We start from the raw sequence: 57084 nt of genomic DNA, 5'->3' as shown, positions 1-57084 counted from the left end.
TGCACCAGGCCGAGGCAACGGTCAAGCAAGCCGAGGCAGCCGCGCTGCAGACGCAGGCCGGCAAGGCCGTGGCAACGCAGGACCTGCGCACCGTGGTGGTCAACCGCGACGCGGTTGGCGCGGCCGTGGAGTCGGCGCGCGCGGCCGTCCGGCTCGCGCAGATCGACCTCGACAACACGCAGATCCGCGCACCCCGCGACGGCCACGTGGGCGAGGTCGGCGTGAAACTGGGCCAATACGTCACGCCAGGCACGCAGTTGATGGCGGTGGTGCCCGCGCAGATCTGGATCGTCGCTAACTTCAAGGAGGCGCAGACCGCACGCATGGCACCGGGCCAGCCCGCACGATTCCATGTCGATGCGCTCGCCGATGCACAGCTCACGGGGCATGTCGAACGGCTGTCGCCGGCCACCGGCTCGGAATTCAGTGTGATCAAGCAGGACAACGCCACCGGCAACTTCACCAAGATCCCGCAACGCCTAGCGGTGCGCATCGCCATCGATGCCGACCAGCCGCTCGCCCAGCGGCTGCGCCCGGGCATGTCGGTGGTGGTGAAGGTGGACACCGACGTTCGCGCCGAAGGCAGCCGGCCATGAACGCACTGCACTCCGGTCGCCGGGCGCTGGCGCTGGCCGCGCTGTCGTTGCTGTTGCAGGCCTGCAGCAGCACGCCGCCTGCGGCGCCCTCGCTGGCGGCACCAGTCCCGGCGGCCTGGCAAGGCACGCGCGATGCCAGTGCCGGCGCCGCGCTCGAGGCCGGCTGGTGGCACGCTTTCGGCGATCCGGTGCTCGACCGCCTGGTCGACCAGGCGCTGGCGCACAACGCCGACCTGCGCACGGCCGCGGCCCGTGTGGCCGAGGCCCGGGCGCTGGCCGACGTGCAGCGCGCGGCAGCGCTGCCGACGCTCGACGCCGGGCTGGGTGCCAGCCGCAGCCGCAGCATCAGCGCGGCCACCGGCAAGCCTTATCTGTCGACCGTCGGGCAGCCGCAGTTCCAGGCGGCGTACGAGGTCGATCTGTGGGGCCGGCTGAGCGCGCTCGACCAGGCGGCCACCGCGCAACTGCAGGCCAGCGAGGCCGCGCGCGACAGCGCAGCGCTCAGCGTGGCGGCGTCGACCGCCTCGGGCTACATCACGCTGCGGGCGCTCGACGCGCGGCTCGACGTGGCGCGCCAGACCCTGGAGGCGCGCGAAGCAGCGCTCAAGCTGGCCCGGTCGCGCCAGGCGCGTGGCTACACCTCGGCCCTGGAAACGCAGCAGAGCGAGGCCGAGTACCGCGCCACCGCCGCGGCCATTCCACAGCTGCAGCTGGCCCAGCGGCGCCAGGAACACGCGCTGGCACTGCTCGCCGGCAGCGCACCCGGCGAGGTCCCGCGCGGCAAGACGCTGGCCGAACTCCAACTGCTGGCGCTGCCCGCGACCGGCCTGCCTTCGGAACTGCTGCGGCGCCGGCCCGACATTGCAGGCGCGGAGGCGCAACTGGCAGCCACTGATGCACAGCTCGCCGCAGCCCGCGCGCAGCTGCTGCCGTCGCTGCGGCTGTCGGCGTCGCTCGGCAGCATCACGTCGACGGCGCTCACTGGCGATCCATTCAAGCTGTGGAGCCTAGGCGGCAGCGTCCTGGCGCCGATCTTCGACGGCGGGCGCCTTCGCGCGCAGGTCGAGGCGACCGATGCGCGGCGCGCACAGGCCCTGGCCAGCTACGAGAAGACCGTGCTGACGGCCTTCGGCGAGGTCGAGGACCAGCTGGCCGCCGTCGATGAACTCGGCCAGCAGACGGTGCAGGTCGAGGCGCAGAGCACCGCGCTGCAGGAAACGCTGCGCATTGCTCGCAACCGCTACCGCGAAGGCTATGCGTCGTACCTGGACGAACTCGACGCGCAGCGCAACCTGTTCAGCGCCCAGCAGACGGCGCTGCAGTTGCAGGCCGATGCGCTCAACGCGCGCGTGGCGCTCTACCGCGCGCTCGGCGGCGGCTGGGTCAGCTCCCCGCCGTGACCTTGCGCGCCTTGAGCGCGGCGATGTCGGCGCCGGTGTAGCCCACTTCTTGCAGCAACGCGTCGGTGTGTTCGCCCAACAGCGGCGGCTGCAGCCGGATGCCCAGGCGCTCGCCATCGAGCGTGAAGGGCATCAGCGGCACCTTGGACATGGCGCCGTCGTTCATGCGCACGGGCGCCAGGCCGCCGGTGGCGTTCAGGTGCGGGTCGTCGAAGAGGTCCTGCGGCTTGACGATGGGTGCGAATGGCAACTCGTTCTGCTCGAACACCGCGCTGAGCTCGGAGGCGCTGCGATCGGCCAGGTGTGAGCGCAGGATCGGCATCATCCACTCGCGCGCCAGCACACGGTCGTTGTTGGTCGCCAGGCGCGGGTCGGCCAGCATCTCTCCCAGGCCGAAGGCCTTGCAGAAGATGGCCCACTGCTTGTCGCTGACCGCCGCCAGGAAGATCTGCTCGCCGTCCTTGACCGTGAACACGTCGTACACGCCCCAGGCCGAAATGCGGCTGGGCATCGGATCGGCCGCGCGGCCGGTGGCGGCGAACTGCATCATGTGCTGGGCCACCAGCAGGATGTTGTTCTCGAAGAGGGCCGACTGCACCTCGCTGCCTCGGCCCGTGAGATCGCGCTGGCGCAGCGCGGCCATGGCGCCGATGGCACCGAACATGCCGCCCATGATGTCGTTCACGCTGGTGCCCGCGCGCAACGGGTCGCCGGCGCGGCCGGTCATGTAGGCCAGGCCGCCCATCATCTGCACCACCTCGTCCAGGGCGGTGCGATGGTCGTAAGGGCCGGGCAGGAAGCCCTTGTGGCTCACGTAGATCAGCCGTGGATTCAGCGTCTTCAATGCGTCGTAGTCCAGGCCCAGCTTCTTCATGGTGCCGGGCTTGAAGTTCTCGCTGACGATGTCGGCGGTGGCGATCAGGCGCAGCGCCGCCTCCACGCCTTCAGGCTGCTTCAGGTCGAGCGCGATGCTCTTCTTGTTGCGGTTGAAGGTCGGGAAGAAGCCGGCGCCCGAGCCCAGCAGGCGGCGCGTGTTGTCGCCCTCGATCGGCTCGACCTTGATGACTTCGGCGCCCAGGTCGCCCAGCAGCATGCCGCAGGTCGGGCCCATGACCATGTGGGTGAATTCGACGACGCGGATGCCCGCGTAAGGCAAGGGTGCAGACTGCATTGCAGGGGTGGAATCAGGCACGGAGGTATTCCTGTGAGAAATTCTTGGGGAGCCCGGCTTCCGGCGTCATGCCGTAGACCGGCTCGCCAGGCAGGCCCGCGACCAGTGGCGCGCGGGCGGCGATGAGGCGTTCGAGGTCGATGCCGGTGCGCACACCCATCGCCTCGAACATGAAGACCAGGTCTTCGGTGACGACGTTGCCCGACGCGCCCGGCGCGTAGGGGCAGCCACCCAACCCACCGAGCGAGGCGTCGAAGGTTGTCACACCCTCGTCGTAGGCCGCCAGGCAGTTGGCCAGGCCAAGGCCGCGTGTGTTGTGCATGTGTGCGGCGCCGGCACGGTCGCCGAGTTCGGCACGCAGGCGCCGGAACAGCCGCCGCACCTGCGCCGGGTTGGCATAGCCCACGGTGTCGGACAGCCCGACTTCGTCGGCACCTGCCTGCGCGCACTGCACGGCCAGGCGGATGACTTCGTCTTCGGGCACAGTGCCCTGCAGCGTGCAGCCGAAGGCGGTGGAGATGCCGGCTTCCAGGCGCACCTGCGGCGCGGTGTCGCGGCGCAGGTCGGCGATGGCGCGCACCTCCTCGACCATTTCCTGTGGCGTCTTGCGCACGTTGGCCAGCGAATGCGCGGGGCTGGCGGACACGGGCATCGTGAGCTTGTGCACGCCCGCAGCGAGCGCGGCCTCGGCGCCGCGGCGGTTGGGCACCAGCGCCATGACGGTCAGCCCGGGCAGCGTGACGGCGTGCCGAACGACCTCGGCCGCGTCCGCCATCTGCGGCAGCAGGCGCGCGGGCACGAAGGAGGCGACTTCGATCTCGCGCAGGCCGGCCGCGTGCAGCGCGTCGATCCAGCGCAGCTTGTCGGCCGTGGGCATCGTGGCGCGCACGGACTGCAAGCCGTCGCGGGGACCGACCTCGCTCAGGAGGATCTCGGTGGGGAGCATGAAGAGGTCTCCGGATAGGGCCGCAGCGCTGGCGGCCGGGACAAGGGGTTGGCTCTGAATGGGTTGGCTCTGAACTATATGCCGCGTGTCGCAGGGCGCCGATCGCCGGGCTTTTGGAAACCCTCGGAAACCACGCATCGAGTAAAGCTAAAAAATCACCCTTCGCTCGAATTACCATCATTTATGTCATCAATCAAACCCGCGATCGCCTGTGAATGCACAGCCCGTCATCCCCTAAAGTAGGGGCACGGCGTGCACCCGCACCCACTCTTCCCCCATTTCCAGAGGTTCATCCATGACCGAACGCACCACCGTCCACGGCCTCCAGGTCGCCAACGAACTCCACGCCTTCATCGAGGGCCAGGTCCTGCCTGCCACCGGCATCGACAGCGCCACCTTCTGGAAGGGATTCGACGCGATCGTGGCCGACCTGTCGCCCAAGAACATCGCCCTGCTGGCCGAGCGTGACCGCATCCAGACCGAGATGGACGCTTGGCACAAGGCCAACCCCGGCCCTATCGCGCAGATGCCGGCCTACCGCGCCTTCCTCGAGAAAATCGGCTACCTGCTGCCTCAACCGGCCGATGTGACCACCACCACGGCCAACGTCGACGCCGAGCTGGCCCTGCAGGCCGGCCCACAGCTGGTGGTGCCGATCCTGAACGCGCGCTATGCGCTGAACGCGGCCAACGCGCGCTGGGGTTCGCTGTACGACGCGCTCTACGGCACCGACGCGATCGCCGAGACCGACGGCGCCGAGAAACTGGGCCCCGGGGGCAAGGGCTATAACCCGATCCGCGGTGCCAAGGTCATCGAGTTCGCGCGCGACGTGCTCGACCAGGCTGCACCGCTGGCCAACGGCTCGCACAAGGTGGCCACCGCCTACAGCGTGAAGGACGGCCAGCTGGTCGTTGCGCTGCAGAGCGGCAGCACGGCGCTCGCCGACCCGACCCAGTTCGTGGGCTACCAGGGCGATGCAGCGGCGCCGTCGTCGGTGCTGCTGCGCCACAACGGCATCCACATCGACATCCAGATCGACCGCAGCACCGTCATCGGCAAGACCGATCCGGCCGGCGTCAGCGACGTGGTGATGGAGGCGGCGCTCTCCACCATCCTCGACCTGGAAGACTCGGTGGCCGTGGTCGATGCGGCCGACAAGGTGCTGGCGTACAGCAACTGGCTGGGCATCCAGCAGGGCACGCTGACCGAGGAAGTCGCCAAGGGCGGCAAGACCTTCACGCGCGGCCTGAACCCCGACCGCGAATACACCAGTGCCAACGGCCAGCCGCTCAAGCTGCACGGCCGCTCGCTCATGTTCCTGCGCAACGTGGGCCACCTGATGACCAATCCGGCCATCCTGTACAGCAACGGCCTGGAGATTCCCGAAGGCATCCTCGACGCGGTGGTGACCACAGCCATTGCCACCATCGACCTGAAGCGCAAGGGCAACTCGCGCACCGGCAGCATCTACATCGTCAAGCCCAAGATGCACGGCCCCGCCGAGGTCGCCTTTGCGAGCGAACTGTTCGGCCGCGTCGAGCAGATGCTCGGCCTGCCTGCGGACACGGTCAAGCTCGGCATCATGGACGAGGAGCGCCGCACCAGCGTGAACCTGAAGGCCTGCATCGCCGCCGCCGCCAGCCGCGTGGCGTTCATCAACACCGGCTTTCTCGACCGCACCGGCGACGAGATGCACACTGCCATGCATGCCGGCGCCATGCTGCGCAAGGGCGACATCAAGGGCACCAAGTGGATCGCCGCGTACGAGAAGAACAACGTGCTGGTCGGCCTCGCGTGCGGCCTGCGCGGCAAGGCGCAGATCGGCAAGGGCATGTGGGCCATGCCTGACCTGATGGCCGACATGCTCAAGCAGAAGATCGCCCACCCCAAGGCCGGAGCCAACACCGCCTGGGTGCCCTCGCCCACTGCAGCCACGCTGCATGCCCTGCACTACCACCAGGTCAACGTGGCCGAAGTGCAGAAGGAACTGGAGAAGATCGACGCCAACGCCGAGCGCGACAACATCCTGAACGACCTGCTGCAGGTGCCCGTGGCGCCCACGCCGGAATGGAGCGATGCCGACAAGCAGCAGGAACTCGACAACAACGTGCAGGGCATCCTCGGCTACGTGGTGCGCTGGATCGACCAAGGCGTCGGCTGCTCCAAGGTGCCCGACATCCACAATGTCGGCCTGATGGAAGACCGCGCCACGCTGCGCATCTCGAGCCAGCACATCGCCAACTGGCTGCTGCACGGCGTGGTCACGAAAGAGCAGGTCAACGCCACTTTCGAGCGCATGGCGGCCGTCGTCGACAAGCAGAACGAAGGCGATGCGCTCTACCAGCCGATGGCAGGCCACTTCAAGACCTCGGCCGCCTACATGGCCGCGCAGGACTTGGTGTTCAAGGGCCTGGAGCAGCCGAGCGGCTACACGGAGCCGCTGTTGCATGCATGGAGGCTGAAGGTCAAGAGCCAGGCCTGAGGCCTCGCCCGGTCCGGTAGCCGCGCGTGCTTGGCGCAGAGGCCGGCGTGCCGTCCTGCATCCGTGCGTCCCATGGCTTGCCTGGCATGGTGCGTGGCGCCTACACGGTGCGACGTTCACGGCCGACTCGGCATGGGCGGGCGCCCTCTACCTTCGGAACTGGTCGGCACACCAGCCGCCCGACAAGAAGACAACCTACTTCCGAAGGAATGCCCCCATGAAGAACAGCACACGCCTCCTCGCCATCCTGGCGCTTGGAACCGCCAGCGCAGCCTTTGCGCAGGGCAACCCACCCACCACCGCGGTCCCCAACCCCGCCACCGGTGCCGGCCAGCAAAGCCCGACTCCGACAGGCGGGCCCATGGGCACCACCGGTACGCCGACTGCACAGCCCGGCATGCAGACGCCGCCGCCACCACCTGCGGCCGGCATGCCACCTCCCCCACGCGCTGACATGCCGCCGCCGCCGCCCCGTGAACGGACGCCGATGCGACCGGCACGCGCTGATCGCAACTGATCCAGCGCCCCCCAAAAGACCGGGACGTACCTTGCGGTATGTCCCGGTTTTTCGTTGATGGCGCCGCCTGAAAGAACGCAGCCCAGGCCATGCACCTGAATCCGACAGGAACCGCGCCGCGTATCCCATGCAGGCGCTCAGGCGCTCCCGCACTGTTGGCGGTTCCACAGAGACGTGTTTCACACACACAACCATTCCAGGAGTCATCCATGAAGAAACTCATGATTGCAGTCGGCGTTTCGGTTCTGCTCAGCGCATGTGCAGGCGGCATGAGCGGCAGTGGCAGCAGCGCCATGCCAGCTGGCGGCATGTCGGACATGTCTTCCAATCCGATGGTCGGCGGCGCCGCGATGTACCCGACGAAGGACATCGTCGACAACGCCGTCAATTCCAAGGACCACACCACGCTGGTGGCTGCGGTCAAGGCAGCAGGCCTGGTCGACACGCTCAAGAGCCCGGGCCCGTTCACCGTGTTCGCACCGACCAACGACGCGTTCGCGATGCTGCCTGCCGGCACCGTCGACACCTTGCTCAAGCCCGAGAACAAGCCCACGCTGACCAAGGTGCTCACCTACCACGTGGTGCCAGGCAGGCTCGATGCCGCGGCGCTGACCAACCTCATCGCCGCCGGTGGGGGGCGTGCCTCGCTCAAGACGGCCAGCGGCGATACGCTGATCGCAACCATGAGCGGCGGCAAGGTGTACGTGACCGACGCCAAGGGCGGCACGGCCATGGTGACGATCGCCAACGTGTACCAGTCGAACGGCGTGATCCACGTCGTCAACAAGGTGCTGCTGCCGGGCTGATGCCTTCCGGGCATGGCTGCACGAGAATGCAGCCATGCCTGAAAGCAGCCTGCCATCCGACACCACACGCTGCCCGCTGTGCGGGCAGGCCAACGTGTGTGCCGCGGAGGCCGAGCACATCACCGGCGTGCCGCAGGAACCCTGCTGGTGCCTGTCGGTGCCCTTCGACGACGCGCTGCTGTCCCGCCTGCCGCCCCAGTCCGTGGGCGTGGCATGCATCTGTGCGCGATGCGCGGCTGGCTGAAGACCGATATCCTCGAGGGCCTTCGTGGCTGGCCGTCGATGGCCGGGCCCTTCACCGTCTTTTGCCCCATCCCGCGAGCGCCATGAATCCGTCCTCTCCGACCGTCTCCCTGCGCGAGCGCTATGGCGAGCGTTACCGATGGCTGCTGCTCCTGTCGGTGATGGTGGGCACCATGGCGTCGATCATGTCCTCGACGATCGTGAACGTGGCCATTCCCGGCATGAGCCACCATTTCTCGTTGGGCCAGGACCGCGCGCAGTGGGTGAGCTCGGGCTTCATGGTCGCCATGACCGTGTCCATGCTGACCACGCCCTGGCTGCTCGCACGCCATGGCTACCGGCGCACGTACGTCGGCACGATGGTGCTGCTGCTGGCAGGCGGTATTGCCGGCGGGCTGGCCAACGACTTCTCGCTGGTGCTGATCGCACGGGTGGCCGAAGGCCTTGCCGCGGGCGTGGTGCAGCCGATCCCGGCCATCATCATCCTGCGCGCGTTCGAGCCGCACGAGCAGGGCCGTGCCAGCGGCATCTTCGGCATGGGCGTGGTGCTGGCGCCTGCCATCGGGCCAAGCATTGGCGGCGTGCTGGTCGACCTGTTCGGCTGGCGCTCCATCTTCTTCATGGTGGTGCCGTTCTGCCTGGCGTCGATCTGGCTGGCCTACAAGTTCGTGCCGGTGACCGCCCCTGGCGGCGCGGCCGCCGAACGCGGCCAGGGGCTCGACTGGCGCGGACTGATCATCGGCACCGTCGGCACGCTGTGCCTGCTCAACGGGCTGGTCGAGTTGCGGGGCGATGCCCCCTTGCAGGCCCTGGTGCTGCTCGCCGGTGCCGCCACGTCGCTGGCCCTGTTCGTTTGGTGGCAGAAACGGCGCGTGGTCCAGGGTGACGCGCCGCTCATGAACATGGGGCTCTTCAACTACCGGCAGTTCACCATGGGCAGCGCGGTGGCCTTCATCTACGGTACCGCTTTGTTCGGCTCGACCTATCTGCTGCCGGTCTACATGCAGGTGGCGCTGAGCCTGTCACCGTCGCACGTGGGCACGATCATGCTGCCCGCGGGCATCGTGCTGGCTTTCACCATCGCTGGCGTGGGCCGGCTGGCGGACCGCCATCCGACCCGATGGCTGGTGAGCATCGGGCTGGCGTTGCTGGCGATTTCGTTCGCGCTGATGGTCATGCTCGACCTGGGCAGCACGCTGTGGCTGCTGGTCGCCTTCGCGATCATCGGACGCGTCGGCCTGGGCTTCATCCTGCCTTCGCTCAACCTGGGCGCCATGCGCCCGCTGGCCAAGCCGCTGATCCCACAGGGCGCGAGCGCCATCAGCTTCCTGCGGATGCTCGGAGGGGCGGCGGGCGTGAGCCTGTGCGCCATCATGCTTGAATGGCGGCTGGCTGCGCATGGCGATTCGCTGGCCAACACGGCATCGAGCGCAGCACGCATCGCGGCCTTCGACGAGGTGTTCCTGATGCTGGCGGCACTGTGCGCGCTGGCCATCTTCGCAGCGTGGCAACTGCGCGAGCCGACCGCGCCGCACGATCCGCCTGCCTGACGACCGTCGTCGCGGCACCAGGTGCGCACGTCGTGCCGCTTGCGGTCTTTGCGGTCTAATAGGCGCATGTGCCAGCTGCTTGGAATGAACTGCAACACGCCGACGGATGTGACCTTCAGCTTCACGGGCTTCGCGCAGCGCGGCGGTCGCACCGATCACCATGCCGACGGCTGGGGCATCGCCTTCTTCGAGGACCGCGGCCTGCGCCACTTCGTCGACCATCTGCCGGCCTGCGAGTCGCCGGTGGCCGAGCTGATCCGCCGCTACCCGATCAAGAGCCGCAACGTCATCTCGCACATCCGCAAGGCCACCCAGGGCGCCGTCAACCTGCAGAACTGCCACCCCTTCGTGCGCGAGCTGTGGGGCCGCTACTGGGTGTTCGCGCACAACGGCGACCTGAAGGATTTCCGGCCGCGGCTGCACGGCAACTTCCATCCGGTGGGCAGCACCGACAGCGAGCACGCCTTCTGCTGGGTCATGCAGGAACTGGCCAAGTCGCATGCCGACGTGCCCAGCGTCGCCGAACTCACGCTGACGCTGCGCGAACTGGCGCCGCAGCTCGCGAAGCACGGCACCTTCAACTTCATGCTGTCGAACGGCCAGGCGCTCTGGGCGCATGCGTCGACGAACCTCTGGTACATCGAGCGCCAGCATCCGTTCGCGCTGGCGAAGCTGGCCGACGAGGACGTGCAGATGGACTTCTCGCAGCACACCACGCTCGACGACCGCGTCGCCGTGATCGTGACCGCGCCGCTGACCACCAACGAGCAATGGACGTCGTTCGCGGCGGGCGAACTCGTTGTCTTCCAGGACGGCCGCCGGGCCGGCTGAGACTCGCCAGCGGTCGCGCGGAAACAACGCGCATCCGCTCTTTTGAAGGGGCAAGCGCGCGCCAGAAATTAACAAAGATAATAATAATGGTTCTCATTTGAAAACTGAATAAGAGGGAACCGTTCATGTCCTCCACCCGCTTTCCGCTGCGGCCCGTTACCCTGGCCGCGGCGCTTGCGCTGCACGCGCTGTCGGCTTCTGCGCAAACCTCCCCCGCAGGCACGGCCGGCACCCTGTCCACCGTGACAGTGGAAGCCAGCGCCGATGCGTCGGCAGAGGGGTTGACCAAGCCTTACGCGGGTGGGCAGGTGGCGCGGGGCGGGCGGGTGGGCATCCTGGGCAACCAGGACCCGATGAGCTCCCCCTTCAGCGTGACAAGCTTCACCAACGAGCTCATCCAGAACCAGCAGGCGCGCAGCGTCGGCGACGTGTTGCAGAACGATCCGTCGGTGCGCGTGGCGCGCGGCTTCGGGAATTTCCAGGAGTCGTATTTCATCCGCGGCTTCATCCTGGGCTCCGACAGCATTGCCTACAACGGCCTGTACAGCCTGCTGCCACGGCAATACATCTCATCGGAGCTGTTCGAGCGCGTCGAAGTGCTGCACGGCGCGAGCGCCTTCCTGACCGGCGCAACGCCGGGCGGCGACGGCATCGGCGGAACGGTCAACCTGCTGCCCAAGCGCGCAGGCAACGAGCCGCTGTCGCAGGTCACCGTGGGCACGGCCAGCGGCTCGCAGCTCTACACCGCGGTCGACCTGGCGCGCCGCTTCGGCCCCGACCAGAGCCTGGGCGTGCGCGTCAATGCGGCGCACCGGGACGGCGGCACCGGCGTCGACAACGAAGACGTCAAGCTCGACGTGGCCTCTGTCGGCCTCGACTGGCGCAGCCGCAACGCCCGCCTGTCAGCCGACATCGGCCACCAGGAACACCGCCTCCAGCAGACGCGCACCAACGTCACGCTGAGCGGGGTGACGTCGGTGCCCTCGGCGCCGGACGCGTCCACCAACTGGGCGCAGCCCGGCAGCTATTCCAACGAGCGCGACACCTTCGGCACCGTACGCGGCGAGTACGACATCACGGACGACGTGACCGCCTGGTTTGCCGCCGGCGCCCGTCGTGGCAACGAAGCGAACTCGCTGGCCAACCTCACCGTCAGCAATGCCACCACCGGCGCGGGCACGACCTACCGTTTCGACAACACGGCCGTCGAAACCGTCAAGACGGGCGAGTTCGGCGTGCGGGGCAAGCTGCGCACCGGCCCGGTGTCGCACGCCCTGGTCGCCTCATACTCGTACTTCGGCTCCGAGCGCAAGAACGCCTACACCTTCGACTTCGCCAACACCCAGGCGACCAACCTTTACGACCCGGTTCTGACGACCGTACCGGCGTTCAGCGCGGGCGCCTTCAGCGGCAACGAGCTGGACTCGCCGGGCCTCACCTCGAAGAAGCGCCTGTCGAGCTACGCCATCGGCGACACCCTGGGCTTCGTGGACGACACCGTGCTCGTCACGCTCGGCGCGCGCCACCAGCAACTCGTGGTGAACGGTTACGACTACGGCACCGGCAACCTGAGCAGCGCCTACGACAAGAGCCGCACCAGCCCGGCCGCCGGCATCGTCTTCAAGGCGACGAAGGCGCTGTCGGCGTATGCGAACTACGTCGAGAGCCTGTCCCCCGGCGACACTGCGCCCGCTGTCTCGGGCACCACGCCGGTTGCGAACAGCGGCGAGATCCTCGCTCCGTACGTTGCAAAGCAGAAGGAAGTCGGCCTGAAGTACGACGGCGGACGCCTGGGCGCCAGCGCCGCGGTGTTCTCCGTCGACAAGCCGCGCGCCTTCTTCGACACGGTCACCCGGAACTACAGCGCGACGGGCAAGGACCGCCACCAGGGCCTCGAACTCAACGTCTTCGGCGAACCGGCGAAGGGCCTGCGCCTGCTCGGCGGCGCGACCTTCCTGGACGCCAAGCAGGAGAGCACCGGCAGTTCGACGACCGACGGCAAGCGCGTCATCGGCGTGCCCAAGCGCCAAGGCAGCTTCGGTGTCGAATGGGATGTCCCGATGGTGCGTGGCCTGTCGCTCGACGCCCGCGTGACGGCCACCGGCAGCAGCTATGCCGATGCCACCAACACGCTCAGGGTCGCCGGCTGGAGCCGGCTGGACATCGGGGCGCGCTACGTGACGGAGATCTCCGGCAAGCTGGTCACCTTCCGCGGTCGCATCGACAACGCGACCGACCGCAACTACTGGGCGTCCGTCGGCGGCTACCCGAATTCAGGTTACCTGGTGCTGGGCAACCCGCGCACCTTCAGCCTGACCGCTTCGATCGATTTCTGATCGACGAACGCCGACGCGCGCGCACCCGAAGGGACCTCACGGTCCCTTTTTCAATTCCGCTTCCAGCGCATCGATGAACATCGCCGGCACGTCGAAGCCGGTCTGCTCGGTGATCTCCTGGAAGCAGGTCGGGCTGGTGACGTTGATCTCGGTGACGCTGTCGCCGATCACGTCGAGGCCGATCAGCAGCAGGCCGCGCGGCGCGAGCGCCCGGCCGACGGTCTCGGCGATCTCGCGGTTGCGCGCCGTCAGCGGCTGGGCCACGCCCTTGCCGCCGGCCGCGAGGTTGCCGCGCACCTCGGTGCCCTGCGGGATGCGCGCCAGCACGAAGGGCGCCGGCTCGCCGCCGATGATCAGAATGCGCTTGTCGCCGTCGACGATCTGCGGCACGAAGCGCTGCACCATGATGGTTTCGGCACCGTCCTTGTTGAGCGTCTCGATGATGGAGCCGAGGTTCATCGCGTCCTGCTTGACGCGGAAGATGCCCATGCCACCCATGCCGTCGAGCGGCTTGAGGATGATGTCGCCGTGCTCGGCGTGGAAGTCGCGCACCGCGCTCGCGCTGCGCGTGACCAGCGTCGGCGTGACGAACTGCGGAAACTCCATGATCGCGAGCTTTTCCGGGTGGTCGCGCAGCGCCCGTGGCTTGTTGACCACGCGCGCGCCCTCGCGCTCGGCCTGCTCGAGCAGGTGCGTGGCGTAGATGTACTCGGCGTCGAAGGGCGGGTCCTTGCGCATCAGCACGACGTCGAAGTCCTTGAGCGCCTTCGACGCCTCGATGTCGACGTGGTACCAGGTCTTCGCGTCGCCCGTCAGCGTGATCTGCTGCACGTTGGCCGTGACCATGCCGCCCGACTTCCACGTCAGGTCCTGCGGCAGGCAGGCCGCGATGCGATGGCCGCGGCGCTGCGCCTCGCGCATCATCGAGAAGGTCGTGTCCTTGTAGATCTTGAACTGGTCGAGCGGGTCGGCGACGAAGAGGATGTTCATGACGGGGTCTTTCCAGCAATCGGGAATGAGGCATCGGCATCAGCAGGCCGATGGCCTGCCGGTTGGACCGGCTTCGATGAAAGCTTGATCTTGCAGGCAGGCGCGATGTCCTTGCCCATGGAGGCTTTCTTGCGGCCAAGCTGCTGCACCAGGAGCGCGAGCGCACCGGCCACCACGCCCCAGAACGCCGAGCCGATGCCCACGAGCGTGACGCCCGACAGGGTCACGAGAAAGGTGATGAGCGCCGCCTCGCGGTGCGACTCGTCGCGCACCGCTGCGGCCAGCCCGCCGCCGATGGTCCCCAGCAAGGCCAGGCCGGCAATGGCGGCCACCAGTTCCTTCGGAAACGCGGTCAGCAGGCCGGTCACCGCCGCGCCGAACAGGCCGATGAGCACGTAGATCGCGCCGCAGCTCACGGCAGCCGTATAGCGGCGCGCAGGATCCTCATGGGCCTCGCGGCCCATGCAGATGGCCGCCGTGATCGCGCTGAGGTTGAGCGCATAGCCGCCAAAGGGCGCGAGCACCAGTGTGGCCAGGCCAGTCAGGGTGATGAGCCTGGACACTGGCAGGTCGTAGCCCGACGCACGGATGGCCGCCACGCCGGGCAGGTTCTGAGAGGCCATCGTCACGACGAACAGCGGAAGTGCCAGGCTCACCGCCGCCTGCCAGGTGAACACGGGCCAGGTGAACACCGGCACCGCGAGCGAAAAGTGCACCGCGCTCCATGCCAGTTGCCCGCGCGACGCCGCAAAGGCGATGGCCACGACCAGCGTCAGCGGCACCGCATAGCGCGGCAGCAGACGTTTGCCTACGAGGTAGGTGACCAGCATCAGCAGCACCAGCGGCAACGCCGTCTGCGCCGCGACGAAGGCCTGGAGCCCGAAGCGCGCCAGCACGCCGGCCAGCAGCGCCGAGGCGATCGCCATGGGGATGCGGTTCATCACACGCTCGAACGCGCCAGTGGCACCCGCCAGAACGATCAGCAGCGCGCACACGATGAAGGCACCGACCGCCTCGGCCATGCCGTAACCCGCACCGGCGACCGCAAGCACGGCGGCGCCCGGCGTGCTCCACGCGATCATCACCGGCTTGCGCAGCCACAGCGAGGGAAGCGCCGATGCCAAGCCCATGCCCAGCCCCAGCGCCCACATCCAGGAACTGATCATGGCCGGCGTGGCGCCAAAGGACTGCGCCGCCTGGAACACGATGGCCACCGAGCTGGTAAAGCCCACCAACACCGCCACGAAACCGGCGGTCACGGCCGAAAGGCTCAGGTCTTTGAAAAAACGCATCCGCCGATTGTGCCGCGACCGCCCATGCGCCCTGCCACGGACGGACCGCCCTGCTAGCGGCCAGCGGAAATGCGCGGGAAGCCCAGGCGGTCGAGAAACGCGCCGACCTGCGGCTGCCACACCTCGGGAAACGCGGTGAAGAGCTTGTGGCCATCGTCCCCTTGGGGCGGGAACTGCACGAACTCGCCGTTGCCGCCGGCCTGGCGGAATGTCTGGAACCAGCCGCGCGGATAGGTCGGGCCGAAGTACTGGTCGTTCTCGGCATAAAGCCAGAGCGTGGGCAGGCGCGCAAGGCGGCCGTATTCCATGAACAGTTGCCCCATCGCCTGGGGCGAACACGGATGCTGCGCCTGGGTGATCGGATTGCCGCCACCACCGCCGGCGAAGTTGATGGTGGCGACCAGTCCTGCAGGCGGATGCGCCGCAGCCGCAATCGCCACCGCGCCGCCGAAGGACTGGCCGACGATGACGGCGCGCGTGCCGTCCACACCGGGCCGCTCGCGCACCGCGTTGAGCACCGCCAGCGTCTGCGCGAGCGCGGCCTCGTAGGCGGGCGCATAGCGTCGCGTGGCACAGGCTCCGCTGTCTTCCACGTCTTCACCACCGCTCACGCCGTAGCCGATGCGCGTCGGCACCGCCACGATGAATCCACGCTCGGCAAAGAAACCGGCCGCCACGTGGTAGCGTGCCCGACCGAATGCAGCGCGGTCGGCCGCCGCGGGCGCACGGCCGTGGTTGAGCACCAGCACGGGTGCTGGCCGCGGGTTGGCATCGTCCCAGAACAGCGTGACGCGGATGGGCTGCGCCACACGGCGGCCCGCGGCAGTGGTCACCTGCACCGGTACGTCCATCTGTGCCTCGCGCAAACGGGCTTCGGCGGGCATGCCGACGATCAGCAAGAAGAGGGCGAATGCCCGGTAGACGAAGGTCCTCATGCGCGGCTCCAGCCCTGTGCGAGACAAAGCCGCGAGCCTACATCGTCACATAGCGCCCCGGCTTGTGGTTGACCGCCAGGAAAACACTCATCACCACCGCCGCCAACACGGAGTACAGCACGCGCTGCGGCTCGATCACGAGGAAGGCAACCGCCACGATGCTGCAGTCGATGCACATCTGCACTTTGCCGGCGCGCCAGCCGTGCTTTTCCTGCATGTAGAGCGACACGATGGTCGCACCGCCCAGGCTGCCACGGTGCCGGGCAAGGAAGAGGCAGCCCGCCCCCAGCAACAGCCCGCCGAGCACCGCGGCGTAGGCCGGATGCAGACGGTCGATCGCAAAGAGCGCAGGCGACCACTCCGTCATGGCCGACAGCAGCGTGATCGCGATGAAGGTCTTGAAGGTGAACTCACGCCCCATGCGCACCCAGGCGAACCAGTAGAACGGTAGGTTCACCACGAAAAAGAGCTTGCCGAAGCTCAAGCCGGTGGCGTAGTGCAGCAAAAAGGCGATGCCGGCAGCGCCGCCGGTCAGGAGGCCGACCTGGTTGAACAGGATGAGCGCCAACGACACGAACAGGGTGCCGGTGAAGATCGCCTGGGCGTCTTCGAAGCGGCTGTGACGCAGGCGGGGCATGGCGGTGGCGGTCTGGGTCATGGACGGATGAGCGGGCGGCGGGAATGCACCCGGGTTATGTGAAGACTGCAAGCACGAAGCTTGCCGGATTGGCGCGACACCCGGAAGTCGGCGCGCGAAAATGGTTCAGCATCCTGCATCACCGTCCCTGCAACCTCTTTGCGCCGTCGCTCCCCATGAACGCTCGCTGGCCCCATCTGCTCCCCCACCACAACCGGTTCGACTACCGGCCGATCACGCGGCGCCCCGACCACCTGTGGCCGAACGGCGCGCGGCTGGCGGTCTACCTCGGCTTCAACCTGGAGCATTTCGCCTTCGGCGATGGCCTGGGTGCGCGCATCGGACCGGCGTCGCCCGAACCGGACGTGCTCAACCACGGCTGGCGCGAGTACGGCAACCGTGTGGGCGCGTGGCGCTGCCTCGAACTCTTCGACACGCTCGGCCTGCCCACCGGCGCGCTGGTCAACACCGCCCTCTACGACCACTGTCCGGAACTGATGCGCGCCGTTGCTGCGCGCGGCGATGAACTCATCGGGCATGGCCACAGCAACGCCGAGCGCCAGGGCGACTACGCCGAGGCCGGGGAGCGCGAACTGCTGCTGCGTTGCGCCGCACGCATCACCGCCGAATGCGGCACGGCGCCCACGGGCTGGCTGTCGCCGTGGATTTCCGAAAGCGTGCTGACGCCCGATCTGCTGGCCGAAACCGGCTACCGCTACACCCTGAACTGGTGCCACGACGACCAACCCACGCGCATGAGGACACGCGACGGCCGTGGCCTGTGGGCGGTGCCGTACCCGCAGGAACTCAACGACATCCCCATGATCGTCGCGCGCCAGATGGATGCCAAGGACTTCGCGACCCTGGTGATCGACAACTTCGACGAGATGCGCGAGCAGGCGCGCACACAGCCGCTGGTGATGGGCGTGGCGCTGCATCCCTACATCGTCGGCCAACCCTACCGGCTGCGCCATCTGCGGCGCGCGCTGGAACACCTGGCGCGCGCGCGGGATGCGGGCGAGATCTGGTTCACCACGCCGGGCGCGATCTGCGCGCACATGGAAGCGCTGGCGGCGCAACAGCCGGGGGTGTTCGGCTGAACACGGGCCCGCGCCGCCGCGTTATTCGATGGCCAGGCGCGGGAACGACTTGACCAGATCGTCCAGCGCCTTGAGCTGCGACAGGAAGGGTTCGAGCAGGTCCAGCGGCAAGGCGCTCGGGCCATCGCACTTGGCGTGGGCTGGATCGGGATGCGCCTCCAGGAACAGGCCGGCCAGGCCGACGGCCAACCCCGCACGTGCCAGATCGGCCACCTGCGAGCGCCGGCCGCCCGAGGCCGCGCCCATCGCATCGCGCTGCTGCAGCGCATGCGTGACGTCGAAGATGATCGGCAGGTCGTCGCAGACCTTCTTCATCACGCCGAACCCGAGCATGTCAACCACGAGGTTGTCGTAGCCAAAGCAGGTGCCGCGGTCGCACAGGATCAGCTGCTCGTTGCCCGCTTCCTGGAATTTCTCCACGATGTTGAGCATCTGCGTCGGGCTCAGGAACTGCGGCTTCTTGATGTTGATGACACGGCCGGTCTTGGCCAGCGCCACCACCAGATCGGTCTGGCGCGCCAGAAAGGCGGGCAGTTGCAGCACGTCGACCACCTCGGCCACCAGCGGCGCCTGCCAGGGTTCGTGCACGTCGGTGATCAGCGGCACGCCGAATTCCTTCTTGACCGCCTCGAAGATGCGCAAGCCTTCCTCCAGCCCCGGGCCGCGGTAGGAATGGATCGACGACCGGTTGGCCTTGTCGAAGCTGGCCTTGAAGACGTAGGGAATGCCCAGCTTCTGGGTGACGCGGACGTATTCGGCCGCGCTGCGCAGGGCGAGATCCTTCGACTCGAGCACGTTGATGCCGCCGAAAAGAACGAAAGGCCCGGCATTGCCGACTGAAATCTGGGCGATGGAGACAGTACGCATGATGTACCTCGATGGGTTGAATGGGATTCGCCACGGGGGCGGAGGCGCCTGCGCCGGATCAGATCTCTATCTTGGAACCCAGTTCCACCACCGCATTGTTCGGCAGGCTCAGGAAGCCCGCCGCACCGCTCGCGTTGTGGTGCATCTGCGCAAACAGCTTTTCGCGCCAGGGCGCCATGCCGCTGCCCAGCGTCGGGATGACGACGTCGCGAGACAGGAAATAACTGGTGGTCATCGGCTCCAGCTGACAGCCGCGCATGCGCGCGCCCTCGAGCGCGCGGGGAAGGTCCACGTCGTTCTTGAAGCCGTAGTGCACGATCACCTGCCAGCAATGGCGCCCGAGCGGTTCCATCTCGATGCGCTTGTTCATGGGAATCCAGGGCACCTCGTGGCTGCGCACGGTGACGAACAGATTCTGCTCGTGCAGCACCTTGTTGTGCTTGAGGTTGTGCAGCAACGCATTGGGCACGTTGCCAGGCTCGGCCGTGAGGAACACCGCCGTGCCGTCCACGCGCGCAGGCGGATTCACGAACACGGCATCGAGGAAGCTGCGCAGGTCGAGCGCATCGGCGCGCTGCACTTCGCCCATCAGCCGGCGACCCTCCTTCCAGGTGATCATCAGCGTGAAGATGCCCCCGCCGATCAGCAACGGAAACCAGCCGCCATCGGGCAGCTTGAGCAGGTTCGATGCGAAGAAGGCGAAGTCGATCACGAAGAAGGCCGACGTGGCACCGATGCACAGGGCCAGCGGCAGCTTCCAGGCGTAGCGGATCACGAAGAAGGTGAGCACGGTGGTGATCAGCATGTCGGTGGTCACCGCAATGCCGTAGGCCGCCGCCAGGTTGCTCGACGAACGGAACATCACCACCGCCAGCACGATGGCGACGAACAGGCCCCAGTTGACGAACGGAATGTAGATCTGCCCGGTCGCGCGCACGCTCGTGTGCTCGATGTTCAGCCGCGGCAGGTAGCCCAGCTGGATGACCTGGCGCGTCACGCTGAAAGCACCGGTGATAAGTGCCTGCGAAGCGATCACGGTGGCCAGCGTAGCCAGCAGCACCAGCGGAATCAGCGCCCATTCCGGCGCCATCATGAAGAACGGGTTTTTCACCGCCGCGGGGTTTTCCAGCAGCAAGGCGCCCTGGCCGAAGTAATTGAGCGTGAGGGCAGGCATCACCACCGAGAACCACGCGAGGCGGATCGGACCTTTGCCGAAATGGCCGAGGTCCGCATAGAGCGCCTCCGCGCCTGTCACGCACAGCACAGTGGCGCCGAGCACGATGAAACTGGTCATCGGGTTGTCCCAGATGAACTTGAGCGCGTAGTACGGGTTGAGCGCCTTCAGGATTTCCGGGTGCGTGACGATCTGCGACACGCCCAGCACGGCCAGGACGAGGAACCAGACCAGCGTGACCGGCCCGAAGAACTTGCCGATGCCTGCCGTGCCACGCTTTTGCACGGCGAAGAGACAGAACAGCACCACCAGCGTGATCGGAATGACGTAGTGCGTGAAATGCGGCGACACCACCTCCAGCCCCTCGACCGCCGAGAGCACGGAGATGGCCGGTGTGATGACCCCGTCGCCGTAGAAGAGCGAGGTGCCGAAGATGCCCACGATCAACAGCACGCTGCGCAGCCGCGGCCGGTCGGCCACGGCGGTCGACGCCAGCGCCAGCATCGCCACCAGGCCACCCTCGCCCTCGTTGTCGGCGCGCAACACCAGCACGACGTACTTGAGCGACACGATGATCGTCAACGTCCAGAAGAACATCGACAGGATGCCGTACACGTTCTCGATGGTGAACGGCACGTGGCCGTGACCGAAGACTTCCTTGGTTGCGTAGAGGACACTGGTGCCGATGTCGCCGTAGACGACACCAATGGCACCGATGATCAGGGCCGCGGAGGATGATTTGGGGGCTGACACGAGGTCGTGAGAGGGCGCCGGCGACTCGCACCGCCTGGCCATGCCATCACTGGATGCGCGCGACCCCGCCCTCTTTTTCCGTTTTTGCTGTGGGACGCGTATTCTGCCCGTGACGCGTGACGCCGCAAAGCGCCCGCCGGTCCGGGCTGCGGGTTACTCGTAGACCTCGGCGTCGGGGTCGGTGGCTTCCAGTTCGTAGCTGGCCGCGACCATGGCCAGCCGGCCGATCACCCCGTACATATAGAAGCGGTTGGGCGCGCTCGCGCCTGGCTTGGCGCCATGCTGCGGCAGGTGGGCGCTGTCGGAGAAGGCCAGCGGCACGAAGCTCGCGCCCGGCGACTTCAGGCTTTCGTCGCTGCTGCGCTCGGCATGCACGCGGTAGAAGCCACCCACCACATAGCGGTCCATCATGTAGACCACCGGCTCGGCGACGCCGTCGTGCACGCGCTCGTTGGTCAACACGCCCTCCTGGATCACCACTTCATCGGCGCCCACGCCCTGCGCGGCCCCGCCTGCCTTGGCGCGCGACTTGCGCGTCAGCGCCTCGACCTCCTTGACGTCGCGCACCGTGATCGCCGGCATGCTGTTGCTGCCGGTGTCGGACTTGACGACGACGAAGGGCTTCTCGTTGATGCCGTACTCCTTGTACTTGCGCCGCACCTTCGTGAGCATTGCGTCGACATGGCTCGTGAGCACGTCGATGCCGCGGCCATCAGCCACGTTCACGCCCTCGGCGCGGGTGGACATCGGGTTGATCAACCAGGGGTCGATGCCCAGCAACTTGCCGAAGCGCTTGGAAAGCTCTTCGTAGCTGCGCAGGTGGTTGCTCTTGCGCCGCACCGACCAGCCTGCATGCACGGGGGGCAGCAGGTACTGCTCGTGCAGGTCCTCCAGAATGCCGGGCGTGCCGGCCGCCAGGTCGTTGTTCAGCAGGATCGTGCAGGGGTCGAAATTCTTGATGCCCAGGCGGCGCTTGGTGCGCACCACAGGCTCCAGCGTCACGGTGTCACCGTTGGGCAGTTCGATCTTCTTGGGCGACTTGATCGCCGGGTCGATCGAGCCCACGCGCACGTTGAGCCCGGCCATGTGGAAGATGCGCACCAGCTGGGCAATGTTCGCCAGGTAGAAGGTGTTGGTCGAATGGTTCTGCGGAATGACGAGCAGATTGCGCGCCTCCGGACAGATTTTCTCGATCGCCGCCTGGGCGGCCTGCACCGCCAGCGGCAGCATCTGCTGCGTCAGGTTGTTCCAGCCGCCGGGAAACAGGTTGGTGTGCACCGGTGCCAGCTTGAAGCCGGCATTGCGGATGTCCACAGCGGTGTAGAACGGGGGCGTGTGCTCCATCCATTCGAGCCGAAACCAGCGCTCGATGGCAGGGGTCGAGTCGAGGATGCGCTGCTCGAGTTCGTTGATCGGGCCGGTCAGGGCGGTGACGAGATGGGGGACCATGCGGCGGCCTTGTTGTGCGCGTTCAGCGGAGAGGTAGAGTGGGATTGTAGGATTTGGGGCCACTCACCCAGATGACAAGCCGTCAGCTGCGCGTCTCGCCCTGTCCTAACACGACATATTTGAGCGAAGTCAGGCCTTCGATGCCCACCGGACCGCGCGCATGGAATTTGTCGGTGCTGATGCCGATTTCGGCACCCAGGCCGAATTCGAAACCGTCGGCGAACCGGGTGCTCGCATTCACCATCACGCTGGCCGAGTCGACCTCGCGCAGGAAACGCTGCGCGTTCAAGTGGTCGCGCGTGATGATGGCGTCGGTGTGGTGGCTCGAATAGCGGTTGATGTGCGCAATGGCCTCGTCCACGCCCTCGACCACCTTGATGCTGATGACCGCGGCCAGGTACTCCTCCGACCAGTCGGCTTCCACGGCGTCGGTCACATCCATCTCGGGATGCAGCGCCGCCTCGGCGCGCAGGATGCGCGCGGCCACCGGGTCGCAGCGCATCTGCACGCCCTTGGCGCCGAACACCGCGCCGATCTCGGGCAGGAAGGCATCGGCGATCGACGCGGCCACCAGCAGGCCTTCGGCCGCGTTGCAGGGGCTGTATTTCTGTGTCTTGGCGTTGTCGACCACACGCACCGCCATCTCCAGCGGCGCCGTGTCGTCGACATAGACGTGGCAATTGCCATCCAGGTGCTTGATGACCGGCACCTTGGCCTCGCGGCTGATGCGCTCGATCAGGCCCTTGCCGCCGCGCGGAATGATCACGTCGACGAATGCCGGCATGGCGATCAACTGGCCCACGGCCTCACGGTCGGTGGTCTGCACCAGCTGCACCGCATCGACCGGCAGGCCCGCTTCGGCCAGCGATTCGCTCACCAGCTGCGCCAGCGCCTTGTTGGACTCGATGGCTTCCGAGCCGCCGCGCAGGATGGCCGCGTTGCCGCTCTTGATGGCCAGGCTGGCGGCCTCGATGGTCACGTTGGGACGGCTTTCGTAGATCATGCCGAACACGCCGATCGGCACGCGCATCTGGCCCACGCGGATGCCGCTGGGCTGCTGCTTCATGCCGATGATCTCGCCGATCACGTCCGGCATGGCCGCCAATTGCTCGCAACCGAGCGCAACGGTGTCGATCGTCTTTTGCGAGAGCTTGAGGCGGTCGACCAGCGGCGCTGCCAGGCCAGCGGCCGTGGCGCGTGCAACGTCGCGTTCGTTGGCTTGCGCAAGCGGCGCACCGGCTTCGCGCAGGCGGCGGGCCAGCGCCTTGAGTGCCGTGTTCTTGGTGGCCGCATCGGCCCGGGCCATCAGGGCGGACGCCGCCTTGGCCTGCAGGCCCAGCGCCTGCATGTACTCAGTGATGTTGAACGCGTTCATGGGTTTATTTTCCCACTCTTGCGCACCATGCAGTCGACCCAGTGGGCAACAGTGCGTTTCCGGCCCCGCGCGATCAGCCGCGTGGCCCGGGTGCCGGCGCCGTCATGCAGGCGCGGCAGAGCATCAGTGCCAGACGCTGCAGCGCGGGCCAGCCACCAACGGGCCAGTCGGGCTGTTTCAGTCCCTTGACGATACCGTCGACCCGATGCGCGGCGCGCAGCAGGCGCGCCAGCAGGGCATCGTCCAGGCGCGGCAGCACGCGCTCGAAGGCACGCTCGCGCGGCCCCCAGATGCGGTTTTCGCGCAGTGCCATGGGCAACGGACGCCCTTGCGCCATGGCGTCCTTCACGCGCTTGAGCGCGCGGATGTCCTCGGCAATCGTGTAGTGCACCAGCACTTCGGCCTCACCCTCGGCCTGCAGGCCATCGAGCATGCGCGCCACGCGCTGCGGATTGCCGGCGAGCACGGCCTCCGACAGCTTGAAGACGTCGTAGCGCGCCACGTTGTTGACGGCCGCCTCGACCTGCTGCCAGTCGAGCTCACCCTCGGGGTGCAGCAGCGCGAGCTTCTGGATCTCCTGGTGGGCAGCCAACAGGTTGCCTTCCACCCGGTCCGCGAAGAACTGCAGCGTGCGCTGCCCCTCTTCGCCTGCCTTCACACGCTGGCCCTGCAACGACAGGCGCTGCGCGATCCACTGCGGCAACGCGCCGCGCTCGACCGGGTCGACCTGCACGCTCACGCCATGGCTCTCGAGCGCCGAGAACCACGCGCCCGACCGGGTCGCCTTGTCCAGCCGCGGAAGCAGCACCAGCGTCAGCGTGCTGTCGTTGCCCGCCGCCGCTTCGGCCAGTTGCTGCAGCGCCACGCTGCCGTCCTTGCCCGGCTTGCCGGAAGGCACTCGAATTTCGACGATCTGCTTGTCGGCAAACAGGCTCAGCGAGCCGCCGGCGGCCCGCACCGCGCCCCAGTCGAAATGCGCGCCGGCCACCGTGTACGAACTGCGTTCGGTATAGCCTTGCGTGCGTGCCGCTGCGCGCACCGCATCGGCGGCCTCCTGCGCGAGCAGGGGTTCGTCGCCGTGGATCACGTAGAGCGGCCGCACGCCCTTGGCCAGGTGTGCCGCCAGCTGCGCAGCCGCCAGTTGCATCCTCAGAGTTCCTTGACCGCCGCAAGGCGCCGCAGTATCTGCTGGGCGATGTCGGTCTGCATGTCGCGGTAGAGCAGCTCGATCTCGGCGTCCTTGGCGAGCGCGTTGGTCTCGTTGTAGGTCACGTCCCGGCGCTGCTGGATCTCGGAGGTCAGCAGCTCCTTGCCGGCCGGCGTGCGCAACCGGAAGCGGATGGTCAGCCGGACGTTGAGTTCGCGCACCTCGCCGGCCGAATTGGTCGACACCACGACACGGTCGCGGGTCTCGCCCAGGATGTCGAGCACCGCTTCGGCCGTGGCGGCCTGTGCTTCGGGCACGATGGTCACCGTGCCGGCCGCGGCCATGTTGCGCCGCACATAGGCGGCCATGGCCGAGCGCCCGGGCACCGCCAGCGACTTGAATGCGAAGACCGGCGCCTTGCGCAGCTCGAAGCCACAGCCGGCCAGGCCCAGCAAGGTCACCGCCGCAGCAGCAGCAGCAGCGAGGAAACTGCGACGCGGCAGCGTGCCCGGGCGCGAAGTCACATGCGTCATGCTCATACCACCACGTTGACCAACCGGCCGGGCACCACGATCACGCGCTTGGGCGCCGCGCCCGGTGCGAAGGCGACGAAATCGTCGCAGGACAGCGCCATGGCTTCGATTTCGTCCTTCGATGCGCCGGCCGGCACGCGCAAGGCACCGCGCAGCTTGCCATTGACCTGAAGCATCAGCTCGATCTCTTCCTGCACCAGTGCGCCAGCGTCGACCACGGGCCACGGCGCATCCAGCAGCTCGCCGTGCAACTTGGCATAGCCCAGCCGTTGCCAGAGTTCGTGCGCAATGTGCGGCGTGGCCGGGTACATGCAGCGCAGCAGGATGCCCAGGCCTTCGCGCAGCGCGCTGCGGTCGCCGGCGCTGCCGTCGGGCTTGAAGCCTTCGAGCGCGTTGAGCAGCTTCATGGCGCCAGAGACGACCGTGTTGTATTGCATGCGCTGGTAGTCGTAGTCGATCTGGCGCAGCACGGTGTGCACCTCGCGGCGCAGCGCCTTGGCACCCTTGCCGAATTCACCCTTGCCCTCGGCCGGCGATGCGTCGGCGGCCTGCGCCACGCCGAAGTTCCAGACCCGGCGCAGGAAGCGGTAGCTGCCTTCGACAGCCGCGTCATTCCACTCCAGCGTGGCTTCGGGCGGCGCGGTGAACATGGTGTACAGGCGTGCAGTGTCGGCGCCGTACTTCTCGATGAGGTCCTGCGGGTCGACGCCGTTGCGCTCGCTCTTGCCCATCTTGCCGACGCCGCCATACTCGACGGCCGAACCGTCGGCCAGCGTCCCGCCCGTGATGCGCCCCTGCGCGTCGAGCACGGGCGTCACCTCGAGCGGCGGGAAGTAGTCCTTGCCTCCCTTGTCGCCACGCCGGTAATAGATGTGATTGAGCACCATGCCTTGCGTGAGCAGCTTGCTGAAAGGTTCATCGACCTTCACCAGGCCCAGGTCGCGCATGACCTTGGTCCAGAAGCGCGCGTACAGCAAGTGCAGGATGGCATGTTCGATGCCGCCGATGTACTGGTCCATCGGCATCCAGTACTGCGCGCCCTCGCCGACCATGGCCTGGTCGTTCTTCGGGTCGCAATAGCGCATGAAGTACCAGGACGAATCGACGAAAGTGTCCATCGTGTCGGTCTCGCGCCGTGCGGGCTTGCCGCAGACCGGACAGACCACGCCGGCATGAAAGCCCTCGTGCTTGATCAGCGGATTGCCTGAGCCGTCGGGCACGCAGTCGGTCGGCAGCACGACCGGCAGGTCGGCCTCGGGCACCGGCACCGCGCCGTGTTCATCGCAATGGATGATCGGGATCGGCGTACCCCAGTAGCGCTGGCGGCTCACGCCCCAGTCGCGCAGGCGCCAGGTGGTCTGCAGTTCGCCCAGGCCCTTCTGGCCCAGCGCATGCGCCACGGCGGCCACGGCCTCTTTGTGGCCCATGCCGCTGAAATTGTCGGAATTGATCGTCACGCCACGGCTCTTGTCGCCGTACCAGTCCTGCCACTTGTGATAGTCGAAGTGCGGCTCGTCGTCGACCAGCACCACCTGAACGATCGGGATGCCGTACTTGTTGGCAAAGGCGAAGTCGCGCTCGTCATGCGCAGGCACGCCCATGACGGCGCCATCCCCGTAGTTGATGAGCACATAGTTGCCGACCCACACCGGCACATCTTCCTCGGTGATCGGGTGCCGGACCGTCAGGCCGGTGGGTACGCCCTTCTTTTCCTGCGTGGCGAGCTCGGCTTCGGTAGTGCCGCCGTTCCTGCATTCCTCGACGAAGGCGGCGACCTTCGGGTCGGTCCTGGCGGCGTGCGTGGCCAGCGGATGCTCGGGCGCCACGGCACAGAAGGTCACGCCCATGATGGTGTCGGCGCGCGTCGTGAAGACGTACATGCGGCCGTCCTGGATCGCCTGGCCGTCATCGCCACGGATATCGTGCGTGAAGGCGAAGCGCACACCCTCGCTCTTGCCGATCCAGTTCTCCTGCATCAGCCGCACGCGCTCGGGCCAACCCGGCAGCTTGTGCTGGGTGTGTTCGAGCAGTTCTTCGGCGTAGTCGCTGATTTTCAGGTAATAACCCGGGATCTCGCGGCGTTCGACCGTGGCGCCGGTGCGCCAGCCCTTGCCGTCGATCACCTGCTCGTTGGCCAGCACGGTCTGGTCGACCGGGTCCCAGTTGACGACCTGGGTCTTGCGGTAGGCGATGCCTTTTTCCAGCATCTTCAGGAACAGCCACTGGTTCCACTTGTAGTAGGCCGGGTCGCAGGTGGCCACCTCGCGGCTCCAGTCGATCGCCAGGCCCATGGCTTGCAGCTGGCCCTTCATGTAGGCGATGTTTTCGTACGTCCACTTGGCCGGCGGCACGCCGTTCTTCAGCGCCGCATTCTCGGCCGGCAGGCCGAAGGCGTCCCAGCCCATGGGCATGAGCACGTTGTAGCCCGACATGCGCAGATAGCGCGTGAGCATGTCGTTGATGGTGTAGTTGCGCACATGGCCCATGTGCAGCTTGCCGCTGGGGTAAGGCAGCATCGAGCAGGCGTAGTACTTCTTCTTTGGATCGCCCTGAGCGTCGCGCGCATCTTCGGTGACGCGGTAGGCATCGGCAGCCGTCCAGTGGGCCTGGGCGGCGGACTCGACGTCGGCGGGTTTGTAGCTGGGATTCATGAGGCTTGGGTACAGGCCCGGCGCTGGGGCGGCCGGGGAAGCCGGATTATCGCGGCTCTGGCGCGCAGGCGATGGAAGACGTGTGGAGACCATTGAAAAACCGCTTCAATATGGTATAAATCATTTACCCTATTCATTCATCATCATGACCGTTTCCCAGACCCCCGCCGACCCTGTTTCCACCTCTGCAGCCGACACGACGGCCGCCCCCTCTACGCCAGCAAGCGCACCGGCCGCGCACGATGCCATGACGCCGCCCGCATCTGCCCCGGCACCGGCCACGGCCAAACCGCGCACGGCCAAGAAACCAGCCCACAAAGCGCCGGTGACGCCACCGGCACCAACGCCGGCCAAGATGCCTGAAAAAGCGAGTGCGAAGGCCGCGGTCAAAGCACCCGTCAAGACACCCGTCAAGACCGTGGTCAAAGCGCCCGTGAAAACAAAGGCGGTGGAAACGGCCGTCCAGAAGGCCGCCCAAACGCCCGTCAAGGCCAAGCCGCCCGTCGAGCCTGCGGGCAAGAAAGCGGCCAAGAAGATCGACAAGACGGTCAAGCTCAAGGAAAAACTGGTGCGAGACAGCTTCACCATGCCGCAGAAGGACTTCGGCCTGATTGCGGTGCTCAAGGACCGCGCCCTGGGCTTCAAGCGCCCCACCAAGAAGAGCGAACTGTTGCGCGCCGGCCTGCAGGTGCTGGCCACCCTGCCCGCACCGGCGCTGCTTGCGGCACTCGACGCGCTGGTCCCGCTGAAGGCCGGCCGGCCCAAACGCGCCGACTGACAGCCCCCTTCGACCCACCTGAGGACCGCGCCCGCCGACAAAGCGGGTGCGCGGGCGCTTGGCCCGCTTTTCGCATGCCACAATCATTCCAAGCATTGAGGCACGCATGGACAGCAAGGACTGGCAAGGCGGCGCGGGGATCGGCCTGATCGACGCGCACCGCTTCCCGGAAGACAACGCGAAAGGCATCGGCAGGCAGCCCTGCGCCGGGCCTCGGCCGTCCCACGCCGGGCGGCGCTCGCTCCGCGCTGCCGCAGAGGGGCACCATGCTGCCTGAGGCAGACATCCGTGCCCTGATGCGCGCCGAACATGGCGACCCCTTTGCCGTGCTCGGCCCCCATCGCACCGCCGACGGATTGCGCGTCAGCGCCCTGCTGCCCGGCGCGCGCGAAGTCGCAGTGGTGCATGCCGGCTCGGGCGACCCGCTGGCGCTGCTCACGCGCGAGGGCAACTCCGACGTCTTCGCCGGCTTGGTGCCCGCCGCGCCCGCCACGCTGGGCTACCGCTTCCACGTGCGCTGGGCGCACCACAGCGCCGAGCTCGAAGACCCCTACCGTTTTGGGCCGGTGCTCGGCGACACCGACCTCTGGCTGCTTGCCGAAGGTACCCATCTGCGTCCGTGGGAACGACTGGGAGCGCATTTGCGCGAAATCGACGGCGTGCGCGGCGTCGCGTTTGCCGTCTGGGCACCGAACGCGCGCCGCGTGTCGGTGGTGGGCGACTTCAACCAGTGGGATGGCCGGCGCCATGCGATGCGGCTGCGCCGCGAGGCCGGCATCTGGGAGATTTTCGCGCCCCACGTGAGCACGGGCGACGCCTACCAGTTCGAGATCCTGTCGGCGCAGGGCGAAGTGCTGCGCAAGGCCGATCCCTTCGCGTTCTCGGCCCGCCGACGGCCAGACACCGCCTGCGTGGTGCAGCCGCTGCCTGCTGCCGTCAAGATGCCGGCGGGCCGCGCGGAAGCCAACGCGCGCGGCGCACCCATGAGCATCTACGAGGTGCACCTGGGTTCCTGGCGCCGCAAGAACGGCAACGAATGGCTGGACTACCGCGAGCTGGCGGCCACGCTCGTGCCCTATGCCCGCGACATGGGTTTCACCCACCTCGAACTGCTGCCGGTCAGCGAACACCCCTTCGATGGCTCCTGGGGCTACCAGCCGGTGGGGCTGTATGCGCCCACCGCGCGCTTCGGCACGCCGGGCGACTTTCGCTTCTTCGTGGAGGCCGCGCATGCGGCCGGCCTGGGCGTCATCCTCGACTGGGTGCCCGCCCACTTTCCGACCGATGCGCACGGCCTGGGCCGCTTCGACGGCACTGCGCTGTATGAATATGCCGATCCGCGCGAAGGCTTCCACAACGACTGGAAAACGCTGATCTTCAACTACGCGCGCAACGAAGTGCGCAACTACCTGGTGGGCAACGCGCTTTACTGGCTGGAGCGCTACGGCATCGACGGCCTGCGCGTCGACGCGGTGGCCTCGATGCTCTACCGCGACTACAGCCGGGCACCGGGGGAATGGGTGCCCAACGCCGAGGGCGGCCGCGAAAACTTCGAGGCCATCGATTTCCTGCGGCGCATGAACCACGTGGTGGGCGTCGAGCGCCCCGGCGCGGTGACGATCGCCGAGGAATCGACCAGCTTCCCGGGAGTCACCCGACCACCCGGGCACGGTGGCCTGGGCTTCCATTACAAATGGAACATGGGCTGGATGAACGACACGCTGGCCTATGCCGGCATCGACCCGCTGCACCGCAGCCACCATCACCGCCAGGTCACCTTCGGGCTGATGTACGCGCACACCGAGAACTTCGTGCTGCCCTTCTCGCATGACGAGGTGGTGCACGGCAAGGGATCGATGTTCGCGCGCATGCCGGGCGACGTCTGGCAGCAATTCGCCGGGCTGCGCAACCTTTACGGCTACCAGTGGGCCTACCCGGGCAAGAAGCTGCTTTTCATGGGCGGCGAGTTCGCACAGGTGGCCGAATGGAACGCCGAGCGCAGCCTCGACTGGCACCTGCTCACCCACGACGGCTCGCACCAGGGCATGCGGCGGCTGGTGCGCGACCTCAACAACGTGTACCGGCATTTCCCCGCGCTGCACCAGCTCGACTGCGAACCCGAAGGCTTCCAGTGGCTCGTGCACGACGACGTGGAGCAGTCGGTCTTCGCTTTCATCCGGCGCGCACGCGATGGCGCCTTCGTCATCGCGGTGTGCAACTTCACACCCATGGTGCGGCACGCCTACCGGCTGGGCGTGCCGACACCCGGCAGCTACAAAGAGATCATGAATACGGACAACATCGTCTACGGCGGCAGCGGCGTGGAAAACGGCCTGCTCGACAGCGACGCCACGCCCTGGCACGGCATGCCCGAGTCCCTGGTGATGACGGTTCCGCCGCTGGCCACCGTGATGTGGGTGCTGGCCGAATGCTGAGCCACGGCCTCCCGTTCCCGCTGGGTGCCACGGCCGAGCGGGCCGGCGTCAACTTCGCGCTCGCCGCGCCAAACGCCACCGGCGTCGAGCTCTGCCTGTTCGACGACAGCGGCCGGCAGGAGACCCGGCGGCTCGCGCTGCCTGCCTGCACCGACGGCGTCTGGCACGGCCGGCTGGCCGATGCGCAGCCGGGCTCGGTGTATGGCTACCGCGTCCACGGCCCCTGGGCACCGCACGAGGGCCATCGCTTCAACCCGGCCAAGGTGCTGCTCGACCCGTATGCGCGCGAGATCGTCGGGCGCTACGATGGCAGCGATCTCTACCTGGGCCACGTGCCCGGTCGGCCCGCCGACTGCGACCCGCGCGACAACGCGGCCGTGGCGCTCAAGGCCCGCGTGGCGCCGCCACCACCACCGCCGCAGCGCACCGCCACCGCAGCCGCCCGCCCACGCATTGCCGCCGGCGAACGCGTGCTCTACGAACTGCACGTGCGTGGCCAGACCCGCCGCCATCCGGAAGTGCCCGCCGAACTGCAGGGCAGCTACGCCGGCCTGGCCGAGCCGGCGGTGCTCGACCACCTGCAGCGCCTGGGCGTGACCACGCTCAGCCTGATGCCGGTGCAGCACCGCGCCGACGAGGAACGCCTGCTGCACATGGGCCTGAGCAACTACTGGGGCTACACCACCATCGGCTGGTTTGCGCCCGAGGTGCGCTACTGGAGCGGCCGGCCGGGCACCACGCCCGCCAGCGAATTCCGCGCGCTGGCCGATGCGGTGCATGCGCGTGGCATGGAGCTGGTGATCGACGTGGTCTACAACCACAGCGCCGAGACCGACGAACTCGGCCCCACGCTCTCGCTGCGCGGCATCGACAACGCGCTCTATTACCACCTGCGCCCCGACGACCGCGCGCACTATGAAAACTGGACCGGCTGCGGCAACTGCCTGAACTTCGCCGAGCCGCGCGTGCTGCAGCTCGCCATGGACAGCCTCAGGCACTGGGTCACCGAACTGGGCGTCGACGGCTTCCGCTTCGACCTCGCTCCCGTCCTGGCACGGCGCGCAGGCGGCGACTTCGAACCGCGTGCGCCCTTCCTGGCCGCGATCGCGCAGGACCCGGTGCTCTCGCGCACCCTGCTGATCGCCGAACCCTGGGACATCGGACCGGGCGGCTACCAACTGGGCGCGTTCCCGCCCGGCTGGCTCGAATGGAACGACCGCTACCGCGACACGCAACGCGGCTTCTGGCTGCGCCAGGGTCGCGAGGGCGCCGTGGGGCTCGGCGAATTCGCACACCGCTTCACCGCCTCCAGCGGCGAGTTCGCCCATGGCGGCCGCGCACCGACGGCCAGCGTCAACTTCATCACCGCGCACGATGGCTTCACGCTGCGCGACCTGGTGAGCTATGAGGAACGCCACAACGCCGCCAATGGCGAGGACAACCGCGACGGCAGCAGCCGCAACCTCAGCCGCAATGGCGGTGTCGAGGGCGAGACCGACGACCCGGCGGTGCGGGCCGGGCGCGCCGGCCTGCAGCGCACGCTGCTCGCGGTGCTGCTGCTCTCGCAAGGCACCCCCATGCTCCTGGCCGGCGACGAGATCGGCCATACCCAGCAGGGCAACAACAACGCCTACTGCCAGGACAACGAGCTCACCTGGCTCGACTGGACACAGGCCGACCTGGCGCTGTCGGACTTCGTCACGCGCGTGCTGGCGCTGCGCAGCGAGGCAGCACCGCTGCGCAGCACCCGCTGGTGGCCGGCCACGCCTGCCGACGACAGCCCCGCCCTGCGCTGGCTCACCCCCGAAGGCAGCGCGATGACGCCGCCGGACTGGAGCCGCAGCGACCGCCTCGCCCTGGCGCTGCTGTTCGACGCGCCCCGGACCTCGGCATCCGGCGCGCGCTGGCTGGTGCTGCTCAATGCCGGGCCGCAGGCCGTGTCGTTCTCGCTGCCGCCCGGACGCTGGGAAGGCCGGCTGACCAGCGATGCCGGTGCGCACGTGCACACGCGCGCACTGGCGGCCACTGAAATCCTTGCGCCCGCTACCCTCTGGCTGGCCAAAATGGAACCTGAAGCAGCCTTGGACGCCGCATTGGCAAACGCCCCGTCCGTCATCCCAGGTGCTACGCTGGGCTGACTGGGCCATCGCGACCGAATCCGACACCATCCCGAACCACCGCCCGCCCAGGAGACACGCATGACCTCGCCCACACCCACGCCCACGCCCCAGCCGCTGCAGGCCCACCAGTTGGTTCGCCGCACCATCGCCCTCGTGCTCGCGGGCGGGCGCGGCTCGCGCTTGAAGCAACTGACCGACCGGCGCGCCAAGCCGGCCGTCTACTTCGGCGGGAAGTTCCGCATCATCGATTTCGCGCTGTCGAACTGCCTGAATTCGGGCATCCGCCGCATGGCGGTGGTCACGCAGTACAAATCGCATTCGCTCATGCGCCACCTGCAGCGCGGCTGGAGCTTCCTGCGCGCCGAACTCAACGAGATGGTCGACGTGCTGCCGGCCCAGCAGCGCGTGGGCGACGAGCACTGGTACCGCGGCACCGCCGATGCGGTGTTCCAGAACCTGGACATCATCCAGACGCGCTCGACCCGCCATGACTACGTGGTCGTGCTGGCGGGTGACCACATCTACAAGATGGACTACTCCATCATGGTCAAGGACCATGCGGAAAGCGGCATGGGCTGCACGGTCGGCTGCATCGAGGTCCCGCGCGACGAAGCCAAGGCCTTCGGGGTGATGGCGATCGACGGGAACCGGCGGATCACCGACTTTCTCGAAAAACCGGCCGACCCGCCCGCCATGCCCGGCCATCCCGACCTCGCGCTTGCCAGCATGGGCATCTACGTGTTCGACTCCAAGTACCTGTACCAACTGCTGGAGGAAGACAACGCCAACCCCGATTCCACGCACGACTTCGGCAAGGACATCATTCCGCGTGCCGTGGCCCAGGGCCGTGCGCTGGCGCATCCGTTCGGCATGTCCTGCGTCACGCGTGCCGCACGCGGCCCGGACTCGAAGGCCTACTGGCGCGACGTGGGCACGATTGATGCATTCTGGGCTGCCAACCTCGATCTGGCGTCCATCACCCCCGAGCTCGACATCTATGACACGAACTGGCCCATCTGGACCTACCAGCGGCAGCTGCCGCCAGCCAAGTTCGTGCTGGACCACGACGGCAAGCACGGCATGACGGTCAACACCATCGTCTCGGGTGGCTGCATCGTCTCGGGCTCCAAGGTGAGCAACTCCGTGCTGTTCTCCGGCGTGCGGATTCACTCGTTCTGCGACATCAGCGAAGCCGTGCTGCTGCCCGACGTCGAGGTGGGCCGTGGCGCGCGCCTGAGCAAGGTGGTGGTGGACCGCGGCTGCGTGATTCCTGAAGGCATGGTGGTGGGCGAAGACGCCGAGGCCGACGCGGCGCGCTTCGAGCGCACCGAGACCGGCGTGGTGCTCGTCACCCGCGAAATGCTGCAACTGCTGGCTGCCTGAACCGATCGATGCGCATCCTCCAGGTCAGTGCCGAACTCTTTCCGCTTCTGAAGACCGGCGGGCTGGCCGACGTGGCCGGCGCCCTGCCGGCCGCGCTCGCCGCCGCCGGGCAGGACGTGCGCGTGCTGCTGCCGGGCTTCCCGGCGCTGCTTAACGGGCTCGGTGTGACCGACGAGGTCGCCGTGTTCCATGCGCCCTGGGGCGAACGTGCCGTGCTGCGCCGCGGCGCCGTGGGCACCGGCGCTGCAGCCGTTCCTGCCTACGTGATCGAGGCGCCCGCGCTCTACGACCGCCCCGGCAATCCCTACGAAAACGCCCACCGCCAGCCCTACGACGACAACCACCGCCGCTTCGCGCTGCTTGGCTGGGCCGGCGCGTTGCTGGCCCGCGGCCTGGACCCGGCGTGGCGACCCGAAGTGGTGCACGCCCACGACTGGCATGCCGCGCTGGCCCCCGCGTACATGGCCTTTGCGCCTGCCGACGGCAGGCCGCGTGCACGCAGCGTGTACACCGTGCACAACCTGGCCTACCAGGGTCTGTTCGCACCCTGGCACTTCGTCGGCCTCGGCCTGCCGGGCGAAGCCTTCCAGATGAACGGGCTCGAATACTACGGCCAGGTCTCGTTCATGAAGGCCGGCCTCTACTTCGCCGACCGGCTGACCACCGTGAGCCCAACCTATGCGCAGGAGATCCAGACCCCCGCGCAGGGCTGCGGCCTGGACGGCCTGCTGCGCGGACGCAGCAACGTGCTCACCGGCATCCTGAACGGCGTCGACGCCGCCGTCTGGGACCCGGCCCACGACGCCCTGCTGCCGCAGACCTTCGACACCGATCGCATGGCGGGCAAGGCGCGCTGCAAGGCCGCGCTGCAGCAGGCGCTCGGCCTCGCCGTCGCACCCGAAGCGCCGCTCTTCGTGCTGGTCAGCCGGCTGACCGAACAAAAGGGCCTGCACCGGGTGCTCGAGGGGCTCGATGCCTTGCTGGCCCAGGGTGGCCAGCTCGCGCTGCTGGGCAGCGGCGACGGCTGGCTCGAAGACGCCTTTCGCCAGCGCGCGGCCGCTGCGCCCGAGGCCGTCAGCGCCACCATCGGTTACGACGAAGGGTTGGCGCATCGCCTTTTCGGGGGCGGTGACGTGACCCTGGTGCCGTCGATGTACGAGCCCTGCGGCCTCACCCAAATGTACGGCCTGCGCTATGGCGCGCCGCCCCTGGTGCACCGGGTGGGCGGCCTGGCCGACACCGTGGTCGACAGCACGCTGGAAGACATGGCCGCAGGTCGCGCCACCGGCTTCGTGTTCGAGCCGTTCGCGCAGGACGCGTTCGAGCGCGCGCTCAGCCGCGCCTTTGCGCTCTACCGCCGCCCGGCTGACTGGCAGCGTGTGCGCGCCACGGGCATGCTGCGGCCGAGCGACTGGCAGGTTGCGGCGCAGCAGTACCTGCAGGTCTACCAGAACGCCGTCGCCTGACGGCGCTCACATCCCCACAACCATCACCTGTCCGAAACCATGACGATCGAAGACTTTGCCTACGACCATCCCGATCGCGACGTTGCGGCCTTCAAGCGCGCGGTCGCCAACAAGCTGATCTACGCGGTCGGCAAGGACCCCGTGGCGGCCAGCCCTGACGACTGGCTCAATGCGACCGCCCTGGCCGTGCGCGACCAGCTGGTCGAGCGCTGGATGACAACCACCCGCGCGAACTATGCGCAGGACTTGAAGCGCGTCTACTACCTCTCGATGGAGTTCCTGATCGGGCGCACGTTCACCAACGCCCTGCTCGCCGTCGACCTGTACAGCACCGTGCAGCAGGCCCTGGCCGACTTCGGCGTCGACATGTCCGCGCTGGCCGAGCGCGAGCCCGATGCCGCACTGGGCAACGGCGGCCTGGGCCGGCTGGCCGCCTGCTTCCTCGATTCGATGGCCACGCTGGGCGTGCCGGGCATGGGCTACGGCATCCGCTACGAATACGGCATGTTCCGCCAGCAGATCGTCAATGGACAGCAGGTCGAAACGCCCGACTACTGGCTCACGCGCGGCAACCCCTGGGAGTTCCAGCGGCCCGAAGTGAACTACCGCGTGCGCTTCGGCGGCCACGTGCAAAAGCGCGAAGGCCCGCAGGCGCCCTACGGCGCGGCCGACTGGGTCGACACGCACGACGTGCTGGCGGTGGCCTACGACACCATCATTCCCGGCTACGGCACGCAGGCCACCAACACGTTGCGCCTGTGGTCGGCGCGCGCCACGGAGGAAATCGACCTCTCGGCCTTCAACCGCGGCAACTACATGCAGGCGGTCGAGAGCAAGAACCACTCCGAGAACGTCTCGCGCGTGCTCTATCCCGACGACTCCACGCCGTCCGGACGCGAACTTCGGCTGCATCAGGAATATTTCTTCTGCAGCGCCAGCGTGCAGGACCTGCTGCGCCGCTACCTGCGCAACCACACCACCTTCGACCAGCTCGCCGACAAGGTCAGCATCCACCTGAACGACACCCACCCGGTGCTGGCGGTGCCCGAGCTGATGCGCCTGCTGCTCGACCAGCACGGCCTCGACTGGGACACCGCCTGGGGCCTGACCCAGAAAGTGTTCAGCTACACCAACCACACGCTCATGCACGAGGCGCTGGAGACCTGGCCCGTGGAGATGATGGGACGCATCCTGCCGCGCCACCTGCAGATCATCTACGACATGAACGCCAAGTTCCTGGCCACCGTGACCGAGAAGGCCGGCAATGACGTGGAGTTGCTGCGCCGCCTGTCGCTGGTCGACGAGGCCGGTGGACGGCGCGTGCGCATGGCCTACGTGGCGGTGCTGGCAAGCCACTCGATCAACGGCGTGTCGGGCCTGCATTCGGAACTCATGAAGCAGTCGATCTTTGCGGACTTCGCGAAGATCTTCCCTGAACGCTTCAACAACAAGACCAACGGCGTGACGCCGCGGCGCTGGCTGGCCCAGGCCAACCCGCCGCTGGCCGCGCTGCTCGACCAGCGCATCGGCCGCGGCTGGCGACGCGACCTCATGCAGCTCGAAGCGCTGCGCCCGATGGCGCAGCAACCGCCCTTCGTGCGCGCCTTCCGCCACGCCAAGCGCGAGAACAAGCTGCGCCTGGCCAACTGGGTCGAGCAGAACATGGGCGTGGTGATCGACACCGACGCCATGTTCGACGTCCAGGTCAAGCGCATCCACGAATACAAGCGGCAGTTGCTCAACGTGCTGCACGTCATCTCGCGCTACCAGCGCATCGTCGCGGCCCACGAGGCGGGCGAGGCGATCGACCTGGTGCCGCGCGTGGTGGTGTTCGCTGGCAAGGCGGCCTCCGCTTACCACATGGCCAAGCTGGTGATCCGCCTGATCAACGACGTGGCAAGCGTGGTCAACGCCGACGCCCGCGCAGGCAAGCTGCTGAAGGTCGTGTTCCTGCCCAACTACAGCGTGAGCCTGGCCGAGATCATCATGCCGGCGGCCGACCTGAGCGAGCAGATTTCCACGGCCGGCACGGAAGCATCGGGCACCGGCAACATGAAGTTCGCGCTCAACGGCGCGCTGACCATCGGCACGCTCGATGGCGCCAATGTCGAAATGAAGGAGAACGTCGGCGACGACAACATCTTCATCTTCGGCCACACCACGCCGGAAGTTGCCGACATCCGCGCGCATGGCTACGAGCCGCGCCGCTACTACGACGCCAACCCGCAGTTGCAGCGCGTGCTCGACGCGATCCGCGACGGCGCGTTCTCGCCGGGTGAGCCCGCGCGCTACCAGAGCATCTTCGACACCCTGGTGAATTGGGGAGACCAATACCTGCTGCTGGCCGACTACGAAAGCTATGTGGACACGCAGGCCAAGGTGGATGCGCTGTACCGGGACAGCGACGCCTGGACGCGCAAGGCGATCCTCAACGTGGCGGGCATGGGCGCGTTCTCGTCGGACCGCACCATCGCCGAGTACGCGCACACCATCTGGCATACCAAGCCGGTGATGTTGGGCTGACCCCCAGGCTTCGCGCACTTCGTGTCGCTTCGCCTTCCCCCTTTCAGGGGGCAGTACCAGCGGACCGGCAGAGCCGGTTCCGCGGTACTTCACGAAAGGGTTCAGCGCGACGTGGGCGGAGGCGCCAGTTCCGCCTCGGTCACGAACCCGATTCGGGTCAATCCCGCCTTGTTCGCAATGCCCATCAGCGCCACCACCTGACCGTAGGGCACGGTCCGGTCTGCGCGCAGCTGGACTTCGGTTTCCCGGTTGCTCGCTGCGGTCTGCGCAAGGCGAAGCGCCAGCTCTGCATTGTCGACAGGCTGGTCGTCGAGGAACACCTTGCCTGCCGCGTCGACCACCAGGCTGACGAATTTCGGTGTAGCCAGCGGGCGGCCGGCGTCGGTCTGCGGCAGGTCGAGGCGGATCGAACTCGCCATCAATGGCGCGGTGATGATGAAGATCACCAGCAGCACCAGCATCACGTCGACCAGCGGGGTCACGTTGATGTCGGACAGCGGCCGCTGCCCGCCTGCGCCGGTCGCGCGTCCGCCGCCGGAAGCGGGCACGCCGAGCGAGGTGCGACCGAAGGCCATGCGCGCCTTTTCCTCAGGTCTGCAGCGGCGTCGCCGCGACCGGCATCGGTCGCGCTGGCGGCAGTGGCGCGGCGGCTTGTGGCTCGCCGAACAGGCCGAGCAGATCGTGCGCAAAACCTTCGAGCTCCGCCTCGATGCGGCCGATGGCGCGGCCGAAGACGTTGTAGGCCAGCACAGCCGGAATCGCCACGGCCAGGCCGAAGGCGGTCATGACCAGCGCCTCGCCCACGGGCCCGGCCACCCGGTCGATGGTGAAGCCACCGGCCTGTCCGGCGATGCCCGCCAGCGCCTGGTGAATGCCCCAGACGGTGCCCAGGAGCCCGACGAAGGGGGCCGTGGCGCCGACGGTCGCCAGCAGGATCTGCCCACCCTGGAGGCGTCGCAGCGCCCCGTGCAGGGCGTCGCGCAGCGCGCGCGTCAGGCGCTGGGAACGGTCGCCGGAGGTGCCGAGCGTGGTGTTCGCCGTGTCGGTGGCCATGCGTTGCAGCGCGGCGACCGCCGGGCTGACCAGTTGCACGCGATCGAACGCCGCCAGCTTCTGCTCGGCCGCCGCGAGCGAGGGCGACTGCCAGAACGCGGCGATGCTGCGCAGCACGTCGCGCGTGCCACCGCGCAGCAACCAGGCCTTCCACAGGATCACCACCCAGCTCGCCACCGACATGAGCAGCAGCAGGGCCGCCACGCTACGGCTCACGCCGTCACCGTGCATGAGGAGGGCCAGGACGCTCATGGCAGCAGCCGGGTCAGCGCAGGCCCAGCACGTCGAACATGTCGAACAGGCCCGCGCGCTGCGTCCCGAGGAATCGCGCCGCACGCAGGCTGCCCTGCGCGTAGGTCGTGCGGCTGGCCGACTTGTGCGTGATCTCGATGCGTTCGCCCGTACCGGCGAAGAGCACCGTGTGGTCGCCCACGATGTCGCCGCCGCGAATGGACGAGAAGCCGATGGTCGACGGGTCGCGCTCGCCGGTGATGCCTTCACGCGAATAGACCGCGCACGCCTTCAGATCGCGCCCCAGCGCGTCGGCAATGACCTCGCCCATCTTGAGCGCCGTGCCCGAGGGCGCGTCGATCTTGTGACGGTGGTGCGCCTCGATGATCTCGATGTCGTAGCCGTTCGACAGCGCCTGGGCCGCCATTTCCAGCAGCTTGAAGGTGACGTTCACGCCCACGCTCATGTTGGGCGCCATGACGATGGCGATGTCGCGCGCGATCTCGGCGATCTGGGCCTTCTGTGCGTCGGTGAACCCGGTGGTGCCGATGACCGCCTGCACACCCAGTTCGCGGCAAACCACCAGATGGGCCAGCGTACCTTCGGGCCGCGTGAAGTCGATCAACACCTGCGCGTTCTGCAAGCCCACGCGCAGGTCGCTGGCGATGCGCACCCCACTGGCCGTCCCCAGAAAGGCGGCTGCGTCGCTCCCGATGGAGTCGGCCTCGGCCCGGTCGAGCGCACCCGCGAGCACGCAGTCGTCAGCCTGCTGCACGGCTTCAATCAGCATGCGACCCATCCGGCCGGAAGCACCCGCAATGGCCACACGGCGCGGGGAAGAAGGGTGGGAGGAGGAAGAGGAAACGTCAGTCACGCGGGTTCAGCCTTTTGGGAGGGTCGGTCTGTTTGCCCTGGGCGCGAGATCGCCGAGGGCGCAAAGTGCGAGCACAGCATGGCCGCCGGCATGCCGGCGGTACCCGTCAACGTTTGGATTCGAGCGGTGGGTAGCTGGCGGGCAGGGGCGCGTTGGCATCCGGGCCGGCCGGCTGCGCCGTCTTGCCTGGCGTGAATTTCTTGAGCTGGTCTTCCGAGGCTTCGAGCTGCGGCACCTTGCCCAGCCGCTTGCGCGTGTCCAGCGTGGCCACGAAGTCCTGCTCGCTGGGCATCTTGTCGCCTTCGAAGCGTTCGAGCAATTCGCCCTTGAAGAACAAGGTCAGGCGCCGCTGCTGTGGCTCCACGCCCTGGCGCCGGATGGTGAACACGTAGTCCCAGCGGTCGTTGTGGAACACGTCGGTCAGCAGCGACGTGCCAAGGATCTCGCGCACCTGCTGGCGCGACATGCCGGGCTTGAGCGCTTCGACCTGCTCGCTGGAGACGAAATTGCCTTGCACCACTTCGACCTTGTAAGGCGTCACGGCGGCCAGCGCATCGCGCGAGCGTTCAGTCACGCTCCCGCAGGCGGTCAGGCCCAGGATGGCGGCGCTGGCAGCCGCCAGCAACCACAAACGGCTTCGGGAATTGGCAAGCATGGGCAAGAAGGGTAGCGATATGATCAACCCATTGTAGCGGCTGGCCCCTGCGGGGCTGATCCCGAGGCTGGCGCAGGAATTACCATGGCCAATATCGACGAACTCAAGAGCACCGGCCTGAAGGCCACGTTGCCCCGACTGAAGATCCTCGAGATCTTCCAGACCGGCACCCAGCGGCACATGACGGCCGAGGACGTCTTCCGCGTCCTGCTCAACGAACACTCCGACATCGGCCTGGCCACGGTGTACCGTGTGCTCACACAATTCGAGCAGGCGGGCATCCTCGAACGCAGCCATTTCGAGAGCGGCAAGGCGGTGTACGAGCTCAACGAAGGCACGCACCACGACCACCTCATCTGCACTTCTTGCGGCCGGGTGGAAGAGTTCTACGACGCCGAAATCGAACGCCGCCAGCAGATGATCGCCAAGGACAAGGGCTGGATCCTGCAGGACCACGCCATGTCGCTGTACGGACTCTGCGGCAGCTGCGCCACCAAGCGCTGAGGTTCCAGCGCCAGCCTTGAAGCGCGGGCCGGAGTCCTCAAAACTCCTTCGCCGCGTTTTCCATCGCCTTGTGGTGGCGCGCGACGAAGTCGGCATAGGTGTCGATGCCGCGCAGTTGCAGGATCGAGTTGCGCACGGCGGCCTCGACCAGCACGGCGATGTTGCGCCCTGCCACCACCTGGATGATGACCTTGCGCACCGGAATGCCCAGCACGTCCTGCGTGAGCGGTGCGGCGGGCATGCGCTCGTAGTCGCGCTCGAAACTGTCGCGCCGTACCAGGTGCACGATCAGCTTCAGGCGCATCTTGCGGCGCACCGCCGTCTCCCCGAAGATCGCGCGGATGTCGAGCAGGCCGATGCCGCGCACCTCCAGCAGGTTCTGCAGCAGTTCGGGGCACTTGCCCTCGATGGTGTTCTGGTTGATGCGAAACAGGTCGACCGCATCGTCGGCCACCAGGCCGTTGCCACGCGAGATCAGCTCCAGGCCCAGCTCGCTCTTGCCCAGCCCTGATTCGCCGGTGATCATCACGCCCAGTCCCAGGATGTCCATGAAAACGCCGTGCATGGACGTGCGCTCGGCGAAATGCTTGGACAGATAGGCGCGCAGCAGGTCGATCACGAAGGCCGACGAATCGCGCGTGGCGAACAGCGGCAGTTGGGCACGCTCGCAGATGGCCAGCAGTTCGTCGGGGGCCGCTTGGCCGTCGGCCAGCACCAGCATGGGCGGCTCGAGTGTCACGATGCGCGCGATGCGCCGCGCGCAGTCTTCCGGGGTACCACGCGTCAGGTAGGCGACCTCGCGCGCGCCGAGGATCTGCACGCGGTAGGGGTGGATGTAATTCAGGTAACCGACCAGGTCCGCTGCGGACTGCGCGCCGCGGATGACTTCAGGGTCGAACTGACGCTCCGAAGCACCCAGGCCCGCCAACCATTCCCAGCGCAGCGAGCCGCGGAATTCCTCGAACATCGCATCGGCGCTGATGACGGTAGGTTTCATGGGCTGATCTTCAGGCGTGACGCTGTTTCATGCCGCGCGCAGCGCGGAATTGGTGGGCGGCCGGGGCCCCAGAGGCGCGCTTGAACAAGTGCGGACGCTGCTGCCCCACGAAGCGGGCACGCGTGGGCTGCATCAAGCGATCTGCGCGGACTGCCAGCCGGCGAGCAGCGCATGCAGCGCCGTGGCGTCGGTGCTCGACTTGATCTGCTCGCGCAGGCTGGCATCGCTGAGCAGTTCGGCGATTTCCGAGAGGATCTCCAGATGCTTCTGCGTGGCAGCCTCAGGCACGAGCAGGAAGATCAGGAGCACCACAGGTTGCTCGTCGGGCGCGTCGAAGCCGATCGAATTCGCCAGCTGAAACACCGCCGCCATCGGCGACTTCAGCCCTTTGATCCGGCCGTGCGGAATGCCCACGCCATGGCCCAGACCGGTGGAACCCAGGCGCTCGCGCGCGAACAGGCTGTCGGTGATGAGCGCGCGGCTGAGCCCGTGGAGGTTTTCGAACAGCAGGCCGGCTTCTTCGAAAGCACGCTTCTTGCTAGTGACGTCAACGCTCACAAGCACTTGAGCGGGTGGCAGGATGGACGCGAGGCGGTTCATGGTGGGTGCAGAGCGGGAGCGATTATGCACCCTTGCTGAAAAAAGCGAAGGGCCACCCGAAGGTGGCCCGCAAGAGGAGTTGCCCCGATGGAGCTGGATCTGCTACATCAGGCGCTTGGGCGCCGAGTGATGGTGATCCTGCAGACGGTCTTTGTGGCGCACGACCTGCCGATCCAGCTTGTCGACGAGATCATCGACGGCGGCGTAGAGATCAGCGTGGCTCGACTCGGCAAACATGTCGCTTCCCTTGACATGAATGTTGCACTCGGCACGTTGCCGGCGCTCCTTCTCCTTCTGCTTTTCCACCGTGAGGATCACCTTCACATCGACCACCTGGTCGAAATGGCGGGTGATTCGGTCCAACTTGCTCGTCACGTAGCTGCGCAGTGCGGGAGACACGTCGAGATGATGACCACTGATCGTCAGATTCATAAATGACCTCCAGGAATTGACGGTTGGGAAATGACCGAAGTACCGGAATGGCACGACGGCCGACGGAAAACAGTGTGGGCGGATAGAAGAGGTAAAGCGAAGAGAAGGAGGGCGCGGGGGAAGAGGAAGACAGGAGGCGTTGGGCGTGTCGTTCAAGCCACTATGCCCAAGCCGTCACATCAATGCAATCCCCCGCGTGTAAGGATGTGAACCCACATCCCCCATTCGTCCTGCCGACTCTCGAATTGATAGCAGCAGGAGCATGCAGTGCCGCGCTTGCGGCGTCACATGCCATCGCAGTTTTTTTGGGCGCACAACCCCTTTTGAAAAAGGGCCAAACGGGCCAAACGCAGACGCTTATTTCCAGCTCGCCCGCATGCGGCTGAGCAAGTCGATGGTGGCCGCTGGCGGTGGCACGGCAGGCGCACGCGGCGGCGGGGGCGGCCACGTCACCTGTTCGAAGCGATGGACATCCGACGCGGGAATGAAGCGCGTGCGTCCGGCATAGAGGTGGCGATCGCCGCGCGCAGCCTGCTGGGTGACATAGAACCGCTGCGGCACCAGGAGATGCAGATGGTCCCGCGCACGCGTCATGGCGACATAAAGCAACCGGCGCTCCTCCTCCAGCGCATGGGCGCCGTGCGCCACGTCGGCCGGCAGACAGCCATCGACCACATTGAGCACATGCACGGACGTCCACTCCTGCCCCTTGGCGGAGTGGATCGTGGAGAGAATCAGGTAATCCTCGTCGAGCAGCGGCGGGCCCGGACGGTCGCTGGTGGCCTCGGGCGGATCGAGCGTCAGCTCGGTGAGAAAACGCTCGCGGGAACCGTAGCCTGCGGCCAGGCGGGCCAACTGCTCGACGTCGCCGCGGCGCAGGTCCGCGTCATCGTGCAGCCGCTCCAGGTGAGGCAGATACCAGCGCAAGACGAGGTCCATGTCGGCCGGCCAGGCCAGCGCCGGCTGGCGCAGCGCCTCGTAGCTCTGCGCGAAACGCGCCCACTCGACCTGGGCCGTCGCGGGCGGCACGAAGTCACGGACCGCAGCCTGGGGATCGGCGGCCTGGTCCATGGCATCGAGCAGGCGGGTGGCCGTGGCCGGCCCGATGCCGGGAATCAACTGAGTCACACGGAAACCTGCCATGCGCCCCCGCGGATTCTGGGCAAAACGAAGCACCGCCAGCATGTCCTTCACATGGGACGCCTCAAGAAACTTCAGGCCGCCATATTTCACGAACGGAATGTTGCGGCGCGCGAGTTCGAGTTCCAGCGGCGCGCTGTGCGTCGACGTGCGAAACAGCACCGCCTGCGATTTCAACGCCAACCCTCCCTCCCGGTGGGCCAGCACCCGGTCGGCCACCCAGCAGGCCTGATGCGCCTCGTCCGGGACCAGCACCAGTTGCGGCCGCCCAGCCGAGGGCCTGTCGGTCCAGAGCGTCTTTGCATGACGCTCGGCCGACGCGGCGATCACCGCATTGGACACATCGAGGATGGGTGGGGTCGAACGGTAGTTGCGTTCCAGCGTGACCACACGCGCGCTGACCGGCACGGGGCCTGCTGGCGTGGCTTGCGCGAACTGGCCCGGAAAATCGAGGATGTTGCGCACCGTTGCACCCCGAAACGAGTAAATCGACTGTGCATCGTCACCGACCACCGCCAGCCCACGGCCGTCTGGCTTGAGCGCCAGCAGGATCGCCGACTGCAGACGGTTCGTGTCCTGGTACTCGTCGACCAGCACATGGTCGAAACGCTCGCCGACCGCCCTCCCCAGCACAGGGTCCGCCACCATTTCGGCCCAGTAGAGCAGCAGATCGTCGTAGTCGAGCACCTGTTGCTGCTGTTTGGCATCCACATAGGCGCCAAAGAGGCGCTTGAGTTCAGGCTCCCATTCGCCGCACCAGGGAAAGGCCTCGCCCACCACCTCGGCCAGGCTGGCGCGCGTGTTCACGACCCGCGAATAGATCGACAGGCACGTCCCTTTCTGCGGAAAACGCCGGTTGCTGGAAGACAGGCCGAGCTGATGGCGCACCAGTCCCATGAGGTCTTCGGCATCGCCGCGGTCATGGATGGTGAAGTTCTCCTGCAGCCCGATCTGCGTGGCGTACTGGCGCAACAGCCTCGCGCCGATCCCGTGAAAGGTGCCCGCCCACGGAAGCTCGGGCGGGGAGCCTGACTTCAACCCGAGCACGCGGGCCAGCACGTGGCCCGCACGACGCGACATCTCCTGCGCAGCACGCCGGGAAAATGTCAGCAGCAGGAGACGCTGCGGATCGGCGCCCTGGGCAATCAGGTGCGCCACGCGGTGCGCCAGCGTGGCGGTCTTGCCGGAGCCTGCGCCTGCGATCACCAGCAGCGGCCGGTGGTCGTCAGCGAGCAAGCCGACGCCGTGCTCCACGGCGGCGCGCTGTTGGTCGTTGAGCGTGGCCAACGCTGCGGCCAGGCGCTCGGCCTGACCGTTCGCAGCAGGGGCAGCAAGGGTGGACATCGACAGCAACTGTACTGTATGTCCATCCATGGTGCGAGGGGAAACGGACATGGTGCAGTGCCATAATCGGGCATCGCTGCAACCCGGAGATTTCGCTTGGAAAACTGCCCGTCTCTGCAGCTTTCAACTCCTGCTGCCTGATGCCGCTGGCGAGGGATTTGAAAGCGCAACCCATCCCCCGCCCCACCGCCGCCATCTGTCATCTCAGGGAGTGAGCCCATGCTCAACATCTTCACGCTCGCCAACGGGCGCCTCGTTCAGGAAGAAATCGAGGCCCTCGAAGAGCTTTCGCAGTTCCAGCCCATCTGGGTCGACCTCGAATCGCCCACGGTCGAGGAAAAACGCTGGATCAAGCAGTATTACGGTCTGTCCATCCCCGAAGACGCGATGGACGAAGACATCGAGGAATCGGCGCGTTTCTACGAAGAAGACAACGGCGAACTGCACATTCGCAGCGACTTCTTGATCGATGACGACGAGGACCCGCGCTCGGTGCGCGTTGCCTTCATCCTGAACCAGCACAACAGCGAACTGCGCAGCCGCGGCGTGCTGTTCTCGATCCACGACGAGGACGTGCCCGTGTTCCGCCTGCTGCGCATGCGTGCGCGCCGCGCTCCGGGGCTGATCGAGGACGCCAAGGAAGTGCTGCTCAAGCTGTTCGACGCCGACGCAGAGTACTCGGCCGACACGCTGGAGAACATCTACGACGAGCTGGAGATCGCCGGCAAGAAAGTGCTTGAAGGCAACGTCAGCGACGAGCTGGCCGGCGAGGTGCTGGGCGCCATCGCGCGCCAGGAAGACTTGAACGGACGCATCCGCCGCAACGTGATGGACACGCGCCGCGCCGTCAGCTTCATGATGCGCAGCCGCATGCTCAACGCCGACCAGTTCGAAGAGGCGCGCCAGATCCTGCGCGACATCGAATCGCTGGACAACCACACGGCCTTCCTGTTCGACAAGATCAACTTCCTGATGGATGCAACCGTCGGTTTCATCAACATCAACCAGAACAAGACCATCAAGATCTTCTCGGTGGCCAGCGTGGCCCTGTTGCCGCCGACGCTGATCGCCAGCGTCTATGGCATGAACTTCAAGTTCATGCCCGAGCTGGAATGGAAGTACGGCTACATCTGTGCGATCGCGCTGATGGTGGCGAGTGCGGTCGGGCCCATGCTTTACTTCCGTCGCCGCGGCTGGTTGAAGTAGGCTCTCCCCCAGGCTGCGCGCACTTCGTGTCGCTTCGCCTTCCCCCTTCCGGGGGCGATACCGGCGGCCCGGCGAAGCCGGTTCCGCGGTATCCGTGACTCTCCCCCAGGCTACGCGCACTTCGTGTCGCTTCGCCTTCCCCCTTCCGGGGGCGATACCGGCGGCCCGGCGAAGCCGGTTCCGCGGTATCTCTGGACTGGGACGCTGTCGAACGACGGGTTTATTGCTTTGGCAGATCGCGCAGCAGGGCGTTGACGATGGCGGCCGATGACGGGCTCGCCACGGCGTGGACGAACTGCAGGAAATCACCGTGCGCGGCGTCGTCTGCCCGATCGGAGATGGTGCGCACGGCGGCGAAGGGAATGCCGAAGTCATGGCATACCTGGGCGAAGGCGGCGCCTTCCATTTCCACCGCGAGCGCATCGGGCAGTTCGGCCTGCAGTGCACGCGCCTCGGCCGTGGTGGACACAAAACGATCGCCGCTGACCAGCAAACCCTGATGCACGCGCGCCTGGGGCAGCGCCTCTCCCGCCGCCCTGCAAAGCGCAGCTGCCAGCCCAGGATCGGCCGCGAACCGGCTCATGCCGTAGAGCGGCACCTCGTGACGCGGGAAAATCGGTGCGGCGTCCATGTCGTGCTGCAGGAATTCGCGGGCCACGACCACGTGGCCGACCTCCACGCCCGGCCCCAGCCCGCCCGCCACGCCGGTGAAGACGACCCGGCCCACGGCAAAACGCTCGGCCAATACGGCCGCGGTCGTGGCCGCCGCGACCTTGCCGATGCGCGAGAGGACGGCAACGACCTCATGGCCGTGCAGATGGCCCCGCCAGAACGCCCGGCCGGCGACCATGACCCGGTGCTCGTCGGGCAGCAAGGCCAGCACGGCCGACAGTTCCTCGTGCATCGCCGAGACGATGGCGATCGGGCCTGCGGCGCGCATCGCAGTTTCTACTTCTTCGCGTCGCGCAACTCGCGCCGCAGGATCTTGCCCACCGGCGTCTTGGGCATGTCGGTGCGGAAATCGATGATGCGCGGACGCTTGTAGCCCGTGAGGTTCTCGCGGCAGAACTCGCGCACCTGTTCCTCGGTGAGCGACGGGTCCTTCTTCACGATCACCAGCTTGACGGCCTCGCCGGTCTTGTCGTCGGGCACGCCGACCGCTGCGCATTCGAGCACGCCCGGCATCATCGCGACCACGTCCTCGATCTCGTTGGGATAGACGTTGAAGCCCGAGACCAGGATCATGTCCTTCTTCCGGTCGACGATCTTGAAGTAGCCGCGCTCATCGACGATGCCGACGTCGCCCGACTTGAACCAGCCATCGGCCGTCATGACCTTGGCCGTCTCGTCGGGCCGCTGCCAGTAACCCGCCATGACCTGAGGTCCCTTGATGACGATTTCACCCGCCTGCCCAGGGGGAGTGTCGCGGCCTTCGTCGTCGATCAGCTTGATGGACGTGCTCGGCAGCGGCAGGCCGATGGTGCCGGTATAGGCCTTGCTGTCGATCGGGTTGCACGACACCGACGGCGAAGTCTCCGACAGGCCGTAGCCTTCGCAGATCGGGCAACCGGTCTTCTCCAGCCAAAGCTTGGCCACGGCAGCCTGCACGGCCATGCCACCGCCCAGCGAGACCTGGAGGTGCTTCCAGTCGACCGTGCCGAAATCGGGATGGTTCGCCAGCCCGTTGAACAGCGTGTTCACGGCCGGGAAACTGTGGAAGGTGTGCCTGGACAGTTCCTTGAGCGTGGCGGCGAGATCGCGCGGATTCGGGATCAGAATCACTTTGCCGCCTGAGCGCAGCCCGAGCATCATGTTCACCGTGAACGCGAAGATGTGATACAGCGGCAGCGCGCAGACGCTGGTCGGTTGCTCGCCGGCCGGCACCCGGGCCATGGCCGGCGCGTTCCATGCTTCGGACTGCAGCACATTGGCGATCACGTTGCGATGCAGCAGCACCGCCCCTTTGGAGACGCCGGTGGTGCCGCCCGTGTACTGCAGCACCGCCACGTCGTCAGGTCCGATGGCGACCGGCTGCAAGGTGGCCGCGCCGCCCTGCGCCAGCGCCGCGTTGAATCGCACGGCGCCCGGCAGGCTGTAGGCGGGCACCAGCTTCTTGAGCTTGCGCACCACGTAGTTGACCAGGGTGCCCTTGAACAGGCCCAGGCGGTCGCCCATTGCGGCGAGCACGACGTGCTTGAGCGGCGTCGACGCGATGCAGTGCTGCAGCGTGGCGCCGAAGTTCTCCATGATCACGATCACCTTGGCACCGCAGTCCTGCAGCTGATGCTCGAGTTCGCGCGGCGTGTAGAGCGGGTTGACGTTGACCAGGATCAGCCCGGCGCGCAGGATGCCGGCGACGGCAATCGGGTACTGTGGGCAGTTGGGCATCATCACGGCGACGCGGTCGCCCTTGGTCAACCCGAGGCTCTGCAGGTAGGCTGCGAAGGCACGGCTGAGCGTGTCGACCTCGGCATAGCCAACGTCGCGGCCCATGAAACTGTACGCGGTGCGGTCGGCGTAGCTCGAGAAGCTCTCCTCCATCAGCGCGACCAGCGACGCGTAGCGCGAAGGGTCGATGTCGGCGGGCACACCCACGGGATAGCTGTCGAGCCAGGGACGGTCACTCATTGTTTGTCTCTCTCCAAAAAACGGAGCGCCTCATGCAGAGGCGCTCGCGGCCAAAGAACGGGAATGCACCATCCTATTCGATGGCCTTGCCCATGTCCTCGACCACCTTCTTCGCATCGCCGAAAACCATCATCGTCTTGTCCATGTAGAAGAGCTCGTTGTCCAGCCCCGCGTAGCCCGCCGCCATCGAGCGCTTGTTCACGATCACCGTCTTGGCCTTGTAGGCCTCCAGAATCGGCATGCCATAGATCGGGCTGCCCTTGGTGTGCGCCGCGGGGTTCACCACGTCGTTGGCGCCCAGGATGATGGCGACGTCGACCTGGCCGAATTCGCCGTTGATGTCTTCCATCTCGAACACCTGGTCGTAGGGCACTTCGGCCTCGGCCAGCAGCACGTTCATGTGGCCCGGCATGCGGCCGGCCACCGGATGGATGGCGTACTTCACCGTGATGCCCTTGTCCGTGAGCTTCTGGGCGAGTTCCTTGACCGCGTGCTGCGCCCGCGCCACCGCCAGGCCGTAGCCGGGCACGATCACCACCGTCTCGGCATTGCCCAGCACGAAGGCTGCGTCGTCGGCGCTGCCGGTCTTCACGCTGCGCTGCACCGCGCTCCCGGCGGCGGCGGCCGTCGCATCGCCACCGAAGCCGCCCAGGATCACGTTGAAGAACGAGCGGTTCATCGCCTTGCACATGATGTAGCTCAGGATCGCGCCCGAGCTGCCCACCAGCGAGCCGGCAATGATCAGCATCGCGTTGTTCAGGCTGAAGCCGATGCCCGCGGCCGCCCAGCCCGAGTAGCTGTTGAGCATCGACACCACCACCGGCATGTCGGCACCGCCGATCGGGATGATGAGCAGCACACCCAGCGCGAAACCCAACGCGATCACCAGCACGATGTCCAGCCAGCTCTGCGAATGCCAGAAGCCGAAGATGAAGAACGCCGCTGCCAGGCCAAGCACCGCGTTGAGCGCATGCTGGCCCTTGAACTGCACCGGCGCGCCCTGGAACAGACGGAACTTGTATTTGCCCGAGAGCTTGCCAAACGCGATGATCGAGCCGGTGAAGGTGACCGCACCGATGAAGGCACCCAGCGCCAGCTCGATGCGGTTGCCACCCGGAATCGGCTCGCCGTGCGCCGCGATGGCAAAGGCCCACGGCTCGGCCACGGCCGCCACCGCGATGAACACAGCAGCCAGGCCGATCATGCTGTGCATGAAGGCGACCAGCTCGGGCATCTTGGTCATTTCGACACGCTTGGCAGCGAGGGTGCCGCCGGTGCCGCCCACCAGCAGGCCGAGCAGCACCCAACCCATGCCGATGGCCTTGCCGCCGGAGAGCTCGACGATCAGCGCCGCCGTCGTGAGCACGGCGATGAGCATGCCCGCCATGCCGAAGGCGTTGCCGCGGATCGAGGTGGTCGGATGGCTCAGGCCCTTCAAGGCCTGAATGAAGCAGACCGAAGCCACCAGGTACAGCAGCGTGACGACGTTCATGCTCATTTGGAGACCTCCGTGCTGCGCACTGCGGTGCGAGCCTGCGCGGGGCGACCCGGCGCGGCGCTCATGCTGCATCTCCCCTGGCGCCGTCTGCCTTGGCGGGCGCGGCCTTGCGCTCCTTCTTGCGGAACATCTCCAGCATGCGCCGGGTGACCAGAAAGCCGCCGAAGACGTTGACCGCAGCCAGCGCCACGGCCAGCACGCCCATGGTCCGGCCCAGCGTGGTTTCGGTGAGTGCGGCAGCCAGCATGGCCCCCACGATCACGATGGCGGAAATGGCATTGGTCACGGCCATCAGCGGCGTGTGCAGCGCGGGCGTGACGGTCCAGACCACGTGGTAGCCCACGTAGATGGCCAGCACGAAGATGATCAGGTTGATGACGGTGTGGGAGACGGGATCCATGGCTTACTTCCTTGTGACCAGGCCGTCCTGCGTCATGCGGCAGGCGGCAACGATGTCGTCCTCGAGGTCGATCTTCAGACCGCCCTCCTTGGTGACGATGAGCTTGAGAAAGTCGAGCACATTGCGCGCATAGAGCGCCGAGGCGTCGGCTGCCACACGCGCCGGCAGGTTGGTCTCGCCCACGATCGTCACGCCATGCCGGACCACGGTGCGATCGGGCTCCGACAGCGGGCAGTTGCCGCCGACGCCACCCGGGCCCTTGCCCGCGGCGATGTCGACGATCACCGAGCCGGGCTTCATCGACTTGACCATGTCTTCGGTCACCAGCGTGGGTGCGGCGCGCCCCGGAATGAGCGCGGTGCTGATCACCACGTCGGCCAGCGCGACGCGCTTGGCCACCTCGACCTGCTGGCGCGCCAGCCAGCTCGCGGGCATCGGCTTGGCATAGCCGCCCACGCCCTGCGCGGCGTCCCTTTCCTCGTCGGTGTCGTAGGACACCTCGATGAACTTGCCGCCCAGCGACTCGACCTGCTCCTTGACGCTCGGGCGCACGTCGCTCGCCTCGATGACCGCGCCCAGGCGCTTGGCCGTCGCAATGGCCTGCAAACCCGCCACGCCGACGCCGAGCACCACCACGCGCGCCGCCTTGACCGTGCCGGCCGCCGTCATGAGCATCGGGAAAAAACGCTGATACAGGTCTGCGGCGATCATGACCGCCTTGTAGCCCGCGATGTTGGCCTGCGAACTCAGCACATCCATGCTCTGGGCACGGGTGGTGCGCGGCGCGGCTTCCAGCGCGAAGGCCGTGAGACCGGCGCTGGCCAGCCGCTGCAGGCCAGTTGCATCGAAAGGATTGAGCATGCCGACGACCACGGTGCCGGGCTGCATCAATGCGGCCTCGTTGTCGAAAGGCGTGCGCACTTTCAACACGATCTGCGCCGCACAGGCGCCCTGCAGGTCGGTGATGTGTGCGCCAGCGGCTTCATAGGCCGCATCGGTCAGGCTCGCGGCCAGGCCGGCACCGGACTGGACCCGCACCTCATGGCCCTGTGCCACGAGCTTCTTGACCGTCTCGGCCGTTGCGGCCACGCGGGTTTCGCCCACGGTGGTCTCGGCAGGCACGCCTATCAGCATAAAACTCTCCTCGGGACTGCAGTCGTTCTTGGATGTGTCGCGGCAGCTTAACTGAAGGCCCCAGGTTTGCACTTCGGGTCTCACCCGCAGTGGATACCGCCAACGTCACCTTCCGGACACGGACGCCGACGGCAACGGGCGTCCCGGATTCACAGTTGATAACGGTGTTGTTGCGGTTGTGTGACCTAGTTAACAGTCGCACTCACCGCCTCGCGCGACAAGCCTTTTTTTTTGTCGACGGATATCTAAACTGACGTCACACATAGATAAATAAAGCGAGTCTGGGAGGACTATGCGCATTGCTGCATTGGACGATGAGCCGAGTCGGCTGGAATTGATCCGGCACGCCATGGACCACCTTGGCCATGAGTTTCACCCCTTTCAGGAAAGCCGGCCGCTGCTGCGCGAATTGCGCGACCAGAACTACGACTTGCTGATCCTCGACTGGTCGCTGCCCGACCGGTATGGCCTCGCGATCCTGCGTTGGCTGCGCAAGGCGCTCCACAGCCGCATGCCGGTGCTGTTCATTGCCGATTGCTGCACGGAAGAGGACATCGTCGAGGGCCTGAGCGCTGGTGCCGACGAGTTCGTGGGCAAGCCGGTTCGCGCGGGCGAATTGGCAGCCCGCGTCCTTGCGCTGCTCAGACGCGCCTACCCGGCACAGCACGAGACCGAACTGGTGTTCGGGGTGTACCGCTTCTCGCCCCAAGTCTGTGCGCTCGAGCTCCGCGGACAGCCCATCGATCTCAAGCATCGGGAATACGAGCTTGCCATGTTCCTGTTCCAGAACATGGGACGCCTGTTGTCTCGTGAGCGCCTGCGCGAGGCGGTATGGGGCAATAAGCCGGCCAAGCCTTCGCGCTCCCTCGACACGCACATCTCTCGGCTGCGCTCCAAGCTCGATCTGTGCCCCGCCAACGGCTTCCTGTTGTCGGCAATCTACGGGCTCGGCTACCGGCTGGAATCGATGGACGACGACCTGATGCGCATCTGGCAGTTCTCAGGGGTCCAGCGCACCGTGTGAGCACACGGGCCCGCGTCAGCGCTACAGTCAGGACCATGACACGCTGGAAACCGCATGTGACCGTCGCCGCCATCATCGAGCGCGACGGCCGCTTCCTGCTGATCGAGGAGGAAACCTCCGACGGCCTGCGCCTGAACACGCCGGCAGGCCACCTCGATCCGGGCGAATCGCCGGCCGAGGGCTGCGCACGCGAGGCGCTGGAGGAGACGGCCCATCACTTCACGCCCACTGCGTTGATTGGCGTGTACATGACGCGATTCCAGCGGCCCCGCAGCCCACCGGCAGAACAGGACGTGACCTACCTTCGCTTTGCCTTCAGCGGCACGCTGGGTGCGCACGAGGCCGGCCGTGCGCTGGACACGGGCATCGTACGCACGCTGTGGATGACGCCCGATGAAGTGCGCGACAGCGTGGCGCGGCATCGCAGCCCGCTGGTGCTCAAGTGCATCGAAGACCACCTCGCAGGCGCGCGCCACCCGCTGTCGATGATCCATCTCGACGTCTCGGTGTCGCAGCCGGCAGGGCCACCGTCGGCCTGAGCCTGCGGCTGGCCGGTCTTCAAGACTTCAAGCCGCGGGTGTCGCGCTCGCGATGACCCCGCCGCCCAGGCAGACCTCACCGTCGTACAGCACCGCCGACTGGCCGGGGGTGACGGCCCATTGCGCGTTGGCAAAGGACAGCCGGAACGCAGCGCCCGCGCCCGCCGACAGAATGCACGGCGCATCGACCTGCCGGTAGCGCGACTTGGCGCCGTAGGCGCCCGGTGCTGGCGCCTCGCCGGCGGTCCAGCTCACGTCGTCGGCTTCAAGTTCCGCCGACAGCAGCCACGGATGGTCGTGCCCCTGCACCACCCACAGCGTGTTGGTCGCCATCTCCTTGCGCGCCACGAACCACGGCGAATGGTCGCCCGCGCCCCGCTGCGCGCCGCGCGCCTTCACGCCGCCGATGCCCAGGCCCTGACGCTGGCCGAGCGTGTAGAAACTCAGACCCTGGTGCTCGCCCAGCGTGCGGCCACGCTCGTCCTTGATCGGGCCGGGTTCCTTGGAGATGTAGCGGTTGAGGAACTCGCGGAACGGCCGCTCACCGATGAAGCAGATGCCGGTCGAGTCCTTCTTCTTCGCATTCGGCAGGCCGATCTCGTCGGCGATGCGGCGCACCTCGGTCTTGTGCAGCTCGCCGACCGGAAACAGCGTCTTCGACAGCTGTGCCTGGTTCAGGCGGTGCAGGAAGTAGCTCTGGTCCTTGGCGGGGTCCAGTCCCTTGAGCAGCTCGTGCCGCTGCGCGCCCTCGTTCAAGCGCACCCGGGCATAGTGACCGGTGGCGATCTTCTCGGCGCCCAGGCGCATCGCATGGTCGAGGAAGGCCTTGAACTTGATCTCGGCGTTGCACAGCACGTCGGGGTTGGGCGTGCGGCCAGCCTGGTATTCGCGCAGGAACTCGGCGAAGACGCGGTCCTTGTAGTCGGCCGCGAAGTTGACGTGCTCGATCTCGATGCCCAGCACGTCAGCCACGCTGGCCGCGTCGATGAAATCGATGTTCGAGCTGCAGTACTCACTGTCGTCGTCGTCTTCCCAGTTCTTCATGAAGATGCCGACCACCTCGTGGCCCTGCTGTTTCAACAGGTGCGCGGTCACGGCGGAATCGACACCGCCGCTCAAGCCCACCACGATGCGCTGTTTTGCCATAGGGGCGCTATTGTCCCCGCACTGGCCATCCGGCGCCCGGCTACGGGCAATGCGGGATGCCGCAGGCGCGGCGCTGCGGCCACAATCGGCTGCCATGTCCGCGCCGCGCATCCCGCCCATCCAGAACCTGCTCGCTTTCGAGGCGCTCGCGCGCCTGCGCAGCGTGACCCAGGCCGCCGAGGAACTGAACGTGACGCCCAGTGCGGTCAGCCACCGCATCCGGCAACTGGAAGCGCTGCTCGGCTTCAAGGCCTTCGCACGCGGCGACTTCAGCCTGAGCAGCGACGGCAGCGCCTACCTGGCGCGCGTGCGCGAGGCGCTCGCCGCGCTGCAGCAGGTGCCCGGACGCGGTGCCACCACACCCAGTCCGGCGGCCACCCGCCTGCGCCTGGCTGTCACACCCACCTTCTCGCGCCAGCTGCTGCTGCCGCGCCTGGCGCTCTTTCGGCACGCCTACCCGGACATCGAACTCACGCTGCAGCTCGGGCTGCCCACGCACCATGCGCCACTGGAAGACGCGGACATCGAACTGCGTTTCGGCAATGCGCCCTTTGCCGATCGCGAATCGATGCACCTGCTGTCCGACGAGGTCTGTCCCGTTTGCAGCCCCGACTACCTGCGGGAACTCGGCCCGCTGGATGGCTTCGCCACCGACGCGGCGGTGGCGCGCGCCCACCTGATCCGCTCGCCGCTGGAGCCTTGGCGCACGTGGTTCCAGGCCTGCGGCATCGGCCTGCCCGAGCCAAGCGCGGGCACTCAATTCGACGATCTGGGCCTGGTGCTCGACGCCGCCGTCGCCGGTTTCGGCGTGGCCCTGATGCGCCTGAAACTGGGCCATGCGTGGCTCGACAGCGGCCGCCTGGTGCGCCTGTCGCGCGACAGCGTGAAATCGCCCTACGACTACTTCCTGTGCTGGAAGCCCGGCACGCTGGAGCGCTGGGAATGCGCGGCCTTCGTCGACTGGGTGCGCCACGCCCTGCGGGACTGACCCGCGCAGCGGCCAGTCCGGGCACGCGCATGAAAAAGCTTCACGCGCCCTGGCAACAGATTTCATGCCCGCTGCACAGGGATCGCCCGCAGAATCCATTCCCATGACCGTCATCACCACCATCGAGGACCTGCGCGTCCTGGCCGAAAAGCGCGTGCCGCGCATGTTCTACGACTACGCCGACTCCGGCTCATGGACCGAGAGC

The 57084-nt window shown here is 67.0% G+C and carries 50 protein-coding genes (2 of these 50 running past the window's edge); 23 read left to right on the top strand and 27 right to left on the bottom strand.

What is annotated here, in order from left to right; genetic code table 11:
* A protein-coding gene (locus tag J2W36_RS13270; protein ID WP_307690203.1) for an HlyD family secretion protein crosses the window boundary here: on the top strand, nucleotides 1-596 show its 3' portion. Its footprint begins 514 nt before the window's first position; the window shows 596 of its 1110 coding nt (coding positions 515-1110); the start codon falls outside the window, past its left edge; the stop codon is at nucleotides 594-596.
* Nucleotides 593-1996, top strand: coding sequence for an efflux transporter outer membrane subunit (locus tag J2W36_RS13265; RefSeq protein WP_307690202.1), 1404 nt, complete (start codon nucleotides 593-595; stop codon nucleotides 1994-1996). Before J2W36_RS13270 ends, J2W36_RS13265 begins: the two co-directional genes overlap by 4 nt.
* Here the strand turns inward: J2W36_RS13265 and J2W36_RS13260 are convergent.
* The gene (locus J2W36_RS13260) at nucleotides 1980-3167 is read right to left on the bottom strand and encodes a CaiB/BaiF CoA transferase family protein (RefSeq protein ID WP_307690259.1); all 1188 of its coding nucleotides are present in this window, start codon (nucleotides 3165-3167) and stop codon (nucleotides 1980-1982) included. The genes J2W36_RS13265 and J2W36_RS13260 overlap by 17 nt on opposite strands.
* Nucleotides 3168-3180: 13 nt before the next feature.
* A complete protein-coding gene (locus tag J2W36_RS13255; RefSeq protein WP_307690201.1) occupies nucleotides 3181-4113 on the bottom strand; it encodes a hydroxymethylglutaryl-CoA lyase in 933 nt (310 codons plus the stop codon).
* Between the two features lie 295 nt (nucleotides 4114-4408).
* On the opposite strand from J2W36_RS13255, the gene J2W36_RS13250 reads away from it, so the two are divergent.
* The 7 genes from J2W36_RS13250 to J2W36_RS13220 all read left to right on the top strand — a co-directional run bounded on the left by J2W36_RS13250 (nucleotide 4409) and on the right by J2W36_RS13220 (nucleotide 12878).
* Complete coding sequence (locus J2W36_RS13250) at nucleotides 4409-6595, top strand: malate synthase G (RefSeq protein WP_307690200.1); 2187 nt, start codon at nucleotides 4409-4411, stop codon at nucleotides 6593-6595.
* 217 nt (nucleotides 6596-6812) lie between these two features.
* On the top strand, nucleotides 6813-7112 hold the full coding sequence (locus tag J2W36_RS13245) for a proteophosphoglycan ppg4 (protein WP_307690199.1): 300 nt from the start codon (nucleotides 6813-6815) through the stop codon (nucleotides 7110-7112).
* A 209-nt stretch (nucleotides 7113-7321) separates the two neighbouring features.
* On the top strand, nucleotides 7322-7918 hold the full coding sequence (locus J2W36_RS13240; RefSeq protein WP_307690198.1) for a fasciclin domain-containing protein: 597 nt from the start codon (nucleotides 7322-7324) through the stop codon (nucleotides 7916-7918).
* Nucleotides 7919-7952: 34 nt separating this feature from the next.
* Nucleotides 7953-8162: a cysteine-rich CWC family protein gene (locus J2W36_RS13235; RefSeq protein WP_307690197.1), complete on the top strand. Its 210-nt coding sequence runs from the start codon at nucleotides 7953-7955 to the stop codon at nucleotides 8160-8162.
* A gap of 82 nt (nucleotides 8163-8244) precedes the next feature.
* Nucleotides 8245-9711 (top strand): DHA2 family efflux MFS transporter permease subunit, encoded by a 1467-nt coding sequence (locus J2W36_RS13230; protein WP_307690196.1) that lies wholly within the window; start codon nucleotides 8245-8247, stop codon nucleotides 9709-9711.
* Between the two features lie 66 nt (nucleotides 9712-9777).
* Nucleotides 9778-10542 (top strand): class II glutamine amidotransferase, encoded by a 765-nt coding sequence (locus J2W36_RS13225; RefSeq protein ID WP_307690195.1) that lies wholly within the window; start codon nucleotides 9778-9780, stop codon nucleotides 10540-10542.
* A gap of 125 nt (nucleotides 10543-10667) precedes the next feature.
* Entirely contained in the window at nucleotides 10668-12878 is a 2211-nt protein-coding gene (locus tag J2W36_RS13220; protein WP_307690194.1) for a TonB-dependent receptor, read from the top strand.
* A 36-nt stretch (nucleotides 12879-12914) separates the two neighbouring features.
* On the opposite strand, the gene gshB is transcribed toward J2W36_RS13220, so the two are convergent.
* The 4 genes from gshB to J2W36_RS13200 are packed head-to-tail and all read right to left on the bottom strand — an operon-like array spanning nucleotide 12915 to nucleotide 16753.
* A complete protein-coding gene (gene gshB / locus J2W36_RS13215; RefSeq protein ID WP_307690193.1) occupies nucleotides 12915-13868 on the bottom strand; it encodes a glutathione synthase in 954 nt (317 codons plus the stop codon).
* Nucleotides 13865-15160 (bottom strand): benzoate/H(+) symporter BenE family transporter, encoded by a 1296-nt coding sequence (locus tag J2W36_RS13210; RefSeq protein ID WP_307690192.1) that lies wholly within the window; start codon nucleotides 15158-15160, stop codon nucleotides 13865-13867. The genes gshB and J2W36_RS13210 overlap by 4 nt, the downstream gene beginning before the upstream one ends.
* Before the next feature lie 53 nt (nucleotides 15161-15213).
* Nucleotides 15214-16095 carry a dienelactone hydrolase family protein gene (locus tag J2W36_RS13205; protein WP_307690191.1) on the bottom strand — a complete coding sequence of 294 codons (882 nt, stop codon included), beginning with the start codon at nucleotides 16093-16095 and terminating at the stop codon, nucleotides 15214-15216.
* Nucleotides 16096-16132: 37 nt separating this feature from the next.
* A complete protein-coding gene (locus J2W36_RS13200) occupies nucleotides 16133-16753 on the bottom strand; it encodes a YitT family protein (protein ID WP_307690190.1) in 621 nt (206 codons plus the stop codon).
* 155 nt (nucleotides 16754-16908) lie between these two features.
* Between J2W36_RS13200 and J2W36_RS13195 the strand changes: the two genes are divergently transcribed.
* The gene (locus J2W36_RS13195) at nucleotides 16909-17832 is read left to right on the top strand and encodes a polysaccharide deacetylase family protein (RefSeq protein ID WP_307690189.1); all 924 of its coding nucleotides are present in this window, start codon (nucleotides 16909-16911) and stop codon (nucleotides 17830-17832) included.
* A gap of 21 nt (nucleotides 17833-17853) precedes the next feature.
* On the opposite strand, the gene kdsA is transcribed toward J2W36_RS13195, so the two are convergent.
* The 7 genes from kdsA to leuS form a co-directional block, all read right to left on the bottom strand.
* Complete coding sequence (gene kdsA / locus J2W36_RS13190; protein WP_307690188.1) at nucleotides 17854-18699, bottom strand: 3-deoxy-8-phosphooctulonate synthase; 846 nt, start codon at nucleotides 18697-18699, stop codon at nucleotides 17854-17856.
* 58 nt (nucleotides 18700-18757) lie between these two features.
* The gene (locus J2W36_RS13185; RefSeq protein WP_307690187.1) at nucleotides 18758-20626 is read right to left on the bottom strand and encodes a potassium transporter Kup; all 1869 of its coding nucleotides are present in this window, start codon (nucleotides 20624-20626) and stop codon (nucleotides 18758-18760) included.
* A gap of 153 nt (nucleotides 20627-20779) precedes the next feature.
* Nucleotides 20780-22075, bottom strand: coding sequence for a glutamate--cysteine ligase (gene gshA / locus J2W36_RS13180; RefSeq protein WP_307690186.1), 1296 nt, complete (start codon nucleotides 22073-22075; stop codon nucleotides 20780-20782).
* Nucleotides 22076-22157: 82 nt separating this feature from the next.
* Complete coding sequence (locus tag J2W36_RS13175) at nucleotides 22158-23450, bottom strand: glutamate-5-semialdehyde dehydrogenase (protein WP_307690185.1); 1293 nt, start codon at nucleotides 23448-23450, stop codon at nucleotides 22158-22160.
* 73 nt (nucleotides 23451-23523) lie between these two features.
* Complete coding sequence (holA, locus tag J2W36_RS13170; protein WP_307690184.1) at nucleotides 23524-24597, bottom strand: DNA polymerase III subunit delta; 1074 nt, start codon at nucleotides 24595-24597, stop codon at nucleotides 23524-23526.
* 2 nt (nucleotides 24598-24599) lie between these two features.
* On the bottom strand, nucleotides 24600-25121 hold the full coding sequence (locus J2W36_RS13165; RefSeq protein WP_370869321.1) for an LPS-assembly lipoprotein LptE: 522 nt from the start codon (nucleotides 25119-25121) through the stop codon (nucleotides 24600-24602).
* An 11-nt stretch (nucleotides 25122-25132) separates the two neighbouring features.
* A complete protein-coding gene (gene leuS, locus J2W36_RS13160) occupies nucleotides 25133-27781 on the bottom strand; it encodes a leucine--tRNA ligase (protein ID WP_307690182.1) in 2649 nt (882 codons plus the stop codon).
* Nucleotides 27782-27926: 145 nt separating this feature from the next.
* On the opposite strand from leuS, the gene J2W36_RS13155 reads away from it, so the two are divergent.
* The 7 genes from J2W36_RS13155 to J2W36_RS13125 all read left to right on the top strand — a co-directional run bounded on the left by J2W36_RS13155 (nucleotide 27927) and on the right by J2W36_RS13125 (nucleotide 38486).
* On the top strand, nucleotides 27927-28559 hold the full coding sequence (locus J2W36_RS13155) for a hypothetical protein (protein ID WP_307690181.1): 633 nt from the start codon (nucleotides 27927-27929) through the stop codon (nucleotides 28557-28559).
* 106 nt (nucleotides 28560-28665) lie between these two features.
* Nucleotides 28666-28836, top strand: a complete 171-nt coding sequence (locus J2W36_RS13150) for a hypothetical protein (RefSeq protein WP_307690180.1) — start codon at nucleotides 28666-28668, stop codon at nucleotides 28834-28836.
* The gene (glgB, locus tag J2W36_RS13145) at nucleotides 28826-30994 is read left to right on the top strand and encodes a 1,4-alpha-glucan branching protein GlgB (RefSeq protein ID WP_307690179.1); all 2169 of its coding nucleotides are present in this window, start codon (nucleotides 28826-28828) and stop codon (nucleotides 30992-30994) included. The genes J2W36_RS13150 and glgB overlap by 11 nt, the downstream gene beginning before the upstream one ends.
* The gene (glgX, locus tag J2W36_RS13140) at nucleotides 30988-33132 is read left to right on the top strand and encodes a glycogen debranching protein GlgX (RefSeq protein WP_307690178.1); all 2145 of its coding nucleotides are present in this window, start codon (nucleotides 30988-30990) and stop codon (nucleotides 33130-33132) included. Before glgB ends, glgX begins: the two co-directional genes overlap by 7 nt.
* 60 nt (nucleotides 33133-33192) lie before the next feature.
* A complete protein-coding gene (gene glgC / locus J2W36_RS13135) occupies nucleotides 33193-34497 on the top strand; it encodes a glucose-1-phosphate adenylyltransferase (protein ID WP_307690177.1) in 1305 nt (434 codons plus the stop codon).
* Between the two features lie 8 nt (nucleotides 34498-34505).
* Nucleotides 34506-35963 carry a glycogen synthase GlgA gene (gene glgA / locus J2W36_RS13130; RefSeq protein WP_307690176.1) on the top strand — a complete coding sequence of 486 codons (1458 nt, stop codon included), beginning with the start codon at nucleotides 34506-34508 and terminating at the stop codon, nucleotides 35961-35963.
* Between the two features lie 39 nt (nucleotides 35964-36002).
* Nucleotides 36003-38486: a glycogen/starch/alpha-glucan phosphorylase gene (locus J2W36_RS13125; RefSeq protein WP_307690175.1), complete on the top strand. Its 2484-nt coding sequence runs from the start codon at nucleotides 36003-36005 to the stop codon at nucleotides 38484-38486.
* A 101-nt stretch (nucleotides 38487-38587) separates the two neighbouring features.
* Here J2W36_RS13125 and J2W36_RS13120 read toward each other — a convergent pair whose 3' ends face one another.
* From J2W36_RS13120 to J2W36_RS13105, 4 genes are all read right to left on the bottom strand, one after another.
* Nucleotides 38588-39061, bottom strand: a complete 474-nt coding sequence (locus tag J2W36_RS13120) for an ExbD/TolR family protein (protein ID WP_307690174.1) — start codon at nucleotides 39059-39061, stop codon at nucleotides 38588-38590.
* A gap of 13 nt (nucleotides 39062-39074) precedes the next feature.
* A complete protein-coding gene (locus J2W36_RS13115; RefSeq protein ID WP_307690173.1) occupies nucleotides 39075-39791 on the bottom strand; it encodes a MotA/TolQ/ExbB proton channel family protein in 717 nt (238 codons plus the stop codon).
* Between the two features lie 13 nt (nucleotides 39792-39804).
* Complete coding sequence (gene dapB / locus J2W36_RS13110; RefSeq protein ID WP_307690258.1) at nucleotides 39805-40596, bottom strand: 4-hydroxy-tetrahydrodipicolinate reductase; 792 nt, start codon at nucleotides 40594-40596, stop codon at nucleotides 39805-39807.
* A gap of 154 nt (nucleotides 40597-40750) precedes the next feature.
* On the bottom strand, nucleotides 40751-41299 hold the full coding sequence (locus tag J2W36_RS13105) for an outer membrane protein assembly factor BamE (RefSeq protein WP_307690172.1): 549 nt from the start codon (nucleotides 41297-41299) through the stop codon (nucleotides 40751-40753).
* A gap of 84 nt (nucleotides 41300-41383) precedes the next feature.
* Between J2W36_RS13105 and fur the strand changes: the two genes are divergently transcribed.
* Nucleotides 41384-41803: a ferric iron uptake transcriptional regulator gene (gene fur, locus J2W36_RS13100; protein WP_307690171.1), complete on the top strand. Its 420-nt coding sequence runs from the start codon at nucleotides 41384-41386 to the stop codon at nucleotides 41801-41803.
* Nucleotides 41804-41840: 37 nt separating this feature from the next.
* On the opposite strand, the gene hprK is transcribed toward fur, so the two are convergent.
* The 4 genes from hprK to J2W36_RS13080 all read right to left on the bottom strand — a co-directional run bounded on the left by hprK (nucleotide 41841) and on the right by J2W36_RS13080 (nucleotide 46316).
* Complete coding sequence (hprK, locus tag J2W36_RS13095; RefSeq protein ID WP_307690170.1) at nucleotides 41841-42800, bottom strand: HPr(Ser) kinase/phosphatase; 960 nt, start codon at nucleotides 42798-42800, stop codon at nucleotides 41841-41843.
* 132 nt (nucleotides 42801-42932) lie between these two features.
* Entirely contained in the window at nucleotides 42933-43400 is a 468-nt protein-coding gene (locus J2W36_RS13090) for a PTS sugar transporter subunit IIA (protein ID WP_307690169.1), read from the bottom strand.
* A gap of 102 nt (nucleotides 43401-43502) precedes the next feature.
* On the bottom strand, nucleotides 43503-43832 hold the full coding sequence (gene hpf, locus J2W36_RS13085; RefSeq protein ID WP_307690168.1) for a ribosome hibernation-promoting factor, HPF/YfiA family: 330 nt from the start codon (nucleotides 43830-43832) through the stop codon (nucleotides 43503-43505).
* A 357-nt stretch (nucleotides 43833-44189) separates the two neighbouring features.
* On the bottom strand, nucleotides 44190-46316 hold the full coding sequence (locus J2W36_RS13080; protein ID WP_307690167.1) for an ATP-dependent helicase: 2127 nt from the start codon (nucleotides 46314-46316) through the stop codon (nucleotides 44190-44192).
* A 219-nt stretch (nucleotides 46317-46535) separates the two neighbouring features.
* On the opposite strand from J2W36_RS13080, the gene corA reads away from it, so the two are divergent.
* A complete protein-coding gene (corA, locus tag J2W36_RS13075; RefSeq protein ID WP_307690166.1) occupies nucleotides 46536-47522 on the top strand; it encodes a magnesium/cobalt transporter CorA in 987 nt (328 codons plus the stop codon).
* A gap of 220 nt (nucleotides 47523-47742) precedes the next feature.
* Here corA and J2W36_RS13070 read toward each other — a convergent pair whose 3' ends face one another.
* From J2W36_RS13070 to J2W36_RS13050, 5 genes are all read right to left on the bottom strand, one after another.
* Nucleotides 47743-48462 carry a 5'-methylthioadenosine/adenosylhomocysteine nucleosidase gene (locus J2W36_RS13070; RefSeq protein WP_307690165.1) on the bottom strand — a complete coding sequence of 240 codons (720 nt, stop codon included), beginning with the start codon at nucleotides 48460-48462 and terminating at the stop codon, nucleotides 47743-47745.
* A gap of 8 nt (nucleotides 48463-48470) precedes the next feature.
* Nucleotides 48471-50150, bottom strand: a complete 1680-nt coding sequence (locus J2W36_RS13065; RefSeq protein WP_307690164.1) for a long-chain-fatty-acid--CoA ligase — start codon at nucleotides 50148-50150, stop codon at nucleotides 48471-48473.
* 73 nt (nucleotides 50151-50223) lie between these two features.
* Nucleotides 50224-51648 carry an NAD(P)(+) transhydrogenase (Re/Si-specific) subunit beta gene (locus J2W36_RS13060; protein WP_307690163.1) on the bottom strand — a complete coding sequence of 475 codons (1425 nt, stop codon included), beginning with the start codon at nucleotides 51646-51648 and terminating at the stop codon, nucleotides 50224-50226.
* A 61-nt stretch (nucleotides 51649-51709) separates the two neighbouring features.
* Nucleotides 51710-52048 (bottom strand): NAD(P) transhydrogenase subunit alpha part 2, encoded by a 339-nt coding sequence (locus J2W36_RS13055; protein ID WP_307690162.1) that lies wholly within the window; start codon nucleotides 52046-52048, stop codon nucleotides 51710-51712.
* Between the two features lie 3 nt (nucleotides 52049-52051).
* On the bottom strand, nucleotides 52052-53182 hold the full coding sequence (locus J2W36_RS13050) for a Re/Si-specific NAD(P)(+) transhydrogenase subunit alpha (protein ID WP_307690161.1): 1131 nt from the start codon (nucleotides 53180-53182) through the stop codon (nucleotides 52052-52054).
* A 292-nt stretch (nucleotides 53183-53474) separates the two neighbouring features.
* On the opposite strand from J2W36_RS13050, the gene J2W36_RS13045 reads away from it, so the two are divergent.
* Both J2W36_RS13045 and J2W36_RS13040 read left to right on the top strand, forming a co-directional pair.
* A complete protein-coding gene (locus J2W36_RS13045) occupies nucleotides 53475-54206 on the top strand; it encodes a response regulator transcription factor (RefSeq protein ID WP_307690160.1) in 732 nt (243 codons plus the stop codon).
* Nucleotides 54207-54241: 35 nt separating this feature from the next.
* Entirely contained in the window at nucleotides 54242-54745 is a 504-nt protein-coding gene (locus tag J2W36_RS13040) for an NUDIX hydrolase (protein WP_307690159.1), read from the top strand.
* A gap of 27 nt (nucleotides 54746-54772) precedes the next feature.
* Here the strand turns inward: J2W36_RS13040 and mnmA are convergent, their stop codons facing one another.
* The gene (gene mnmA, locus J2W36_RS13035; RefSeq protein WP_307690158.1) at nucleotides 54773-55891 is read right to left on the bottom strand and encodes a tRNA 2-thiouridine(34) synthase MnmA; all 1119 of its coding nucleotides are present in this window, start codon (nucleotides 55889-55891) and stop codon (nucleotides 54773-54775) included.
* A gap of 94 nt (nucleotides 55892-55985) precedes the next feature.
* On the opposite strand from mnmA, the gene J2W36_RS13030 reads away from it, so the two are divergent.
* Both J2W36_RS13030 and J2W36_RS13025 read left to right on the top strand, forming a co-directional pair.
* The gene (locus J2W36_RS13030) at nucleotides 55986-56879 is read left to right on the top strand and encodes a LysR substrate-binding domain-containing protein (RefSeq protein ID WP_307690157.1); all 894 of its coding nucleotides are present in this window, start codon (nucleotides 55986-55988) and stop codon (nucleotides 56877-56879) included.
* 103 nt (nucleotides 56880-56982) lie between these two features.
* Nucleotides 56983-57084 carry the beginning of an alpha-hydroxy acid oxidase gene (locus J2W36_RS13025; protein ID WP_307690156.1) on the top strand. The gene runs 1050 nt beyond the window's last position, so only the first 102 of its 1152 coding nucleotides appear in the window; its start codon is at nucleotides 56983-56985; the stop codon falls past the right edge of the window.

This window comes from Variovorax ginsengisoli (assembly GCF_030811835.1).
GTDB classification, from domain to species: Bacteria; Pseudomonadota; Gammaproteobacteria; order Burkholderiales; family Burkholderiaceae_C; genus Variovorax; species Variovorax ginsengisoli_C.
The sequence above is the reverse complement of the archived record's forward strand: the minus strand, read 5'-3'. Positions and strand labels throughout refer to the sequence as shown.

Excerpts from the sequence above, each read along its gene's own strand:
- hpf (WP_307690168.1), bottom strand. The coding sequence starts at position 43,832 with ATGAATCTGACGATCAGTGGTCATCATCTCGACGTGTCTCCCGCACTG.
- J2W36_RS13250 (WP_307690200.1), top strand. The coding sequence starts at position 4,409 with ATGACCGAACGCACCACCGTCCACGGCCTCCAGGTCGCCAACGAACTC.
- J2W36_RS13105 (WP_307690172.1), bottom strand. The coding sequence starts at position 41,299 with ATGCTTGCCAATTCCCGAAGCCGTTTGTGGTTGCTGGCGGCTGCCAGC.
- glgB (WP_307690179.1), top strand. The coding sequence starts at position 28,826 with ATGCTGCCTGAGGCAGACATCCGTGCCCTGATGCGCGCCGAACATGGC.
- J2W36_RS13255 (WP_307690201.1), bottom strand. The coding sequence starts at position 4,113 with ATGCTCCCCACCGAGATCCTCCTGAGCGAGGTCGGTCCCCGCGACGGC.
- J2W36_RS13150 (WP_307690180.1), top strand. The coding sequence starts at position 28,666 with ATGGACAGCAAGGACTGGCAAGGCGGCGCGGGGATCGGCCTGATCGAC.
- holA (WP_307690184.1), bottom strand. The coding sequence starts at position 24,597 with ATGCAACTGGCGGCTGCGCAGCTGGCGGCACACCTGGCCAAGGGCGTG.
- corA (WP_307690166.1), top strand. The coding sequence starts at position 46,536 with ATGCTCAACATCTTCACGCTCGCCAACGGGCGCCTCGTTCAGGAAGAA.
- J2W36_RS13125 (WP_307690175.1), top strand. The coding sequence starts at position 36,003 with ATGACGATCGAAGACTTTGCCTACGACCATCCCGATCGCGACGTTGCG.
- glgA (WP_307690176.1), top strand. The coding sequence starts at position 34,506 with ATGCGCATCCTCCAGGTCAGTGCCGAACTCTTTCCGCTTCTGAAGACC.
- J2W36_RS13245 (WP_307690199.1), top strand. The coding sequence starts at position 6,813 with ATGAAGAACAGCACACGCCTCCTCGCCATCCTGGCGCTTGGAACCGCC.
- J2W36_RS13195 (WP_307690189.1), top strand. The coding sequence starts at position 16,909 with ATGAACGCTCGCTGGCCCCATCTGCTCCCCCACCACAACCGGTTCGAC.
- leuS (WP_307690182.1), bottom strand. The coding sequence starts at position 27,781 with ATGAATCCCAGCTACAAACCCGCCGACGTCGAGTCCGCCGCCCAGGCC.
- J2W36_RS13045 (WP_307690160.1), top strand. The coding sequence starts at position 53,475 with ATGCGCATTGCTGCATTGGACGATGAGCCGAGTCGGCTGGAATTGATC.
- J2W36_RS13240 (WP_307690198.1), top strand. The coding sequence starts at position 7,322 with ATGAAGAAACTCATGATTGCAGTCGGCGTTTCGGTTCTGCTCAGCGCA.
- J2W36_RS13055 (WP_307690162.1), bottom strand. The coding sequence starts at position 52,048 with ATGGATCCCGTCTCCCACACCGTCATCAACCTGATCATCTTCGTGCTG.
- J2W36_RS13235 (WP_307690197.1), top strand. The coding sequence starts at position 7,953 with ATGCCTGAAAGCAGCCTGCCATCCGACACCACACGCTGCCCGCTGTGC.
- J2W36_RS13090 (WP_307690169.1), bottom strand. The coding sequence starts at position 43,400 with ATGAACCGCCTCGCGTCCATCCTGCCACCCGCTCAAGTGCTTGTGAGC.
- glgC (WP_307690177.1), top strand. The coding sequence starts at position 33,193 with ATGACCTCGCCCACACCCACGCCCACGCCCCAGCCGCTGCAGGCCCAC.
- J2W36_RS13070 (WP_307690165.1), bottom strand. The coding sequence starts at position 48,462 with ATGCGCGCCGCAGGCCCGATCGCCATCGTCTCGGCGATGCACGAGGAA.
- J2W36_RS13210 (WP_307690192.1), bottom strand. The coding sequence starts at position 15,160 with ATGCGTTTTTTCAAAGACCTGAGCCTTTCGGCCGTGACCGCCGGTTTC.
- glgX (WP_307690178.1), top strand. The coding sequence starts at position 30,988 with ATGCTGAGCCACGGCCTCCCGTTCCCGCTGGGTGCCACGGCCGAGCGG.
- J2W36_RS13120 (WP_307690174.1), bottom strand. The coding sequence starts at position 39,061 with ATGGCCTTCGGTCGCACCTCGCTCGGCGTGCCCGCTTCCGGCGGCGGA.
- hprK (WP_307690170.1), bottom strand. The coding sequence starts at position 42,800 with ATGAAACCTACCGTCATCAGCGCCGATGCGATGTTCGAGGAATTCCGC.
- gshB (WP_307690193.1), bottom strand. The coding sequence starts at position 13,868 with ATGAACATCCTCTTCGTCGCCGACCCGCTCGACCAGTTCAAGATCTAC.
- J2W36_RS13060 (WP_307690163.1), bottom strand. The coding sequence starts at position 51,648 with ATGAGCATGAACGTCGTCACGCTGCTGTACCTGGTGGCTTCGGTCTGC.
- J2W36_RS13040 (WP_307690159.1), top strand. The coding sequence starts at position 54,242 with ATGACACGCTGGAAACCGCATGTGACCGTCGCCGCCATCATCGAGCGC.
- gshA (WP_307690186.1), bottom strand. The coding sequence starts at position 22,075 with ATGGTCCCCCATCTCGTCACCGCCCTGACCGGCCCGATCAACGAACTC.
- J2W36_RS13225 (WP_307690195.1), top strand. The coding sequence starts at position 9,778 with ATGTGCCAGCTGCTTGGAATGAACTGCAACACGCCGACGGATGTGACC.
- J2W36_RS13200 (WP_307690190.1), bottom strand. The coding sequence starts at position 16,753 with ATGACCCAGACCGCCACCGCCATGCCCCGCCTGCGTCACAGCCGCTTC.
- J2W36_RS13080 (WP_307690167.1), bottom strand. The coding sequence starts at position 46,316 with ATGTCCACCCTTGCTGCCCCTGCTGCGAACGGTCAGGCCGAGCGCCTG.
- J2W36_RS13205 (WP_307690191.1), bottom strand. The coding sequence starts at position 16,095 with ATGAGGACCTTCGTCTACCGGGCATTCGCCCTCTTCTTGCTGATCGTC.
- J2W36_RS13220 (WP_307690194.1), top strand. The coding sequence starts at position 10,668 with ATGTCCTCCACCCGCTTTCCGCTGCGGCCCGTTACCCTGGCCGCGGCG.
- J2W36_RS13050 (WP_307690161.1), bottom strand. The coding sequence starts at position 53,182 with ATGCTGATAGGCGTGCCTGCCGAGACCACCGTGGGCGAAACCCGCGTG.
- J2W36_RS13265 (WP_307690202.1), top strand. The coding sequence starts at position 593 with ATGAACGCACTGCACTCCGGTCGCCGGGCGCTGGCGCTGGCCGCGCTG.
- J2W36_RS13030 (WP_307690157.1), top strand. The coding sequence starts at position 55,986 with ATGTCCGCGCCGCGCATCCCGCCCATCCAGAACCTGCTCGCTTTCGAG.
- J2W36_RS13175 (WP_307690185.1), bottom strand. The coding sequence starts at position 23,450 with ATGAACGCGTTCAACATCACTGAGTACATGCAGGCGCTGGGCCTGCAG.
- J2W36_RS13065 (WP_307690164.1), bottom strand. The coding sequence starts at position 50,150 with ATGAGTGACCGTCCCTGGCTCGACAGCTATCCCGTGGGTGTGCCCGCC.
- J2W36_RS13230 (WP_307690196.1), top strand. The coding sequence starts at position 8,245 with ATGAATCCGTCCTCTCCGACCGTCTCCCTGCGCGAGCGCTATGGCGAG.
- J2W36_RS13115 (WP_307690173.1), bottom strand. The coding sequence starts at position 39,791 with ATGAGCGTCCTGGCCCTCCTCATGCACGGTGACGGCGTGAGCCGTAGC.
- J2W36_RS13260 (WP_307690259.1), bottom strand. The coding sequence starts at position 3,167 with ATGCAGTCTGCACCCTTGCCTTACGCGGGCATCCGCGTCGTCGAATTC.
- fur (WP_307690171.1), top strand. The coding sequence starts at position 41,384 with ATGGCCAATATCGACGAACTCAAGAGCACCGGCCTGAAGGCCACGTTG.
- mnmA (WP_307690158.1), bottom strand. The coding sequence starts at position 55,891 with ATGGCAAAACAGCGCATCGTGGTGGGCTTGAGCGGCGGTGTCGATTCC.
- J2W36_RS13155 (WP_307690181.1), top strand. The coding sequence starts at position 27,927 with ATGACCGTTTCCCAGACCCCCGCCGACCCTGTTTCCACCTCTGCAGCC.
- kdsA (WP_307690188.1), bottom strand. The coding sequence starts at position 18,699 with ATGCGTACTGTCTCCATCGCCCAGATTTCAGTCGGCAATGCCGGGCCT.